Here is a 57,671-nt window from a genome sequence, read left to right on the forward strand (position 1 = left end):
TTTAGGAACTGACAAGTTTCACTGCTGCTGAGTTTGTAGAATGTGGTTATCGGGAGGACAGGAATCATGACTCTGTATATCGAGTATCTGCTGATCGTTAATATTGGTGGAGGTTTGATTTTACTGCTGACGTTGAACCGGCTGTTAAAAACTCAGTTAAAAGTGGGCGCTGCATGCATGGTTTTACTTATTTATACTGGACTTGAATGGTATTTTTCGCTAAACGGTTCAGAAATCATCAAAATAATTGCACCCATGCTCATGATTGCAGCTGTAAAGGTTTCGATCAGAAAACAGGTTGTGCTTCACGCGGTATCATTATGTTTATTTTTATTTTCCTCAGGGTCAATGGCATCATTTGTCAATGGTTTGCTGTCTGAATCAACCCCTGTTACCGGACTTGCTCTGCTGTTTTTGATCTTATCTATTCATTTATTACTTGCAGGGAGAATTTCGTGGCAGGTCAGCAGCTCTTCTGTGCAGCAATCTTATATCTATGAAGTGGAACTGACACTCGGGAAAAAAATGTGGGCCGGAAATGGATACCTTGACTCAGGCAATGCACTCATTACTCCATTTTCAGGGAAACCGGTTATGTTTGCAGACTTCTCTGTGGCTAAGTATTTACTTCCTGATGAAGTTTTATGTTTTATTAAAAACGACTCAGACTGTCCAGAAGAGTGGAAACAGAAAATCCATTATATCCCCACCAAGTCAGTTCATAAAGAGTGCGATGTCCTTATCAGTATTGAATGTGACCGTATCAAGGTATGTACAGAAGATGATCACTTTGTTTTCGAGAAAATCCCGGTTATTTTCAGTCTGGAGAGTCATTATGTAGATCGTTCCTGTCATTGTCTGCTGAATCCATTGCAGATGCTTCATTGTTATCAAATATAAGGGGTGCTGTATGAATGAACTTATTGGATGCTAAAAAGAAAGTCCAGTTATGGCTTGTGCAGGTTACCGGAAAGTTAAAAGCTAAAGAAATACATTATATTGGTGGCAGTGAAGCGCTTCCGTCTCCGCTTGCGAGACCTGAAGAAGCTAAAGTTCTTGCAAGGCTTGCACAAGGCGATGAGCAGGCCAGATCTTTATTGATTGAACGGAATCTCAGGCTTGTCGTATATATATCAAGAAAGTTTGAAAACACCGGAGTAAACCTAGAAGACCTGATCAGTATTGGAACAATTGGTCTGATAAAAGCGATTAATACGTTTAATATCGAAAAAAATATTAAGCTTGCTACGTATGCTTCAAGATGTATTGAAAATGAAATTCTGATGTATCTCAGAAGAACAAGTAAGCTGAGATCTGAAGTTTCGTTTGATGAACCGCTGAATACGGACTGGGATGGAAATGAATTATTATTATCTGACGTACTGGGAACTGAAAATGACCTGATTGTAAAAGGGATCGAAGAAAAGATGGATAAAGTGCTGTTATATCAGGCGCTCAATATTCTTGATGATAAAGAGACCTTTATTATTGAATCACGTTTTGGTTTGAATGGACGAAAAGAGCATACTCAAAAGGATGTAGCCGATATGATGGGCATCTCCCAGTCCTACATATCCAGACTTGAAAAAAGAATTATTAAAAGACTTCAAAGAGAAGTGGCAAAGCTGGTGTAAAACCAATCTTTTCCTTTACGGCGTAACCGCATAATTTTCATGTGCAGGGACATACTGAACGAGAACAATTACTCCCGACTGGAGGAAAATCTCATGTCCCGGAAAGTTGAAATTTGTGGTGTTGATACTTCTTCACTTCCAATTTATAAAAATGAAGAAATGAGACAGTATTTTTCTGCTTTTCAAAGTGGCGATAATGAAGCAAGAGAAAAACTTGTTTATGGCAATCTCAGGCTGGTCTTAAGCGTCATTCAGCGTTTCAGTCACAGAAGCGAAAATCCGGATGATCTGTTTCAGGTTGGCTGCATCGGCCTTTTGAAATCGATTGATAATTTTGATCTCGGCCAGAATGTGCGCTTCTCAACGTACGCTGTTCCGATGATCATTGGAGAGATCAGAAGACATCTGAGAGATAATAACCCGATCCGTGTATCAAGGTCGCTTCGGGATATTGCCTACAAATCACTTAAAGCCAAAGAAGAGCTCATTACTGAAACTTCTAAGGAACCAAAAATCAGTGACATATCAAAGCGCACAGGTATACCTGAAGAAGATATTGTTTTTGCACTGGATGCGATTCAGGAACCGGTATCCCTTTTCGAACCGGTTTATCAGGACGGGGGAGATCCGGTGTATGTGATGGATCAGGTAAAAGACCACCGGGTAAGCGATGAAAGATGGATAGAAGAACTCTCAATCAGAGAAGGCATGTATGATCTTGAAGACAGAGAAAGACTGATTTTAACAAACCGTTTTTTCAATGGAAAAACCCAAATGGAAGTAGCTGAAGAAATCGGAATTTCACAGGCTCAGGTTTCCCGTCTTGAAAAAGGAGCCATTAAACAGATGAATAAATATTTTTTATAAAAAGCCGGGGCTGCCCCGGCTTTTTACTGTTTTAGAAGCTCCTGCGGTGAGGTAAAAGTTTCGTAAAGCATAGTCAGCTGCATATGATATAGCAGGGAGGAGATAGATGATGAGAATTTCTGATCTGCAATCAAAGGATATTGTATCTATAACGGACGGTAAAAAACTGGGGTTGATCGCTGATATAGACCTTAATGTTAAAACCGGCATGATTGATTCTTTTATCTTACATTCCTCAGGAGGCTGGTTCAGTAAAGGTGAAGAAGTGAAAATCATGTGGAAAGACGTTGCAAAGATCGGTAATGATGTCATATTGGTCAGACACCCAATCAATCAGGAGACGCTCATCAAATAAGGAGATTTTTAAGGATTTATGGTACACTCTTATTGAATCTCTGCATAGACAGAAAGGTTTGATATACATGCAAATGGTTGCTGATCAATCAAATATATTTCTGGAATCTCCTTTATGGAAAAAAAGGTTCCCGAACCTGACTGCAATCTTTACAACAAAAAACGGAGGTATCAGCAGCGGACATTTTTCAACGCTGAATACTGGTTTACATGTTCAGGATCATCAGGAAGATGTCATCCATAATCGCAGGGCAGTCGCAAAAAGCAGCGGCTGGGATTTAAACAAATGGATATTTGCAGACCAGATTCACGGTACCCGTGTAGTGAAAGTGACTGCACGTCATGCCGGAATGGGTACTGAATCTTATAATGAAGCGGTAAAAGCTGCAGATGGCCTCTGGACTTTTGATCAGGGGCTTGGGCTTTCACTCGGGTTTGCGGATTGTGTGCCGATTTATTTTGCTGAACCGGAAACAGGATTCGCTGGTGTCGCACACGCAGGCTGGAAAGGCAGTGTTCAGAATATTGCCGGTGAAATGATCAGACAGGCTGATGAAGCTGGAGTCTGCATAGATAAAATCCATGTAATGGTTGGTCCTTCAATCGGCAAATGCTGTTACACAGTTGATCATAAAGTCATCAGCCAGCTGCCAGGGGAAGTTTCACAATCACCCGGAATTTATGAACAGACTGGAACTGATCAATACAAGCTTGATCTGCCGGAACTGAACAGAAAGCTCCTTCAGTCGGCAGGTGTAAAGGATGAACATATATTGTTGAGTGAAATGTGTACATCCTGCCATGAGGATTTGTTTTTCTCACATCGGAGAGACCAGGGGAAAACAGGCAGGATGTCTGCTGTGATCGGATGGAGGGAAGAATAGCATTGAAAGTATCTGAAAAGCTGAACGTAATAAAAAAAGATATACAGGCGGCGGCAGAGCGCGCCGGAAGAAATACTGATGATATTAACATAGTAGCAGTCACAAAGTATGTCAGTAATGACAGAACCCAGGAGGCAGTTGATGCAGGACTTGTCCATCTTGGTGAAAACCGTCCTGAAGGATTCAAAGAAAAATGTGAAGCCATCAGCGGCGAAGTGAACTGGCATTATATCGGCTCTTTGCAATCAAGAAAAGTGAAAAATGTGATTAATGAAGTAGACTTTCTCCACTCTTTGGATAGGATCTCACTTGCAAAGGAAATTCAAAAGCGTGCTGAAAAACAGGTCTTATGCTTTATTCAGGTAAATGTGTCAGGAGAAGAACAAAAACATGGACTTTCTCCGGAAAATACTTCACAATTTGTCGAAGAACTCGCAAATTATGATAAAATAAAGGTAATTGGCCTGATGACAATGGCGCCGCTGACTGAAGATGAAGAGGTGATCCGCAGCTGTTTCAAACAGCTGGCAGAGCTCAGAAAGGAAATTGCTGCAAAGAATCTGCAGCACGCACCCTGCACGGAGCTGTCAATGGGGATGTCAAATGACTTTACGATAGCCATTGAAGAAGGAGCTACCTACATAAGAATCGGATCTTCGCTCGTCGGAGAATAAAGGAGGAAATCCGTATTATGGGGATGAAAACGAAATTTAAAGATTTTTTCTTTGGTGAAGAAGAGGAATACGTTGAAGAAATAACTGAAGAGACACCTGAAGAGCCGAGAAGTATTAAAAAGTCTTCTCAAAAACAGAATGTGGTCAGTCTTCAAAGCATTCAGCAGTCTTCAAAAATGGTTTTAATGGAGCCGAGAATGTATGCTGAAGCTCAGGAGATTGCCGATCATCTGAAAAGTCACCGCGCAGTCGTGGTGAATCTTCAGCGTATCAGTAAAGATCAGGCAAAAAGAATCGTGGATTTTCTGAGTGGAACTGTCTATGCAATCGGCGGGGACATTCAGCGGGTCGGTACTGATATCTTTTTATGCACGCCTGATAATATAGAAGTCAGTGGAAATATCACAGATTTAATTCAAGAAGATTAACATGATGGGTGGTTAAAAGCAGAATGGACAGTGTTTTAATTTCAATATTTCAGGTGCTGAGTATGTTATTAACATTCTTCAGCTATGCACTAATTATTTATATCCTGCTCTCATGGTTCCCAAATGCCAGAGAGAGCAGTTTTGGTCAGATTCTCGCAAAGATCTGTGAACCTTACCTCGAGCCATTCAGGAGAATCATACCACCTCTTGGCATGATTGATATTTCCCCGCTGATAGCAATCATCGCACTTAACCTGGCAATTGGCGGGTTGGAACAGTTATTTCAACTGATTATTCGTATGGTTTAATAACTATTCAAAGCCCGGTGGCAGCCACCGGGCTTTCTTGTATAGAAAGGGTATGACAAATATGACAGTATATCAGCATTTCCGGGAAGAAGAAAAAGGGTTTATCGATCAGGTGCTGGACTGGAAGCAGGATGTTGAGTTTAAATATGCGCCCAGGCTGACTCACTTTCTTGATCCGAGGCAGCAATTCATTATACAGTCAATTATAGGGTCAGCAGGTGAAATAAAAGCTTCATTTGATGGCGGGACTGATGAGAGTGAACGGAAAAGAGCGTTCATCTATCCGGAGTATTTAACTCCCTCAGAAGAAGACTTTGAACTGTCTCTGCTAGATGTCGGCTTCCCCTCAAAATTTGTACAGCTCACACATGGAGATATACTAGGGTCACTCATGGGGCTTGGTATTAAACGGGAGGCGCTTGGAGACATTCTTGCTGCGAAAGACAGTATTCAAATCATTACATCAAAAGATATGAAGGATTTTCTTATGATGAATTTTATACAGGCAGGAAAAGCTAAAGTGAATGTAACGGAAGAAAGATGGGAAAATATCATTCAGCCGGAAAACAGGTGGAGTGAAAAAAATGTACTTGTATCCTCTATGCGTCTTGATACAGTGATTGCCAGTTCCTTAAATCTTTCACGTCAAAAAGCCCAGCTGCTGATCCAGGGAGGAAGGGTGAAAGTGAACTTCAGACAGGAAGAGAAAACTTCTTTCGAATTAGACCAGGGTGATATGATCTCGGTCAGGGGACATGGGAGAATGAGGGTCGGTGAGAGAAGCGGGCTGACAAAAAAAGAAAAAATCAGACTCAATTTTTATTTCCTGCAATCATAATGAAAGAATTAAAAGGATTTTCCCCAAAAAGGTCGAATCATCAGTATAATGGATAATAGAGACAAAAAGTTTTGGAGGTGCAGATGATGCCGTTATCACCGCTTGATATACATAATAAAGATTTCAGCCGGGGGTTCAGAGGATATGATGAAGATGAAGTAAATGAATTCCTTGACCACGTGATGAGAGACTATGAACTTGTTCTGCGTGAGAAAAAGGAACTTGAAGAAAAACTGAATAACCATACAGAAAGACTGGGCCACTTCACAACAATTGAAGAAACGCTCAACAAATCAATTGTCGTCGCCCAGGAAGCCGCTGAAGAAGTAAAGCGCAGTGCAAATAAAGAAGCAAAACTGATTGTGAAAGAAGCAGAAAAAAATGCTGACAGAATAGTGAATGAATCACTGACAAAAGCTCGAAAAATTGCCCTTGAGATTGAAGATCTTAAGAAGCAGTCAAAAGTCTTCCGTACACGATTCAGAATGCTTATTGAAGCACAGCTCGACCTGATCAATAACGATGACTGGGACGAACTGATGGAATACGACCTCGATACAGAAGAACTGAAAAGTCTAGAGCCTGATCATGATTAAGAAATATTGACGTTTAAGCTTTATGTTACTATAATTAAACTGTTAAAATGAAATGTCTTTTCAATGCACTTATATGATTCATCAACTTTGAAGGGAATAGTATGATGTGATGATCCGTCTGCAGCGAACCGGGGATGGTGCCAGCCCGGTACGGATTCACATAAGAAAATCATCCCTGAGTTTTCAGACTGAAGCCGAGTAAGTCTGAACGTGTAACAGCGTTAACCGTTACTTAAGTGGAAAAAGTATGATTTTTTTCTATAAGGGTGGTACCGCGTGAAGCACAGGCTCTCTCGTCCCTTTACCAGGGATGGGGGAGTTTTTTTATTGTATTAAGTATGAGTGAAAACAGGAGGAGAAAAAATGGAATACAAAAATACATTACTAATGCCAAAAACTGCGTTTCCTATGCGTGGAAACCTGCCAAACCGTGAACCGGACATGCAGGAAAAATGGGCAGAAATGGACATCTATAAAAAAGTTCAGGAGAGAACATCAGGTCGTCCGCTATTCGTCCTGCATGATGGTCCTCCATATGCTAACGGTGACCTTCACATGGGTCATGCACTGAATAAAGTATTAAAAGATTTCATCGTGCGCTACAAATCAATGAGCGGATATCAGGCCCCTTATGTACCAGGCTGGGATACACACGGTCTGCCGATTGAGCAGGCACTGACAAATAAAGGTGTGAAGCGTAAGGAAATGACTGTAGCGGAATTCCGTGAAAAGTGTGCAGAATACGCATTGCAGCAGATCGATAACCAGCGCACTCAGTTTAAGCGTATCGGTGTTCGTGGCGATTGGGATAACCCGTATATCACACTGAACCCTGAATATGAGGCAGAACAAATCCGCGTATTCGGTGAGATGGCGAAAAAAGGCTATATCTATAAAGGGAAAAAGCCTGTCTACTGGTCACCTTCAAGTGAGTCTGCACTTGCAGAAGCAGAGATTGAATATCAGGATAAGCGCTCTCCTTCAATTTATGTATCATTCGATGTAAAAGATGGTAAAGGCAAACTGGATGAAGACACTGCTTTCATTATCTGGACAACAACGCCTTGGACAATTCCTGCTAACCTTGCAATCGCGCTTCACCCGGATCTTGAGTATGTAGTGGTTGATACCGGCAGCAAAAAGTTTGTCGTTGCAAAAGAACTGCTTGAAAAAGTTCAGGAAACAATGGAGTGGGAGAAGGCTGAAGTAACTGATACATTTAAAGGTTCTGACCTTGAGCATGTAACTGCACAGCACCCTCTTTATGACCGTGAATCACTTGTGGTACTAGGTGAACATGTAACAACTGATGCTGGTACAGGGTGTGTTCACACTGCACCGGGACATGGTGAAGACGACTTTATCACAGGTAAAGAATATGGGCTTGATGTACTTTGTCCTGTTGATGACCGCGGCGTATTTACAGCTGAAGCACCAGGGTTTGAAGGACTATTTTATGATACTGCGAATAAGCCGATCACTGAAAAGCTTGAAGAAGCAGGAGCCCTGTTAAAGCTTGAATTCTTTACTCACAGCTACCCGCATGACTGGAGAACGAAAAAGCCGATTATTTTCCGTGCAACTGCACAATGGTTTGCTTCTATTGATAAATTCAGAGATGAATTAATGCAGGCAGTAAAAGATACAAAGTGGATCCCAGGCTGGGGTGAAACTAGACTTTTCAACATGGTCCGTGACCGTGGTGACTGGTGTATCTCAAGACAGCGTGCATGGGGTGTGCCAATTCCGGTATTCTATGCTGAAAATGGCGATGCAATCATTACGGAAGAAACAATCGAACATGTTTCTAATCTGTTTGCAGAACATGGCTCTAATATCTGGTTTGAGCGTGATGCAAAAGATCTTCTTCCTGAAGGGTTTACACATGTTGGCAGTCCTAATGGCCGCTTTACAAAAGAACAGGATATTATGGATGTCTGGTTTGACAGCGGTTCATCACACCAGTCAGTATTGACAGTCCGTGATGATCTGCAGCGTCCTGCAGACCTTTATCTTGAAGGAAGTGACCAGTACAGAGGCTGGTTCAACTCGTCACTGACAACTGGTGTTGCTGTGACAGGTAAAGCACCTTATAAAGGTGTGCTAAGCCACGGGTTCGCTCTGGATGGTAATGGACGTAAGATGAGTAAATCACTCGGTAATGTTGTTCTGCCTTCAAAAGTTATGAATCAGCTTGGTGCTGATATTCTGCGTCTGTGGGTAGCGTCAGTTGACTATCAGGCGGATGTACGTGTATCTGATCCAATTTTAAAGCAGGTTGCTGAAGTATATCGTAAAATGCGTAATACACTGCGCTTCCTGTTAGCGAACCTTGCTGATTTTGATCCTGCAAAAGATGCGGTATCATTTGAGGATTTAAGAGAAGTTGATCAATTCATGATGGTTCGTCTGAATCAGGTAGTAAAATCAGTTACATCATCGTATGAAAATTATGAGTTTGCTTCAATCTACCATACGGTTAATAATTTCTGTACGACAGATCTAAGCTCATTCTACCTTGATTTTGCAAAAGATATTTTATATATCGAAGCAGCAAATCATCCTGACCGCCGTGCGATGCAGACTGTGATGTATGAATCACTTGTGTCACTTGTTAAGCTGCTGTCACCAATTCTTTCTCATACTGCAGATGAAGTATGGTCATTCATTCCTGGTGTAACAGAAGAAAGCGTTCAGCTGACTGATATGCCGGAAGCAGCAACGTATGAAAATGAAAAGGCACTGCTTGATAAGTGGAATGCCTTTCTTGATGTGAGAGATGACGTGCTTAAGGCGCTTGAGGAAGCAAGAAGCAGTAAGCTGATCGGTAAGTCACTGGCCGCTAAAGTGACGCTGTATGCTGATGAAAAGACGTATGAACTTTTATCTTCAGTAAATGAAGATCTGAAGCAGCTGTTTATTGTGTCTGACTTTGAGCTTTCAAATTCAGAGGGTGCACCTGAGCAGGCAATTCAGTTTGAAGGCCATAAAGTGGCAGTTGAAAAAGCTGAAGGTGAAACGTGTGAAAGATGCTGGACAGTGACTACTGACGTTGGCAATGACAGCGATCACCCGACACTTTGTACAAGATGTGCATCTGTCGTAAAAGAGCATTATGCGGATGTAACTGCAGAATAATACCACTTAGGCTGCCGGCTATATTGCCGGCAGCTTTACTAATTAGAGAGTGCATAGATTTTGGCTCATTCCAAGCCTGCAAGCAGGCTTGGCTTTTCAAGCTCTGCTTGAAAAGGACAGAATAAGAAAAGAAGGCAGGAATTCAAGCTAACTTGATTCCTGCCTTCTTTTCTTATTCTGTAAATGAGTCAAAATCGGACGTGGTCCTGTTAAAAACCAAACTATTTACGAAACATCTTCTGTAATCATGTCTAAGTCTTTGAATTATGCTACAATACTTTAAGGGTTTGCAACGAGATAACGGAGGTAGACAAGTGATCTATTATTTGCTGGCTTTATTTATTATCGCAGTGGACCAGCTGACTAAATGGCTGGTTGTCCGGAATATGGAAGTAGGGGAATCGATCAATATAATTGACGGTGTCTTCTACCTGACCTCGCATCGTAATACAGGTGCGGCATGGGGAATGCTTGAAGGACAGATGTGGCTATTTTATATCGTCACACTGATCGTAATTGCAGGAATTCTTTATTACTATCACAAACATGCTAAAGGAAATAAATTGTTCAGTGCAAGTCTGATGGTTCTGTTTGGTGGAGCGGTAGGGAACTTTATTGACCGCATCTTCAGGCAGGAAGTAGTGGACTTTGTTCAGCTGACATTCTTCAATTTTATTTTTAATATTGCAGATGCAGCACTGACAATCGGTGTAATCATGCTGTTTATTCAGATGATTTTAGAAGAAGTGCAGGAAAAGAGGAAGAAAAATGGAAAACATTCAACACTTAATACAGGAGAATGAAAAAGGTAAGCGCATAGATGCAGTGCTGGCGGGACTTGAATATAACTGGTCAAGAACGCAGGTGCAGCAATGGATCAAAGAAGGTAACATAACTGTAAACGGTGCTAAAACGAAGCCGAATTATAAAGCTGTACCGGGAGATGAGGTACAGGTTGAAATTCCGGACCCTGAACCGCTTGATGTGGAAGCAGAAGAAATGAACCTGGATGTTTATTATGAAGATGCTGATGTCATCGTCGTTAATAAACCAAAAGGAATGGTCGTACACCCGGCACCAGGTCACCTTTCAGGTACCCTGGTAAACGGTCTGATGGCTCACTGTAAAGACCTTTCAGGCATTAACGGTGTCCTGCGTCCAGGTATCGTACACAGAATTGATAAAGATACATCAGGCTTATTAATGGTCGCTAAAAATGATATCGCACATGAAAAGCTTGTACAGCAGTTAGTTGATAAGACGGTAACGAGAAAATATACGGCTGTTGTACATGGTGTGCTCGATAACATTGCCGGTACCATTCATGCGCCAATCGGACGGGATAAAAAAAACCGCCAGAGTATGACTGTGGTTGATGGCGGGAAGCTTGCCATCACACATTTTAACGTATTAGAGAAATTTAAGGATTTCACACTTGTTGAGTGTATCCTTGAGACGGGACGCACTCATCAGATCCGCGTTCATATGAAGCATATCGGTCATCCGCTTGCAGGAGATCCGAAATATGGACCCCGTAAAACGCCTGACTTAAATGGACAGGCACTGCACGCAGGAGTTCTTGGATTTGTACATCCGAGTACTGAAGAATATATAGAATTCACTGCACCTGCTCCGGCAAGCTTTGATGAGTTTGTCGAAAAACTACGGAATGACGTTGACAATCCGGTTAAGAAAGATTAGAATGAGAACAACTTCATAACTGAAACCTTTAATCCGGTCCAGAGAGACAGGGAAGGCTTAGCGAATATTACAGCATATTTCTGCCCTTCCGACTGCTCATAAGCCGGGAGGGTTTTTTTATAACTCAGTATCCTGATTATAAAGGAGAATGATGACATGTCTGGAACAGTCGTGATGGACGAGCAGATGATGAAAAGGGCACTGACAAGAATCGCCCACGAAATCATTGAGCGGAATAAAGGCGTGGAAGATTGTGTACTCGTCGGGATCAAAACACGGGGCATACATCTAGCAGAGCGTCTGAAAGAAAGAATCGAGTCAATCGAACAGGTAACCGTACCAGTCGGTGAGCTGGATATTACCATGTATCGTGATGACCTTGAAAAGAAACATACAACCGGTGAACCGGTTGTTCACAGTAAAAAACTTTCACTGGATATCAATAATAAAAAAGTGATTGTAGTAGATGATGTGCTCTACACAGGAAGAACGGTCAGAGCAGCAATGGATGCCATTATGGATAACGGCAGACCTACCCAGATTCAGCTGGCAGTCCTCATTGACCGGGGACACAGAGAACTTCCGATCAGAGCTGATTTCGTCGGCAAAAACATTCCGACATCAAGCAGCGAAAAAATCAGTGTTGAACTGCAGGAAACAGATCAGTTTGAACAGGTTACAATAAACAAATAAACATCCTTTAATGCAGTCCGGAGAGGCTGGCGAAGGAGACTACAGGAGATCAGACGATCTTCTGGCGCCTCTTTGCCATGCGCTTGGCAAAGAGGCGTTTTTTATTAGGAGGAATTTCAATGACAAATACACAAACTGCTAAACCGATTTTAGATGTGGAAGAAAGACCAAAATTAAACCAATGGCTTACACTCAGCCTCCAGCACTTATTCGCTATGTTTGGCGCAACGGTTCTCGTACCGATGCTTGTCGGTTTAAGTCCCGGCACTGCACTGCTTTCAAGCGGACTTGGCACAATTGCCTATCTGATTATCACTAAAGGACAGATACCTGCTTATCTCGGTTCGTCTTTTGCATTCATTGCCCCAATAATCACAGCCACTGAACTCGGAGGCCCTCAGGCAGCAATGCTTGGCGCATTTTTTGCAGGGCTTGCATATGGTGCAGTAGCCATGCTGATCTATAAGTTCGGTGTAAACTGGCTGATGAGAATTCTGCCTCCGGTTGTAGTCGGTCCGGTCATCATCGTGATTGGTCTGAGTCTTGCTGGGACTGCTGTTAATATGGCGATGTACGAAAATCCGCTTGCAGCTCCTGCTGACTTTATTTATAGCGGAACACATATCACAGTAGCGCTGATCACTCTTGCCATTACAGTCATTGCATCAATTTATTTCAAGAAATTCTTTGGACTGATACCGGTTCTTGTCGGGATTACAGGGGGTTACATTGCCGCATTTTTTGCAGGGCTTGTGAACTTCCAGCCTGTGCTGGATGCACCATGGTTTGCTGTACCTGATCTGTATATGCCATTTGTGAATTACACACCTGAGTTCTCATGGACAGCCATTGCGATCATGGTGCCAGTCGCAATTGTGACATTATCAGAGCACACTGGTCATCAGATGGTTGTCAGTAAAGTAGTCGGAAGAAACTTTCTGGAAAAGCCGGGGCTTCACCGTTCATTACTCGGCGATGGTGTTGCGACAATGATCGCTTCCATGATTGGCGGACCTCCGAACACAACGTACGGTGAGAATATTGGTGTTCTGGCAATCACAAGAATTTTCAGTGTGTTTGTAATAGGAGGCGCAGCAGTTCTCGCGATTCTCTTTGGATTTGTAGGAAAAATATCCGCACTGATCAGCTCGATTCCAACGCCTGTTATGGGTGGTGTGTCGATCCTGCTCTTTGGCATTATTGCTTCGAGCGGACTCAGAATGCTGATTGAAGCAAAAGTAGATTTCGCTTATAAAAGAAACCTGATCATTGCATCTGTCATTATGATTATCGGAGTAGGCGGGGCATATGTTCAGTTCAGCGAAACATTCGTTCTGCCGGGAATGGCGCTCGCAGCGATTATAGGAATCGCACTGAACCTGATTTTACCAGGCCGCAAGAAAGAAGAAGAAACGCTTTTTAATGAAAATAAAGCCGCATAACAATCCTTTTAAATGAAGTCCAGAGAGGCTTTCAAAAGGGTTTCTGACAGGATCAGTCTGTCTAAAACCGCTTTTTGAGCCTGCTCTCAAAAAGCGGTTTTTTTATATGATTAAGACAACTCACAGGGAGGTTCACACATGCATTTTCTCACACTTGACGAACTGACAGTTGAAGACATTTATAAGGTGCTTCATCAGGCTGAGACGCTTCAGACCCATCAGCCTCCTCCAAAGCCTGACCTGTATGCAGCCAATCTGTTTTTTGAAAACAGTACAAGAACGAAATGCAGTTTTGAAATGGCACAGAGAAAGCTCGGAATGAATGTTCTTTCCTTTGATGCCGGAACCGCTTCAATCAGTAAAGGCGAATCGCTTTATGACACAGTAAAAACGCTTGAAGCAATCGGTGTGGATGTTGTTGTAATCAGACATAGTGAAGAGAGGTACTTTGATGCACTGAAAGATAAAGTTTCCCTTTCAATCATTAATGGCGGTGACGGAATGGGACATCACCCATCACAATGTATGCTTGATCTGCTGACGATCTACCAGGAGTTTGGCACTTTTAAAGGTCTGACAGTTACCATTGCAGGCGATATCAGGCACAGCAGAGTAGCGAGATCAAATACGTATGCGCTCCAGAGACTTGGTGCTGAGGTGAACTTTTCAGGACCTCCTGCGTGGCGTGATCCGGAAATGACGGATATTCCATTTGTAGAAATGGATCAGGCAGTAAAAGAAAGCGATGTGGTGATGCTGCTGAGAGTGCAGCATGAAAGGCACGCTTTTGGAGAAAACTTTACGAAGCAGGAATATCATCAACAGTTCGGACTGACAGTGGACAGAGAAAGAAAAATGAAGAAAAACAGTATCATAATGCATCCTGCGCCGGTTAACCGCGGAGTTGAAATTGCAGATGAGCTGGTTGAGTGCGAACGGTCACGCATATTTAAACAGATGAAAAATGGTGTTGTGACACGTATGGCTATGCTTCAGTATGTACAGGCAAAAAGAGAGGAGACAAAACATGAGCTTATTAATTAAAGGTGCAGATATATATGGTTTTGGTGCAGGGGATGTCAGAATCGCTGAGGGAACAATTCAGTCGATCGGTAACCTCGAAGCCTTACATAACGAGGAGATCATTGAAGCGGGCGGAAAAGTTCTTTCTCCCGGCTTTACAGATGTTCATATTCACTTAAGAGAACCTGGCGGAGAACATAAAGAAACGATAAAAACAGGAACGCAGGCAGCAGCCCGGGGCGGATATACGCTTGTATGCGCAATGCCTAACACGCGACCTGTTCCGGATGATGTGGAGACACTTAACGATATCCAGAACAAAATAAAGGAAGATGCAGTTATTCCTGTTCTGCCTTACGCTTCCATTACGCAAAATCTTGCAGGAAAAGAAATCAATGATCTTGAAAGCCTCGCAGCACAGGGAGCATTTGCATTTACTGATGACGGTGTTGGTATTCAAAGCGCAGATCAGATGCTGCAGGTAATGAAAAGAGCTGCACAGCTTAATAAGGCAGTAGTTGCACACTGTGAGGATAACAGCCTTATCCATGGCGGCTGCATGCATGAAGGAAACCGGTCAGCCGAGCTTGGGCTGCCGGGGATTCCGTCAGTCTGTGAGTCAGTACAAATTGCAAGAGATGTATTACTTGCTGAAGCAGCAAAATGTCATTATCACGTGTGCCATGTATCTACAAAAGAGTCAGTCAGAGTGATTCGTGATGCGAAAAAGGCGGGCATTCAAGTAACAGCTGAAGTCACACCGCACCACCTGCTGCTCAATGAAAAAGATATTCCTGGGGAGGATGCGAACTTTAAAATGAATCCTCCGCTGCGTTCTGCAGACGATCAGCAGGCCTTAATCGAAGGTCTGGAAGATGGAACGATTGATTTTATTGCAACAGATCATGCACCGCATGCGGCTGATGAAAAAGCTGAAGGAATGCTGAGGGCACCGTTTGGCATAACAGGTCTTGAAACAGCATTCCAGCTGCTGTATACGGAATTCGTAAAAAGCGGCCGTTGGACAATGGATCAGCTGATTAAGTGGCTGTCAGTAAAGCCCGCAGAAGTATTTGGACTGAATGCAGGGAAGCTTGCTGTTGGAGCAGACGCTGATTTGGTACTGCTGGATCTGACGGCTGAAAGTGACATTAATAAAGACAATTTCTTATCTAAAGGAAAGAATACGCCTTTTAACGGATATAGAGTGACTGGACATGTCTCACTCACTGTAAGTAAAGGAAAAATCGTATGGCAGGAGGAAAAGTGATGACGAAAAAGCAGCTTATTTTAGAAGATGGTTCAGTATTTTCAGGTGAAGGTTTTGGCTGGATGGGAGAAGCTGAAGGAGAAGTTGTATTCAATACAGGTATGACAGGCTATCAGGAAATTCTTTCAGACCCGTCTTATTGCGCCCAGATGGTTGTACTAACCTATCCGCTGATTGGGAACTACGGCATCAACAGAGATGATTTTGAGTCGATTCACCCATACATTAAAGCGCTGATCGTCAGGGAAGCATGTGATCTGCCTTCTAATTTCAGAAGTGAAGCAAGCATTGATGACCTGCTGAAGGAAAAGAAAATCCCCGGTCTATCCGGTGTAGATACAAGAAGACTGACGCGCCTGATCAGAAGTTACGGCACGATGAAAGGCAGAATCTGTGCAGATGATGCTGATGTGAATCAAATAATTACTGAGCTGAAATCCTCTGAGCTGGCCAAAGACCAGGTCAGCCGGGTATCTACCAAGTCAGCATATCCTAGTCCCGGCAGAGGAAAGCGCGTTGTGGTTGTTGATTACGGCATGAAGCACGGAATCTTACGCGAACTGAACCGCAGACAGTGCGATGTCATCGTTGTACCTTATCACACATCAGCAAAAGAAATTTTGAGACTTCACCCGGATGGTGTGGTATTAACCAATGGCCCTGGAGATCCAAAGTCTGTACCTGAGTCTGTAGAAACTGTCAAACAGCTGATCGGATCAGTTCCGATTTTTGGAATCTGTCTCGGTCATCAGCTGCTTGCACTTGCAGGAGGAGCTGACACGTTCAAGCTGAAATTTGGTCATCGCGGATCCAACCACCCGGTGAAGGAACTCTCAAGCGGCAAAGTTGCGATCACATCTCAAAACCATGGTTACGCAGTAGAAGAGGACTCACTGCTGTCTACAGACTTTATCGTTACGCATAAAGCGCTGAATGATGGAACAGTTGAAGGAATACAACATAGAGATCAGCCAGCTTTCTCGGTCCAGTATCACCCTGAAGCTTCACCCGGACCTGAAGATGCCAACGAATTATTTGATCGTTTTATCAACATGATGGAAGAGGAGGAAGTTCAATATGCCTAAGCGTACTGATATTAAAACCATTCTCGTGATCGGATCAGGTCCGATTATTATCGGCCAGGCAGCTGAATTCGATTATGCAGGAACGCAGGCCTGCCTTGCATTAAAAGAAGAAGGTTACCGTGTTGTGCTTGTCAATTCGAACCCTGCCACCATTATGACAGACACTGAGATTGCAGATAAAGTGTATATGGAACCTTTAACAGTAGACTTTATCAGCAGAATTATCAGAATGGAAAGGCCGGATGCGCTGCTTCCGACACTTGGCGGTCAGACTGCCCTGAATCTTGCAGTAGAACTTTCTGAAAGTGGTATTATTGAAGAATGCAATGTAGAAATTCTTGGAACAAAGCTCGATGCGATCCAGCAGGCAGAAGACAGAGATCTTTTCAGACAACTGATGAATGAGTTAAATGAGCCGGTTCCCGAGAGTGAAATTATCCATAACCTCGATGAAGCTTACGATTTTGTTAATGAAATCGGCTATCCTGTCATCGTCCGCCCTGCATTTACACTTGGCGGTACAGGCGGCGGGATCTGCCACGATGAGGAAGAACTGATTGAAGTTGTCACATCAGGATTAAAATACAGTCCAGTGACGCAATGTCTGCTTGAAAAGAGCATTGCCGGATTTAAGGAAATTGAATATGAAGTCATGCGTGATAAGGATGACCATGCCATTGTTGTCTGTAATATGGAAAATATCGATCCGGTCGGTATTCATACAGGAGACTCAATCGTAGTGGCACCTTCACAGACTTTGAGTGATCGTGAATATCAGATGCTCAGAAACTGCTCACTGAAAATTATCAGAGCACTTGGCATTGAAGGAGGCTGTAATGTCCAGCTTGCACTCGACCCGGACAGCTTTCAGTACTATATTATCGAAGTCAATCCGCGTGTGAGCAGATCTTCGGCACTTGCTTCTAAAGCAACCGGTTATCCAATTGCAAAACTCGCAGCAAAAATTGCAACCGGGCTGACGCTTGATGAAATGATTAACCCGGTAACAGGTACTTCCTATGCATGTTTTGAACCGGCACTTGATTATGTTGTAACGAAAATCCCAAGATGGCCTTTTGACAAATTTGAAGCCGCAAAACGTAATCTTGGTACACAGATGAAAGCAACAGGAGAAGTGATGGCAATCGGCCGTACGCTGGAAGAATCATTGTTAAAAGCGGTACGGTCCCTTGAAAACAACGTCTATCATCTTGAAATTGAACAGAATGATGCAGAGTGGGTAGAGCGCAGGATCAGAAAAGCAGGAGATGAAAGACTGTTTTATATCGGTGAAGCACTGCGTATGGGTGTAACGATTGAGGAAATTCATGAGTGGAGTAAAATCGATCACTTCTTCCTGAACAAAATGAATCATATCGTTCAGTACGAGAAAGTGCTGAGTGAGAGCCGTACAAAAGAAACTCTCTATAAAGCCAAAAGAATGGGCTTTAGCGATAAGACAATCGCCAGACTGTGGGATATGACTGAAGAAGATATTTATAACAGAAGAAAAGCAGAAGGCATCATGCCGGTTTATAAAATGGTTGATACATGTGCAGCAGAATTCGAATCAGAAACGCCATACTTTTACGGTACTTATGAAGATGAAAACGAATCTGTCGTCAGCAGCCGCAAAAAAGTGATCGTTCTTGGTTCCGGCCCGATCCGTATCGGACAAGGTGTGGAATTCGATTATGCAACGGTTCATTCAGTATGGGCCATTAAAGAAGCAGGCTATGAAGCGATTGTGATTAACAGTAATCCTGAAACAGTCTCAACAGATTTCTCGATCTCAGATAAGCTGTACTTTGAGCCGCTGACGCTTGAAGATGTCATGCATGTGATTGACCTTGAGCAGCCTGAAGGTGTCGTGGTACAGTTCGGCGGACAGACTGCGATTAACCTTGCAGACGGGCTGGCTAAAAGAGGTGTCAGGATTCTTGGTACATCTCTTGAAGATGTAGACAGAGCGGAAAATAGAGATCAGTTCGAAAAAGCATTGAAGAACCTTGACATTCCCCAGCCTGAAGGGAAAACCGCTGTTTCAGAAGAAGAGGCTGTAGTCATTGCAAGTGAGATCGGCTATCCGGTATTGGTACGGCCATCTTATGTACTGGGCGGCAGAGCGATGGAAATTGTCTATCATGAGCAGGAACTCAGACAATACATGAACACAGCTGTAAAAGCGAGTCCTGAGCACCCGGTACTAATAGACCGCTACCTGACCGGGAAGGAAATCGAAGTTGATGCAATCTGTGACGGTGAAACAGTTTGTATTCCGGGAATCATGGAGCACATTGAACGGGCAGGTGTACACTCAGGAGACTCGATCGCTGTCTACCCGCCGCAGACCTTAACAGCAGAGCAGATCTCAACGCTTGAAGATTATACGATCCGCCTCGCAAAAGGCTTAAACATTAAAGGGCTAATTAACATTCAGTACGTGATTTCCAAAGGAGAAATCTACGTGCTTGAAGTGAACCCGAGATCAAGCCGGACAGTACCTTTTATGAGTAAAATTACAGGGATTCCGATGGCGAACTTAGCGATGAAAGCCATTCTTGGTGAAAAGATCAGTTCACACGGTTATGAGACTGGAATCGCAGCGCAAAAAGACGGTGTATATGTAAAGGTTCCTGTTTTCTCTTTTGCCAAGCTGAAGCGTGTGGATATTACACTTGGACCGGAAATGAAATCAACTGGGGAAGTAATCGGTAAAGACGAAACGCTCGAGAAAGCACTTTATAAAGGCCTGACAGCAGCTGGAATGAATATCAGACATCATGGCTCAGTACTGCTGACAGTAGCTGATAAAGATAAAGAAGCGGGGACGATGCTTGCAGAAAGATTCCACAGACTCGGGTATCATATCCTGGCAACTGAAGGTACTGCACAATCGTTCAACGAAGCGGGTATTCCGGCAGAGCCGATTAACAAAATCGGTGAGCAGGGCAAAACACTGATTGATGGCATTCAGTCAGGTGAAATACAGCTTGTTGTCAATACACTGACAAAAGGAAAGCAGCCTGCAAGAGACGGGTTCAGAATCAGAAGAGAGTCAGTAGAAAATGGTGTGCCGTGTCTGACATCCCTTGATACAGCAGAAGCAATGCTTCGCGTGCTTGAGTCCATGAACTTTACAATGGCGCCGATGAGCCCAATTAAAAAGGCGGCACTTGTATGATCAAAGTTGAAAAAATGAAAATTCTCAGCCAGAAGGAAATTGCTGAATATATATATGAACTTGAATTACAGGGGCCGCTGGTCGATGAAATCTCAATGCCCGGTCAATTTGTCCATATAAAAGTGAAAAAAGCAAATGATCCTCTGCTCAGAAGACCGATCAGCATTTCTTCTTACGATAAAAATAAGCAGACAATGACGCTGATCTACAGAGCGACAGGTGCCGGTACGATAGAGCTGGCTCAGCAGACAGGGGATCTTAATGTGATGGGCCCGCTTGGCAGCGGGTTCCCGGTTGAAGATGTGAAAGGGGAAACGGCGGTATTAATTGGAGGCGGAATCGGTGTTCCGCCTCTCTATGAATGTTCAAAGCAACTAAAGGCACGTGGGAAGAAAGTGATTCATATCCTCGGCTTTGAATCCGCTGAAGCAGTATTTTATGAAGATAAATTTAAAGCGCTGGGGCCGGTATATATTACTACTGCAGACGGATCTTATGGCACAAAAGGGTTTGTTACTGATGCAGCAGCACAGTTTAATATAAAAGCGGATATCTTTTATGCCTGTGGTCCTGTACCAATGCTGAATGCTGTTGAAAAACTTTTTGATAAAATTCCCGGCTACATTTCAATGGAGCAGAGAATGGGATGCGGTATTGGCGCGTGTCTGGCGTGCGTGTGTGCTGTTAACGGCCCGGAACTTTACAAAAAGGTGTGCACAGACGGACCTGTTTTTCCGAAAGGGGAGTTAGTCTATGGATAAGCTTCGTATCAGCCTCCCGGGGCTTGAGTTGAAAAATCCGATTATGCCGGCATCCGGGTGCTTTGGATTTGGGCGTGAATACAGTCAGTTTTATGACTTAAGCCTGCTCGGATCCATTATGGTGAAGGCAACGACACTCGAGCAACGCCTTGGAAACCCCGTTCCCCGTGTAGCCGAAACCTCTTCAGGTATGCTGAACGCGATCGGGCTGCAAAACCCGGGACTTGAAAAAGTAATGAATACTGAACTTCCATGGCTTTCCCAATATGATCTGCCGGTGATCGCAAACGTTGCAGGGTCAATGGTGGAGGACTATGTAGAAGTCGCTAAAAACATTTCACGTGCAGAAAATGTTCATGCACTTGAACTGAATATTTCCTGTCCAAATGTAAAAGAAGGCGGAATTGCTTTTGGCACAGACCCGGAAGTTGCAAAAGAGCTGACAGCAAAAGTAAAAGCAGTCTCTGATGTACCAGTCTATGTAAAGCTGTCACCCAATGTAGCAGATATCAAAGAAATGGCGCTGGCAGTAGAAGCTGGCGGTGCTGATGGACTTACAATGATTAATACTCTTGTCGGGATGAGACTCGATCACCGAACAGGGAAGCCGGTGATTGCGAATAAAACCGGAGGGCTGTCGGGTCCTGCAATCAAACCGGTTGCACTCAGAATGGTATATGAAGTGAGTCAGGTAACGAACCTGCCGATTATTGCCATGGGTGGCATCAGTTCAGCCTGGGATGTGATTGATTTTATATCAGCTGGTGCAAGTGCAGCAGCAGTCGGGACAGCGAATTTTGTTAATCCGTTTGTCTGCAAGGAAATCATTGAAGAACTTCAGGCGATATTAGATGAACTCGAAGTGGAGCACATCCATGATTTAAAAGGGAGGAGCTGGAAAGTTGGAGAAACTGCCAATTATCGCGCTTGATTTTACAGGTGAAGAAGCAAAGACATTTCTGAAGCAATTTGATGAGCAGCTCTTTGTAAAAGTCGGAATGGAGCTTTTCTATGAAAGCGGTCCTTCTATTATTAAAGAGATTAAAATGATGGGGCATAAAATCTTTTTAGATCTGAAATTGCACGATATTCCAACGACAGTCCAAAAAGCGATGATACAGCTTGCATCACTCGATGTAGACCTTGTAAATGTTCATGCAGCAGGCGGACTCAATATGATGAAGGCCGCTGTTAAAGGGCTGAATGAAGGAGCTGTTAATGGAAAGCGTCCGGAGATTATTGCTGTGACCCAGCTTACTTCCACTTCAGAAGAACAGATGCAAAATGATCAGCAGATACAGAGTAGCCTTATTCAATCCGTCCAGCATTACGCGATCCTTGCTAAACAGGCAGGCCTCGACGGAGTTGTATGTGCAGCAACTGATTGCCGTCACTTAATCAGTGAGCTGGGTTCTGACTTTAAATATATTACGCCGGGTATCCGTCCAAAAGGAACAGATGCAAACGATCAGGTGCGGACCGCTGCACCATCAGAAGCAGCAAAGCTGGGAGCCTCAGCGATCGTCGTAGGAAGAGCCATTACAGGCAGCGAAGATCCTGTTAGAAGCTATCACCAAATAAAAACAGAATGGAGCGGGACTGATGAATAAAAAAATGGCAGCATACCTCCTTGAAATCAAAGCAGTGGAATTAAATCCGGACAATCCATTTACGTGGGCTTCCGGTATTCAGTCACCAATCTACTGTGATAACCGGTTAATCATGTCATATCCTGAAATCAGATCTTTCGCAGCTGATCAGCTGACAGAACTGATCAAAACAAATTTCAGTGACGCAGAAATCATTGCAGGAACGGCAACAGCAGGCATTCCCCATGCGGCCTGGGTCAGCGAAAGAATGAATCTGCCGATGAATTATGTTAGATCATCAGCTAAAAAACACGGAAAGACGAATCAGATTGAAGGAAAGGTCATACCTGGTAAAAAAGCAGTCGTGATCGAAGATTTAATTTCAACCGGCGGCAGCAGCCTTGACGCAGTCAAAGCACTTGAGGAAGAAGGAATTGAAGTACTTGGAGTCGCTGCACTGTTTACATATGGATTCAAAAAAGCACAGCAGCAATTCAAAGAAGCGGGTGTACCGTATTTTACAGTTACTGATTTCGATACATTAATTGAGCAGGCAAAGGAAATGTCTTATATCAGTGAAGACCAAGTGACTGAACTTGCGAAGTGGAAGAGTGAGTTTTAATGTACGGCAAATGTAATAAGACGTCCAGGTGAAAATTATGCTTCAAATACAAATCAGCTGACCCTTGGAGTGGAGGACGGAGGCTCACCGCCCGGGGGCAGGAAAGCACAGCCCTCCACGTATAGGGTCAGCGGTTATAAAGCGAAACTTATTTCTTCAAACGTCTAATTAATTCATCATCAGGTGTAACATAAACCGTTTCCTGCTGTTCGTAAATGACATAACCAGGCTTTGATCCGCTTGGTTTTTTTACGTGGCGGATTTTTGTAAAATCCACAGGCACTGAACTTGAAGCTCTTGCCTTACTGAAGTAGGCAGCGATTTTTGCTGCTTCAAGAATTGTTTCTTCATCCGGCTCTTTATCCCTGATCACCACATGAGACCCGGGAATATCCTTCGTGTGCAGCCAGATCTCATCTTTTCCTGCAGCCTTATTCGTTAGGTAATCATTCTGTTTATTATTCTTTCCGACAAGAATCAAAGTCCCGTTGCTCGCAATGTATTCTTCTAGCACAGGCTTTTGAGGCTTGGATTTTTTCTTTTTCTGTTTTTTCGCTTTCATATAACCTTCTTCTGCCAGTTCTTCACGGATCTCTTCAAGATCAGATGGAGAGGCAGAGTCAAGCTGCTGTGTCAGCTGATCAAAATACTCAATTTCTTTTTCAGCAAGAGCAATTTGATCTTTAACAATATCAACCGCATTTTTCGCTTTCTGATATTTTGTGAAATACCACTGAGCGTTTTCTGAAGGTGACTTTCTCGGGTCAAGTTTTATTGTGACAGCAGGAGAGTCCTCTTCATAATAATTGAGTACTTCCACCTCTGACATCCCGCGCTCCACTGCGTAAATATTCGCTGTTAACAGTTCCCCGCTTAATTGATATTTACCGGCTTCTGCTGCCTGATCAAGCGTTTTTTTCAGTTTTTTAATTTTTAACACATTTTTATCTTTTTCATTTTTGATAAAACGCTCCAGGTCATGCCCCTGCTGTCTGACGCGGTCACGTTCTGCCTTCCCGAAATAATAACGGTCGAGCAGTCTGCTGATTGTAGAAAAAGATTCAATTTTACTGTTTTTAAACTGTTCAAGTGGAAACAGATAAAAGTGATCTTTATTTTCATGCTGTATAAATGAGGGCTGAATCTGCTTAGGTCCGGCATTATTCAACAGCTGTTTAAAAGCTTCATATAATCTTTTCTTCTCTGTCAGTCCTGCATACGTTAACACTTCTTTCGCAAAAAGCGGTGATAGTCCGGCAAAATGCTGAACGAGCTGTTTGTCAAGCTTTCCACTGTTCCAGTCCAGTGTTCTGACAAAAGTCTCTTCATCTACTTCAAACGGATTTAACTTATTCTGAGAAGGAGGCCATTCAAAGTCAGCACCGGGCAGAATGGTTCTGGCGCGGTTTACTGAAGGGTTCAGGTGTTTGATGCTGTCTAAGATCATATTGCGGTCTTTATCCACTAATATAATATTTGAATGTCTGCCCATAATTTCAACGATTAATTGTTTGTAGGAAACATCACCGATTTCATTGCGTCCTTTGACTTCAAAAATAATAATCCGTTCCATTTCCTTCTGCGTAATTGATTCTATAATTGCACCTTCTAAGTGTTTTCTCAGCAGCATACAGAACATTGGCGGCTCAGAAGGGTTTTCATATTGTTCTTCTGTCAGCTGGATTCTTGAATAGGAAGGGTGGGCTGACAAAAGCAGCTTGTGATTTTTTCCCTGTGCACGAATGACCATAATCAATTCGTTCTGATACGGCTGATGAATACGGCTGATTCGTCCGCCGTTTAGATTCTCTGTTAATTCAGATGTAATGGCTCTTGTAAATATTCCGTCAAATGACATACGGATCCCTCTTTCCGGTCTACTTATTGTTCTGTCCCATCTTATCATCTTTTTGGGTATGCTGTATGCTATAATGGAGTACATTGAAGCTAATAAGCAGGTGACTTACGATATGACAAACAGTATGACCGGATTTGGAAGAGGAACAGCAGGCAGTGATCTTCTTACTGTAACCGTGGAGATCAAATCAGTGAATCACCGGTTTCATGAATGTACGGTAAAAATGCCAAGGGTGTACGCTGAAACAGAAGACAAGATTAAAAAGAGTATTGCTACTTACATAAAGCGTGGTAAAGTGGATGTTTATATTTCAGTTGAAAGTGAAAAGCCCAGCAGTCACAAGCTGATTGTTGACTGGCATTTACTTGATGAATACGCACAGTTTGTAAAAGATGCGTCTATAAGATATGGCGTTGATGAAGATCTGCGTATCAGAGACCTGCTGAAGCAAACTGATGCATTTACAGCTGTTGAAGTAAAAGAAGAGCATTCTGCTGATCAGGTTATTCTAGATGCGCTTGAAGAAGCATTGAGAAAACTTTCAGATATGAGAATGAATGAAGGAAAAGAACTTGAAAACGAATTGCGCTTTCAAGTACAATCATTAAAGCAAAAAGCAGAATACGCGATGAGTATTTCTCCAGACATTTCAAAAAAGTATAAAGAACGACTGGAGAAAACCATCAGAGAATATGCAAACAGCCTTGATGAAAACAGGCTGCTGACAGAAGTAGCAGTATTTGCTGAAAAAGCGGATGTGACAGAGGAGTTTACAAGGCTGCTCAGTCATATCAAGCAATTTGAGCACGCACTGGACAAAAATGAACCGATCGGCAGACGGCTTGATTTCATGACGCAGGAAATGCACCGTGAGATCAATACAGTCGGATCAAAAGCAGGGGATGAGAATGTAGCTGCTGCGGTGATTGATATGAAATCAATTCTTGAAAAGATCCGTGAACAGGTTCAAAATATCGAATGAGCAAATTGATTAAGGGGTGTCAAGGATGTCTATTAAGTTAATAAATATCGGGTTTGGTAACATTGTCTCTGCTAACCGCATCATTACAATCATCAGTCCGGAATCCGCACCGGTGAAAAGGCTGGTTCAGGATGCGCGTGAAAGGGGCACACTGATTGATGCGACATACGGACGCAGAACCAGAGCAGTCATGATTATGGACAGTGATCACGTCATACTGGTAGCGGTTCAGCCGGAGACTGTGGCATCCCGTTTTACAGATAAAGATGAAAGTCAGGAAGAAGGGTGAAAATGATTGAAAAAGGTGTACTGATTGTACTTTCAGGACCTTCCGGTGTAGGAAAGGGAACAGTCAGAAAAGAGTTATTCCAGGCAGAAAATACAGGGTATGAGTACTCTGTTTCCATGACAACAAGACTCCCTCGTGAAGGGGAAGTCGATGGAAAAGATTATTTTTTCAAAACACGTGAAGAGTTCGAAGCGCTGATTTCACAGGACAAGCTTCTCGAATATGCAGAGTATGTCGGAAATTATTATGGCACACCTGTTGATTATGTGAGAGAAACACTTGATAATGGAAAAGATGTGTTTCTTGAAATTGAAGTTGAAGGTGCAAAGCAGGTCAGGGAAAAGTTTCCTGAAGGTCTCTTTATTTTCCTTGCACCTCCAAGTTTGTCTGAGCTTGAAAGCCGTCTTGTTACACGAGGCACTGAAAGTGATGATGTCATCAAAAGCCGTGTTGAAGCTGCCAGAAGAGAGCTGGCAATGATGAATCTTTATGATTATGTTGTTGAGAATGATCATGTACTAAATGCTTGTGAGCGGATCAACGCAATTGTTCTTGCGGAACACCTGAAAAGAGAACGCGTGGAAGCCCGCTATAAAAAAATGCTGGAGGTAGAATAATATGTTATACCCATCATCTGATTCACTCAGAAAAAATATCGATTCAAAGTACTCACTAGTCAGTGTGGCTGCAAAGCGTGCACGTAATATGCAGGAGAAAGGGGATAAAGGTTCGCTGGAATCTTATCACTCTGTGAAGTTTGTCGGCCAGGCGCTTGAAGAAATTGCTGCAGGTCAGCTTGTCATGAAAAAGCCTCAGGAAGGCATTCTCTACGAAGACGAAAAGTAATAGCAACAAAAAAGAAAAACAGCCCCGGCTGTTTTTCTTTTTTGTTCTTCATTGACTTTTTCAAAGAATCAGGTGTTCCGAGTGAAAAATGTTGTATTTTCGTTCATAATGGAAGTATCTATTTAATAGGGAGATGGCAGTATTGGTAAATAAAAATATACTCCTTTGCGTTTCAGGAGGAATTGCCGTATATAAAGCTGTTGCACTGACCAGCAAACTGAGTCAGGCAGGCTTCAATGTAAAAGTAATCATGACGGAAAGTGCAATGGAATTTGTCACACCGCTCACTTTTCAGGCTATGTCACGAAATGATGTATATACTGACACATTTGATGAAAAAGACTCTTCAAAGATTGCACATATTGATCTCGCAGACTGGGCAGACCTTGTACTGATTGCGCCTGCTACAGCAAATGTATTAGGCAAGCTCGCAAATGGTATTGCAGATGACATGATCACAACCACGCTCCTTGCCACAACTGCACCTGTCTGGGCAGCTCCGGCGATGAATGTTCATATGTACAGCCACCCTGCAGTTCTTAAAAACATCGACGTTTTGCACGAACGCGGCGTTCAATTTGTAGAACCATCAGAAGGGTTTCTTGCCTGTGGTTATGTTGGAAAAGGCAGACTGGAAGAGCCGGAGAAGATCACACAAATCATCACAGATTATTTTTCAAAAAGAAAAGAACGGCTGCTTGAAGGTAAAAAAGTGCTGATTACTGCCGGACCAACAAGAGAAAAAATTGATCCGGTACGGTTTTTTACTAATCATTCAAGCGGGAAAATGGGTTATGCCATTGCAAAAAAAGCTGCTGAAGCAGGAGCTGAAGTAACGCTTATTTCCGGACCGGTTTCACTTTCTTCTCCTGCAGGCGTGACAACAATTAAAACGGAAACAGCTGAGGAGATGTATCAGGCTGTGATGAAGTATTTTCATGACTCAGATGTTGTGATCAAGAGTGCAGCAGTAGCTGATTACAGACCGGTTCAGACGAATGAGCAAAAAATGAAAAAGAAAGACGGTTCACTCATACTTGAATTTGAAAGAACAACGGATATTTTAAAAACGCTGGGCGAACAAAAAGAGCACCAGATCCTGATTGGTTTTGCTGCAGAAACAGAGCAGCTTGAGACTTATGCATTAAATAAACTGAAATCGAAAAATGCTGATCTCATTGTAGGGAACAATATTATGACTGAAGGTGCAGGTTTCGGCACGGATACAAATGCCGTTACTTTTTTCAGAAAAGACGGACCTGCAGAGGAGCTTCCGCTTCAGACTAAAGATCAGGTGGCAGAAGCGTTGATCACAGAAGTTCATCATCTGCTTAAGGAACGGTTAACATGATTGCTTCTGTCATTGTTGATGTACCTGCAAAACAGATTGACCGGACTTTTGATTATCTGGTCCCGGAAAGCCTGCATGCGGTTGTAAGAAGAGGAATCAGAGTAGTCGTGCCGTTTGGTCCCAGAAAAATTCAGGGCTTCATTTTATCAATTAAAGATGAAACGACTATAAAAAACCTGAAGCCGATTGAGGAAGTTGTGGATATTGAACCTGTTTTGAATGATGAGCTTCTTTCACTATCAGAGTGGCTGACAGAGCAGACGCTGTGCTACAGAATTTCTGCACTGCAGGTAATGCTGCCTGCTGCAATGAAAGCAAAATATAATAAATATTTTCATTTGCTCGATGACCATGACATCCCGGTTAAGATAAAGTCGCTTTTTGAAAAAGAATCTCCTCTCACTTGGAAAACAGCTGATGCCCATCATGCGTTAAAAGATTTGCAGGAGCTGATCAGACAGCGTAAAGTCGAAATGCGATACGTAGTGAAACAGTCTGCAAATGTCAAAAAAGTACGCATCGTAGAACTAAGTAATGAGGATATAGAAGTATCGGGTAACGCAAAAAAACAGTTACTTATCATAGAGGAATTAAAAAAAACAGGCGGTAAATTGTCTGTTCCTGCGTTAAAAGAGCTGACTGATGCAACGAGTGCTGTGATTAAAACAATGATCGATAAAGGCATTCTCATTGAATCCTATGATGAGCAGTATAGAGACCCCTTCAGTCAGCGGACATTTGATAAAACTGAACATTTTAAACTCACTGATGATCAGCAAAAGGCCATTACGCCAATTTTGGAAAAAGTAAACAGTTTTGAACAGCAGACATTTCTGCTGCATGGTGTAACCGGAAGCGGAAAAACAGAGATTTATCTGCAGACAATTGATCAGGTGCTGAAGCAGGAGCGCCAGGCCATCATGCTGGTTCCTGAGATATCGCTCACTCCACAGATGGTTCAGCGTTTTAAAGGACGCTTTGGAGATCAGGTAGCTGTGATGCACAGCGGACTTTCTGTTGGTGAGAAATATGATGAATGGAGAAAAATTCATCGCGGAGAAGTCAATGTAGTCGTGGGCGCACGCTCTGCGATCTTTGCACCGTTTAAAAGGCTTGGTGTTATTATCATTGATGAAGAACATGAGATGAGTTATAAGCAGGAGGACTCACCCCGTTATCATGCAAGGGACGTTGCGATTGAGAGAAGTAACAGGCACGGATGCCCGGTAATTCTCGGCAGTGCCACACCATCACTTGAAAGTTTCGCAAGGGCTAAAAAAGGTAACTACCAGCTGCTTGAGCTTGAATATAGAATGAACAATCAGGATATGCCCGAAGTGAAAGTTGTTGATATGCGCGAAGAGCTCCGGGAAGGGAACAGATCCATGTTCTCAAGAGATCTGTTAGAAGAGATTGCAAAGCGGATTGAAAAAAAGGAACAGATTGTTCTTTTTCTTAATAGAAGGGGCTACTCCTCATTTATTATGTGCCGCGACTGCGGGACGGTGATGCAGTGCCCGCACTGTGAAGTTTCACTGACTTACCACCGGTCAAAAGAAAGTATGAAGTGTCATTATTGCGGGCATGAGGAGTATGTACCCAATGAATGTCCGGAGTGTACGAGTGAGCATATCAGATACTTTGGTACAGGCACTCAAAAAGTGGAGGAAGAGCTGTTCAAGCTCATGCCTCACGTCAGAACGATCCGGATGGACGTTGATACGACTTCAAAAAAAGGTTCCCATGAAAAACTGCTGAATGCGTTTGGCAGAGGTGAGGCGGATATACTGCTTGGTACACAGATGATTGCCAAAGGTCTTGATTTTCCTAATATTACACTGGTCGGTGTGCTGAGTGCAGATACGATGCTTCATCTGCCTGATTTCAGAGCGTCAGAAAAAACTTTTCAGCTTTTAACGCAGGTCAGCGGCAGAGCGGGACGTCATGAAAAAACTGGGGAAGTCATTATTCAGACATATACACCTGAGCACTTCTCTATTGAACTTGCCAAGTCACAACATTATGAATGGTTTTACCAAAAAGAAATGATGATGCGTAAAACTGCGCAATATCCACCGTTTTATTATATCTCGCTGATTACCATCAGTCATGAGAATGTGAATAAAGCAGCAGGTGTATGCAGTGAAATTGCAGATATTCTAAAAGCAAAGCTCACAGATCAGTCCATCATACTTGGCCCGGTCGCATCACCAATTGCAAAAATTCAGGATAAATACCGTTATCAGTGCATGATTAAATATAAAAACGAGCCTGAACTAAAAAGCCTTTTGAAAAAAATATTGGATCAATACAGTCATACAGGGAAAGATGCAGTAAGTATTAATATTGACGTCCAGCCTTATATGATGATGTAAATGGAGGATAACATGAAGAAACTTGAAATTGTCACACACCCCGATGAAAGACTTGAACAGGTATGCAGCAAAGTAACTGTATTTGACCGGTCATTGCATGAGACGTTAGATCAGCTATTTGATCTGATGATGGAGCATGACGGGATTGGCATTGCAGCACCGCAGGCTGGCATTACAGAAAGAATTGCGATTGTTTATCTCGATGACGAAAGCGGGGTTATTGAAATGCTCAACCCGGAAATTAAGATGATCGCAGGTGACGAGACTGATGTGGAAGGCTGCCTCAGCTTCCCTGGCATCTACGGAGAAGTATCACGCACCGATCAGATTCTCCTTCAGGCGCAGGACCGTAACGGTAAAACGTTTGTGATGGAAGCAGACGGTTATCTTTCCCGTGCGATCCAGCATGAAGCAGATCATCTTGACGGGGTATTGTTCACTTCCAAAGTGACAAAATTTGTAACAGAAGAAGAACTGAAAGAAGAGGAGGAAGCAGAATGACTTCAGTAATTTTTATGGGGACGCCTGATTTCTCCGTTCCGGTTCTACAGAGAATGATTGCAGACGGGTATGAAGTAAAAGCTGTTGTGACACAGCCCGACAGACCGGTAGGCAGAAAAAAAGTACTGACACCGCCACCAGTAAAAGAGGAAGCGATGAAACACAATCTGAAAGTGATCCAGCCTGAAAAATTAGCCGGATCTGTTGAGCTCGAAGACATTATTGCACTTGAGGCAGATCTTATTATTACTGCAGCTTTCGGTCAGCTGCTGCCTAAAAAGCTGCTCGAAGCACCAGAACTTGGATGTATTAACGTGCATGCTTCACTGCTTCCTGAGTTAAGAGGCGGAGCACCTATTCACCATTCAATTATCAGAGGATATAAAGAGACAGGCATTACAATTATGTATATGGCTGAAAAGCTTGATGCTGGCGATATTATCAGTCAGAAATCGGTGAAAATTACTGATGAAGATCACGTTGGTACGCTTCATGATAAGTTAAGTGAGACTGGTGCTCAGCTGCTGTCTGAGACACTTCCGCAGTTAATTGCAGGAGAAACTAAACGGACACCCCAAAATCATGAGAAGGCCACATATGCCTGGAATATTAAGCGCGAGGAAGAGAAGATTGACTGGAACCGTCCCGGACGTGAAGTGTTTAATCAGATCAGAGGTCTTTACCCCTGGCCGGTGGCATACACGATTTTCAGAGACAAGCCGATGAAAATACAACAGGCGAAGCTTTCAAGCGGGAGCGGTGAACCCGGGGAAATTATAGGAACAACAGACGAAGGGATTCTCTTTGCTACTGCAGATCATGAGGCAGTTCTTGTAACAGAACTTCAGCCGTCCGGTAAAAAGAAAATGGCTGCCTCAGACTTCCTGAGAGGTTCTCAGGTGAAAGTCGGAGAGAAGGCGCAGTTATGAGTAAATTTTCGTTAAGAGAAGCGGCACTTCATATATTGGATCAGATTGATAAAAATCAATCTTACAGCAACCTGCTACTGAACCACGCCATTCAGAAATTTAATATTAGCAAAAAAGACACGGGACTTTTAACAGAAATTACTTACGGGACGCTTCAGCGTAAAATGACGCTTGATTACTACCTTGAACCATTTCTGAAAAAGAAAGTTGAAGGCTGGGTACGCAACTTGCTGAGACTGAGCCTTTACCAGATGATTTACCTTGACAGGGTGCCTGAACGCGCTGCCATTCATGAAGCAGTCGAGATTGCGAAGAAAAAAGGGCATAAAGGAATTTCAGGTATGGTGAACGGTGTACTGCGTTCTATTCAGCGTCAGGGTGTTCGCACGCTTGATGAAATATCAGATCCAGTTATCAAGATTTCAATCGAAACAAGCCATCCTGAATGGCTCGTAAAAAGATGGGCTGCTCATTTCGGTCTCGAGAAAACCAAGGAAATGTGTGAAAGAAATCTGATTGCTCCTGTTCAAACTGCACGCGTGAATACGAGCAGAATCAGCCGGAGTGAGGTAATTGACATGCTGAAGCAGGAAGGTGTCGAGGCTTCAGAAAGTACAATTGTACCCGCAGGTATCCGCGTAAAAAAAGGAAATATCGCTCATACTGGTGCATATAAAGAAGGGTATATCAGCGTTCAGGACGAAAGCTCTATGCTGGTTGCGTATGCACTTGGGGCAGTACCTGGAGAATCAATTCTTGATATGTGTGCGGCACCGGGAGGAAAAACGACACATATTGCCGAATCTTTAAATAACGAAGGTGAAGTTCTTGCGCTTGATCTTCATGAACATAAAATTAAGCTGATTAAAGAAAATGCAGATCGTCTGAAGCTCGAAAATGTAAAAGGTGAAGCGATGGATGGCCGAAAACTGAACGAGCATTATCCTGATCGGCAATTCGACCGGATTCTGGTTGATGCACCCTGCAGCGGTTTAGGCGTATTAAGAAGAAAACCGGATATTAAATATGCAAAAAGAGAACAGGATCTCGAATCACTTTCCCGTATTCAGCAGGAATTGCTGCACGCGGCAGTGGGCAGTCTGAAAAAAGGCGGTACGCTGGTGTACAGCACGTGTACAGTTGATAAAGAGGAAAACGAAGGGACCGTTAACAAGTTTTTAGCTGATCATCCTGAGATGGAACTTACAGCACCTGCTGGCCTGCCGGAGAGCATCGCTGCACTTGCTGAAAATAATATGCTGCAGATCTTCCCGCAGGATTTTGATGGAGATGGATTTTTTATAGCTTCATTTAAAAAGAAATAAGCAGAAATAAAACGAGGTGGATGGATGGAAGCCGTTTTTAAAAGTGACCGTGGGAAAATACGTAAACTGAATGAAGACTCAGGTGGCATATTTAAAAACAACCATGGTGTTCTTGCTGTTGTGGCAGACGGTATGGGTGGTCATCGTGCTGGTGATGTTGCGAGCAGGATGACAGTCGAACTGATTGAAGAGAAGTGGAAAAGCCTGAATGCTGTCCTTAGAGCCGGTGCAGCTGAACAGTGGCTATACGAGGCGATCGAAGATGTGAACAGAACAATTTTTCACTATGCTGAAGAAAACCCGGATTGTGCAGGGATGGGCACAACGCTTGTTGCTGCAATCTGCACAGAAGATTTTATTTCAATTGCCAATATTGGTGACAGCAGAGGTTATGTCATTGATGAAACCAGGGTGCTTCAGATGACTGAAGATGATTCCTTTGTGAATGCCCTTGTTCAGTCCGGTGAAATTTCAAAGGAGGATGCTGAGCATCACCCAAAGAAAAATCTTCTTCTAAAAGCGCTTGGCACAAAAGGTAAAGCTGATCCGACTATTAAAACGATTGTGCCTGTAAATGGCACATTTGTACTGTTATGTTCTGACGGACTTTCGAACAAAGTCAGTGAAAAAGAAATTAAAGAGATACTATTGCATAGCGTTACGCTTGATGAGATGGCTGAAAAGCTGATCCAGCTTGCCAATGAACACGGCGGAGAGGATAACATTACACTCGCCGCAGTTAAAGTATCTTTTGATGATGAGGCAGGTGAACCCTCATGATCGGTAAGAGAATTAATGGCAGATATAAAGTGATCAAAACAATTGGCAGTGGCGGAATGGCAAATGTCTATCTTGCAAGAGATATGATTCTTGACAGGGATGTAGCTGTAAAAGTGCTGCGGATGGACTTTGTCAGCGAAAGTAATATGCTGAAGCGGTTTCAGCGTGAAGCCCAGTCTGCAACAAGTCTCGCTCACCCGAATATTGTCAGTATGTATGACGTGGGTGATGAAGACGATTCTTACTATCTTGTAATGGAGTACGTTGAAGGCATGACGCTTAAGCAATATATCAGGGAACATTCACCACTGGACCTTGAAGATGCTGTAGATATTATGCTTCAACTGACATCAGCGATTGCACATGCCCATTATAACGGCATCATTCATAGAGATATAAAACCGCAGAACATTTTAATTGATGAACAGGGTAATATTAAAATTACCGACTTTGGTATTGCCATGGCATTAAGTGCTACAGCGATCACTCAGACCAATTCAGTAATGGGAACCGTTCACTACCTGTCACCAGAACAGGCGAGAGGCGGAACGGCATCCAAAAAATCTGATATTTACTCTCTCGGAATTGTGATGTATGAACTGATAACAGGTACACTTCCTTATGAGGGAGAGACACCAATTTCTATAGCATTGAAGCATCTTCAGAGCGATCTGCCGAGACCATCAGAAGTCGTGGAGGACCTCCCGCAAAGTATTGAAAATGTGATTCTAAAAGCTGCAGCTAAAGATCCGCATTACCGCTACTTGAGCGCAGATGAGATGGCTGATGATCTAAAAACGTCGCTTAACCCTGAAAGATCGGGTGAGCCAGTTTTTGCACCTGCCCCTGACCTTGAAGCAACAAGAGCGATACCAATTATTAAAGACCGCATGAATATCCCGGCCTCTGAAGACACAAAAATTCATGAGCCCGAAAACAAAAAAGGACCTGTTGAGCCGAAGAAAAAGAAAAGAAAAAAATGGCCATGGATTACTGCACTTGTTCTGCTTTTGTTGATCAGCGGCGGTGTGATGGCTGCAATGGGCGTATTTGGCCCTTCTCAGGTACAGGTTCCGGATGTAACAGGTGAAAATGTCAATGATGCTGAAGATATCATGACTGAAGCAGGCTTAACAGTGGGTGATATCATATACGAACCTAATGAGGATATTGAAGAAGATATCGTCATCAGGACGTCACCAAAAGCAACAAGATCACTCGATGAAGGTGAACCTGTCAACCTGACTGTCAGCAGCGGCAAAGAAACGATTGAAGTGGATGGATATGTGGGAAGAAACTTTAACAGCAGTGAAGACTTAATCCGTGAAGCCGGATTTCGTGGTATAGATCCGGAAGAAAGATTTGATGATGCTGCAGAAGGCACGATTCTCGAACAGGACCCTGAAGAGGGAGAAGAAGTGGTTCCTGGAGATACGGTTATGAGGCTGATCATCAGCAAAGGCCCCGAGCAGGCTGAGATTCCTGATCTGACGGGTTTCAGTGCAGAAGACATTGCCGCTTATGAAGAAAGCAGCGGTATGACTGTTTCTGTTACAAGAGAAGAATATTCAAACGATCACGCTGCCGGTAGTGTGATCTCACAGAATCCTGAAGCGGGCACAATGATGGAACCCGGCAGTAATATCAATGTGGTGACATCCCTTGGCGCGCCGCCATTACCTGTTAACAATGTGGTCATTCCTGTCACAATTGAATACCTTGAGGCAGAAGATCAGGAGCCACCTGAAGAAGGCGAGGAACCTCCAGAATTGCCTGAGCAGATCATTACAATCTACATCGATGATAAAAATAATAGTATTGAAGAACCTTTTGAAGAATTTACAATTACAGAAGATACAGAACGCAATATCCGATTAACGATTGAACAGGGTAGCAGCGGATCATACCGCATTGAAAGAGACGGAGAAGTTTACCTTGAGGATACAATCACATATCAGGAAAATGATTAAAGGAGCGAGTAAATGCCAGAAGGAAAAATCATGAAAGCCCTGAGCGGTTTTTATTATGTGAACGACCAGGGTTCAGTCATCCAGTGCAGAGGACGGGGAATATTCCGTAAAAATAAAATCACACCATTAGTCGGCGATTATGTTGAATATCAGGCAGATAACGATCAGGAAGGCTATATTCTTGATATTCATGAAAGAAAAAACGAACTTGTGAGACCGCCTATCGCGAATGTAGATCAGGCTGTACTTGTCTTTTCTGCAGTTGAGCCGGAATTCAGCACATCACTGCTGGACAGATTTCTCGTGCTGGTAGAAAGCCATCAGATCAGACCTGTGATTTGTATTTCAAAAATTGACTTGTTAGATGATACCAAGCAAAAAAAAATAGAGCAGTTTGCTGATGATTACAGGAAAATAGGCTATGAAGTCGTTTTAACTTCAGCAAAATGGGAAGAAAGCATAACGCATTTAAAGCCGGTTTTAGATGAGTATGTCACAGTATTCGCAGGTCAATCAGGTGTAGGGAAATCCTCGATTCTAAACGCACTCAGACCAGATCTTGAATTAAAGACAGACGAAATTTCAAGTTCGCTCGGCAGAGGCAAGCATACAACACGTCACGTAGAACTGCTGGAGATCGGTAACGGTTTTGTAGCAGATACGCCGGGCTTCAGTGCACTTGAATTTGCTACACTCGAGCTTGAAGATCTCGCGGGATGTTTTCCGGAAATGGTGGAAGCGTCTGAACGCTGTAAATTCCGGGGATGTCTTCATATGAATGAACCTAAATGTGCAGTGAAATCAGCTGTTGAAACAGATGAAATTAAATTATACCGTTATGAACACTACCAGCAGTTTTATGAAGAAATCAAATCAAGAAAGCCGAGGTATTAGATTATGGTTAAAATTGCTCCATCGATATTATCAGCCGACTTTTCAAAGCTTGGCGATGAAGTCAGGGAAGTGGAAAAAGCAGGTGCTGATTATATCCATATCGATGTAATGGATGGTGTGTTTGTGCCGAACATCACAATGGGTCCACTAGTGGTAGAAGCAGTCAGACCTGTTACATCACTTACTCTTGACGTACATTTAATGATCGAACAGCCGGAAAGGTATGTAGAAGCATTCGCCAAAGCAGGAGCTGATATAATCTCTGTGCACGCTGAAGCTACAAAACACTTGCACAGAACGGTTCAAATGATTAAATCGTCCGGTGTAAAAGCAGGGATTGTGCTCAATCCCCACACACCTGTTGAAGCAATCAGACACGTCTTAAGTGAAGCAGACCTCGTGCTTGTTATGACGGTGAATCCGGGATTCGGGGGACAGTCATTTATAAAAGAGACAGTTACAAAGATTAAAGAATTGAACGAAATCCGGGCACATGAACATTACAATTATGAGATTGAAGTAGATGGCGGCGTAACAGACGAAACCATTTCACTTTGTACAAGTGCAGGTGCTGACGTTGCAGTAGCCGGTTCATTTGTATTTGGCAAAGCAGACCGCGAAGCAGCAATTAAGGCACTAACTGCCGCAGTAAAATAATAAATCACATTACTGAGTCAAACGTTCAAAATGGATTCAGTGAATAAAGCCGAGGCTGAGACGTATTTGTCACAGCCTCGTGCTATTTATTAACTATATTTTTATTATGTAAACTAAGAGGTGGTTTAATGATTATTCTTGTAGGGGGAGGTCCGATTGATCCGGAGTGGTTCCAGTCGCTTCCTGAAGATGGTCAATGGGTTGGGGTAGACAGGGGGACAGTGTTTTTGCTCGAGTATGGTCTTCGAGTGGACCATGCATTTGGGGATTTTGATTCTGTAACCGCGGTTGAGAAAAAAATGATTCTGCAAAAAGTCAGCACTGTTCACGAAGAACCGCCTGAAAAAGACGCTACAGATATGGAACTTGCGCTGCAGTGGGCGCTAAGTCAGAACGAAGAGATCAAAATGATTGGCGTTACAGGAGGGAGACTGGATCATTTCTTTGGCAATATACAGCTTTTGCTCTCTGATCATGCACTTAATCATGCCTATCCGGTCAGTATAGAAGATGAAAAAAATAAAGTCACCTGCCACCTGCCGGGTAACACGACAGTTGAAAAAGATGTTCATTATCCTTATTTGTCCTTTATCCCTTTCACACATCAGGTTAAAGGTCTTACACTCTCAGGCGTAAAGTATCCGCTGTCTAACCACGAAATATCATATGGAATGACGCTGACACTCAGTAATGAGATACTTGATAACTTTGCTTCTATTTCATTTAGTGAAGGCATATTAATGATGATAAGAAGCAGAGATTAGCAAGGAGGGAGTCATATGCGCTTCTATTCGATTAAATTGCCGAGAATGCTTGGAGGAATGGTAAGAGGGGTTTTAAGCCTGTTCAGAAGGAGAACTGCTTAGAATAGATCAAAAAAGGCTTGAAGATCATCATGATCTTCAAGCCTTTTTACGTTATTTTATTACACGCGTTCTACTTTGCCTGATTTCAGAGCACGAGCAGAAACCCAAACACGCTTAGGCTTACCATCAACAAGAATACGAACTTTTTGAAGGTTTGCGCCCCATGTACGCTTGTTAGCGTTCATTGCGTGGGAACGAGCGTTACCAGAACGTGTTTTACGACCTGTTACAACACATTGTTTTGCCATTCTATTCCCCTCCTAACAAATGAAGCTGAAAACATTGTTTCAATCTTTCACTTAGTCAATCACACTTTAACTAATTTATCACAAGGATCGTCATTATGCAATAAAAATAAAAATATCTATCAAGTTTTTTTGCTTTACAGGCTGAGAATGGCGATTCATGCTGTTTATCTTTCATTCACAGCTGTAGTATAGTAAAATATCTGTAGCCAAAACAGTATTAAAAGGGGGATCACTACATGTCGATTGAATTAAATACCAAATATGGTCAGATCGATATATCTAATGACGTCATTGCAATGGTAGCCGGTGGAGCTGCGATTGAATGTTACGGAATTGTCGGGATGGCGTCTAAGCATCAGGTCAGAGACGGTCTCACCGATATATTAAGACGTGAAAATTTTACCCGCGGCGTGATTGTACGTCAGGATGGCGATAAAGTATCAATTGATATGTATATAATTGTGGGATATGGAACGAAAATTTCAGAAGTTGCTCACAACGTTCAGTCATCAGTGAAATACACACTTGATAAAACTGTTGGGCTTTCAGTAGAAGCAGTCAATATTTTTGTTCAGGGAGTCAGGGTGACGAACCTGTGATAGGAGGAAAGTTTTGTGATTAGAAAAGAGATAGACGGCCATACGTTTGCCGCAATGGTACTTCAGGGGGCAGCCAGCCTGTCAAATCATGCAGATACAGTAGATGCACTGAACGTTTTTCCTGTACCGGATGGTGATACAGGAACAAATATGAATCTTTCAATGACTTCAGGGTCTAAGGAAGTCAAAAACAACACAGGAGATCATTTAGGAAAAGTGTCAACAGCACTGTCTAAAGGTCTGCTTATGGGAGCACGAGGAAATTCAGGTGTTATTTTATCCCAGCTTTTCAGAGGCTTTGGGAAATCGGTGGAATCAAAAGCAGTATTGAATGCGAAAGAATTCGCAGAAGCACTTGACGCGGGTGTAGTCTCAGCATATAAAGCAGTGATGAAGCCTGTTGAAGGCACCATATTGACAGTTGCAAAAGATGCAGCAAGAAAAGCAGTTGAAGCTGCTGAGACAGAAGAAGATTTGACTAATCTGATGCAAATTATCCTTGATGAAGCAAAAGCTTCCTTAAAACGTACACCTGATCTGTTGCCTGTTTTAAAAGAAGTAGGTGTTGTGGACAGCGGCGGACAGGGACTTGTTCATGTTTACGAAGGTTTCCTTGCAGAACTGAAAGGTGAAAAGATTTCTGATGCTCCTTCAACTCCATCAATGGATGAACTCGTTAACGCAGAGCACCATATCGGCGTACAGGGCTTTATGAACACAGAAGATATCGAATTCGGCTACTGTACAGAATTCATGGTGAAGTTTGAAGAAAAGAAGCTTTCAGAAAAACCTTATGATGAAATGAAATTTCGTGAGGACCTAAGTGAACTGGGTGATTCTCTGCTGGTAATTTCAGATGACGAAGTGGCTAAAGTACATATTCATACTGAAGAGCCTGGGAAAGCACTTTCGCAGGGACAGTTGTATGGCAGCCTGATTAACCTGAAAATCGAAAATATGCGTGAGCAGCATACTGGTATCGTCGGAGAAGGACACCGTGCTGCTGAAAAAACTGAGAAACCTGCTGAAAAACAGCCATATGCTATTATTACAGTTGCAATGGGTGAGGGGATCTCTGAGCTGTTTAAGAGTATTGGTGCAACCGGCGTGATCGAGGGCGGACAGACAATGAATCCAAGTACTGAAGATATTGTTAAAGCCATCGAAGAATCCAATGCAGAACGTGTCATTATTTTGCCAAACAATAAAAACATCATTATGGCAGCCGAGCAGGCTGCAGAAGTTGTCGAAATGGAAGCAGTTGTGATTCCGACAAAAACAGTGCCACAGGGTATGTCATCCATTCTGGCATTCAATCCATCTGCTGAACTTGATGAAAACGCTGAAACAATGACAGATGCGCTTAAGTACGTAAAAACCGGACAGGTAACATTTGCAGTCCGTGATACGTCAATTGACGGCGTGACAATTAAAAAGGACGATCATATGGGTATTGCAGAGAGCAAAATCGTTACATCCGGGAACAGCCGGTTTGAGACAGTAAAGGAATTGCTTGAGCATATGATTGATGATGAATCAGAGATTGTAACGGTGCTTTACGGTGAAGATTCACCTGAAGAGGAAGTTTCTGAAATTGAAGCGTTTATCGAATCATCATACCCTGACGTTGAAGTAGAAGTTCATAATGGCAAACAGCCATTATATTCATATATTCTTTCTGTAGAGTAAGTTGAAAATTAAGGGAAAACGAGAGAAAATAGAAGGGCGGGGCCCTTCTATTTTTTTGAAGTGCCATCAAGTTGAATGAAAGAGGGGGCAGCTATGAAATATAAAAGCGTTTTTGATATTATTGGTCCAGTGATGATTGGACCGTCATCTTCACATACAGCAGGTGCAGCAAGAATCGGCAAAATGGCCAGAGAGCTTTTTGGCAGAGAACCTGAATGGGCAAACATCTCATTTTACGGATCGTTTGCCAAGACATATAAAGGGCATGGAACCGATGTTGCCATTATCGGTGGACTCATGGATTTTGAAACGGATGATGTCCGGATTATCGAAGCAAAGCAAATTGCTAAAGAAAAAGGAATCCGTATTAAGATTCGTGAGGAAGAATCCCTGACAGACCATCCTAATACTGCAAGAATCAGACTTGGAGATAAAGATGGTGACATTGAGCTTGTTGGTATTTCAATCGGCGGCGGAAAAATTGAAATTATCGAATTGAATGGTTTTGAATTAAGCCTGACCGGTCATCATCCGGCAATACTTGTCGTCCATGAAGACCGCTTCGGAGCGGTTGCAGCTGTCTCAACAGTGCTTGCAAAACATAAAATGAATATCGGTAAAATGGATGTCTCTAGACAGGACGTCGGTAAAATGGCACTCATGACAATAGAAGTGGACCAGAATGTAGAAGATGCGTTGTTACAAGAATTAAAGGCGCTGCCGGAAGTAACGCAGGTTACAAAAATCACTGATTAAAAAAGTGATAGCGCTTACAAACAGGAGGGTTACTATGTTTAGAAATGTTGCAGAGCTTGTAGAGCTTGCTGAAACGAATAATAAAAAAATCTCAGATATTATGATTGAACAGGAAATGGAAGTGCGTAATAAAACACGTGAAGAAGTATTTGACACGATGGAAAGGAACCTGACTGTTATGGAAGAAGCAGTTGAAAGAGGACTGCAGGGAGTGAAGTCCCACTCAGGATTGACAGGCGGAGATGCAGTGCTCATCCAGAAGTATATTGAAAGTGGCAAGTCACTTTCCGGAACCCTTTTGCTGGATGCTGTCAGTAAAGCAGTTGCCACCAATGAAGTAAATGCAGCCATGGGTACAATCTGTGCAACCCCGACAGCAGGTTCAGCAGGCGTCGTGCCAGGTACACTGTTTGCGGTTCAGAATAAGCTGAATCCGACAAGGGAAGAAAAAATCAGATTTCTGTTTACTTCAGGTGCTTTTGGATTTGTTGTTGCTAACAATGCATCTATCTCAGGTGCGGCAGGCGGATGTCAGGCAGAGGTAGGATCAGCAGCAGGTATGGCTGCAGCTGCTATTACTGAAATGGCTGGCGGGACTCCTTCGCAGAGTGCTGAAGCCATGGCCATTACGCTAAAAAACATGCTCGGACTTGTCTGTGATCCTGTTGCAGGTTTGGTGGAAGTGCCTTGCGTTAAGAGAAACGCTATGGGTGCAGCGAATGCTATGGTAGCTGCTGATATGGCGCTTGCAGGTGTAACAAGCAGAATTCCGTGTGATGAAGTCATAGATGCGATGTATAAAATCGGCCAGACAATGCCTGTGGCCTTACGTGAAACAGCCCAGGGCGGCTTGGCAGCTACACCAACCGGCCGGGAGCTGGAGGCGAAAATTTTTGGATTCTCTCTTAATAAAAAATCCTGATCATCCATTACTTAAACCTGTTTCAGTCCTGCAGGGTGTGGGTGAAGAGACCGGAAACCAGCTGGCTGACATGGGAATTATCACAATATCAGATCTGATCAATTATCTGCCCTACAGGTATGATGATTTCAGACTGAAAGATCTATCTGAAGCTGCTCATGAAGAGCGTGTAACCGTTGAAGGCAGTGTTCACAGTGAACCTGCCCTTCAATTTTATGGGCGGAAAAAATCCAGACTTTCATTTAGACTGCTGACCGGTCCTCACAGTGTGAAGGTTACTTTTTTCAACCAGCCTTATCTGAAAAAGAAAGTGAACCTTCATGATAAAATGACAGTAACAGGAAAATGGGATAGACAGCGTCAGTTAATTACTGCACAGACGTATAAGCTCGGAGAAGGTGCACAGGAAGAATTGTTTGCACCGGTTTATCCGCTGAAAGGGAATATTACGAATAAGCTTTTAAGAAAACTAATTAAGCAGTCGCTTGATTCGTATGGACAGCTGCTGTCAGAAACGCTGCCCGCTTCGCTTTTGTCGAGATATAAATTAATAGATCGTAAAGAAGCTCTTTATTCCATGCACTTTCCTGTTTCTCCTGAAAGCATGAAACAGGCCAGAAGGAGATTTGTGTATGAAGAGTTCTTTTATTTTCAGCTAAAGATGCAGGGATTAAGAAAGATCGAGCGGGAACAATCTGAGGGTGTTCAATTTCAATATAATGCTGAAAAGTTGAGGACATTTACAGATAGCCTTCCATTTCCTCTGACAAATGCTCAAAAAAGAGTGTTGAAGGAAATTTTTTCGGATTTATCCTCTCCATTCAGAATGAACCGTCTGCTGCAGGGGGATGTAGGCTCGGGTAAGACAGTGGTTGCAGCAATTGCACTTTATGCTGTTATTACTGCCGGCTATCAGGGAGCGCTGATGGTACCGACTGAAATACTTGCAGAACAGCATGCTGAGTCGCTGTCAGCGTTATTTGATCATATGGATGTAAATGTTGCCCTGCTGACAAGCTCAGTAAAAGGGAAAAAGAGAAGATTATTGCTTGAGCAGCTGAAGTCAGGCGGTATTGATCTGCTTATTGGTACACATGCCCTTATTCAGGATGAAGTTGACTTTCAGAATCTTGGACTTGTTATTACTGATGAGCAGCACCGGTTTGGTGTACAGCAAAGGCGTGTATTGCGTGAAAAAGGCGAAAGTCCGGATGTCTTGTTTATGACAGCTACTCCGATTCCGCGGACACTTGCAATTACAGCGTTTGGAGAAATGGATGTATCAATCATTGATGAAATGCCAGCTGGAAGAAAGCCGATTGAAACTTACTGGGTAAAAGAAAATATGATGAACAGAATCCTCGGTTTCATCGAAAAAGAACTGGCACAGGGCAGACAGGCGTACGTAATCTGTCCTCTAATCGAAGAGTCGGATAAACTTGATGTGCAAAATGCAATTGATGTTCACGCCCAGCTTTCACAGTTCTATGCAGGCAGATATGAAGCCGGGTTAATGCATGGACGGCTGCACGCGGAAGAAAAAGAAGCAATCATGAAACAATTTGCCGAAAATAAAACCCATATCCTCGTTTCCACCACTGTAGTGGAAGTAGGGGTGAATGTGCCAAATGCTTCAGTTATGCTGATCTATGATGCAGAAAGATTTGGTCTCTCACAGCTTCATCAGCTGAGAGGGAGAGTCGGACGTGGCAGTGATCAGTCATATTGTATTTTGATGGCAGACCCGAAAAATGAAGTCGGTAAAGAGCGGATGAAAATTATGACGGAAACAAATGACGGTTTTGTTTTGAGTGAAAAAGACCTTGAGTTGAGAGGTCCCGGTGATTTCTTCGGCAGAAAACAAAGCGGAATGCCGGAATTCAGAGTGGCTGATATGGTGCATGATTATAGAGCGCTTGAAACAGCGAGGGATGACGCCCACCAGCTGATTGAAAGCGATGCGTTCTGGGTCAGCGGGGAGTATGAATCATTAAGAAATTATCTCGAAGCAGAAGGCGTGATTAGCGGCGGGAAGCTTGATTGATTTGTATAGAAATGGCATTCAGTGATGTTAAATGTGTAATGATTGATATTTGAGGTGAACGTAGCGAAAGGTGGCGACTCCAGCGGGAATAGACGGACAGGCGAGACCCCACAGACACGAAGTGTCGAGGAGGCTCGCCGCCGTCCCCGCGGAAAGCGCCACCTGCAGCGCAGTGAACTGTTTCCGGAGGCTCAGACAATTGGTCTGAGTCTCTTTTTAGTAAAAGGAATTATACATGATTAACTCCCCTTTCATCACCATCACCCGTCGATTTCCTTTACAAAAAGGACTTTTTATTTATATACTACTATTAGTACCAAGTGTTAGTATCGGACGGTGATGAAATGAAAAAGACAAAAAAAGTACGTCAGTCAGAACTGATCAAAAAAATTGAAGACAATCCATTTGTAACTGATGATGAGCTTGCAAAGTTTTTTGATGTCAGCGTACAGACAATCAGACTCGATAGGATGGAATTGTCTATACCTGAACTGAGAGAGCGGATTAAATCGGTGGCGGAACAGACTTTTGAGGACGAGGTGCGTTCTCTTCCGATTGATGAAGTGATTGGTGAAATTATTGACGTAGAGCTGGATGATTATGCCATTTCAATCTTTGACGTACAAAAAGAGCACGTTTTTCAGCGGAACAGCATTGCAAGAGGGCACCATTTATTCGCACAGGCGAATTCACTGGCGGTAGCACTAATAAATGATGATCTGGCTCTGACAGCTAAAGCTGCAATCGAGTTTTGCAAACCGGTGCATTCAGGACAGCGGGTCGTATCAAAAGCACGTGCTGTTAGAACTGACGGACGGAGAACAACAGTGGAAGTAACATCTTCAGTTGGAAAAGAAGTAGTGTTTAAAGGTGAATTTGAGATGTATCGTTCATCTGAAAAAGGAGGAGAATGACTTTGATTATTGCAGTTGATGCGATGGGCGGAGACAATGCGCCTGAGGAAATTGTTAAAGGTGCAGTGAAAGCAGCTGCCGAACAGCCTTCTTTGACGATCAGGCTTTATGGGGATGAAAATAAAATAAAACCGCTGTTAAATAGCGAATCAAATATTGAGGTTATACATACAAATGAGATGATTTTATCGACTGACGAACCTGTCAGAGCTGTCCGCAGAAAGAAAAGTGCTTCAATGGTACTTGCAGCACAGGCTGTAAAAGACCAGGAAGCTGATGCATGCGTTTCTGCAGGTAACACAGGTGCATTAATGGCTGCCGGTCTTTTTATTGTCGGAAGAATAAAGGGAATTGACCGCCCTGCACTTTCACCAACATTGCCGACGATTGACGGCCAGGGGTTTGTGATGCTCGACCTTGGTGCCAATGCTGATGCAAAACCTGAGCATCTGTTGCAGTATGCTGTTATGGGCAGCATCTATGCTGAGCAGGTCAGAGGGATCAGTAACCCGACTGTGGGGCTATTAAATATCGGTACTGAAGAAGGAAAAGGGAATGAGTTAACGAAACAGGCTTATGATCTTCTCAAGGATTCAGGTTTGAACTTTGTCGGAAATGTGGAGTCAAGAGACCTGTTAAACGGCGTATGTGACGTGGTAGTTACCGATGGATTTACTGGAAATATGGTATTGAAAACAATAGAAGGAACAGCGCAGGCGCTATTTGGCATGCTGAAAGAAACCTTTACCTCTTCTGTCAAGACAAAACTTGCAGCAGGACTCGTGAAGAACGATCTAAGGAACTTAAAAGGAAAGCTTGATTACACAGAGTACGGCGGCGCTGGACTATTCGGTCTGAACGCTCCTGTCATTAAAGCGCATGGTTCATCTAACGCGAATGCCGTATATAACGCAATTAAGCAGGCTCATACAATGGCAGAACATGATGTAAGCGGAAAAATTTCCGCATCACTAAATCAGTAAAGAGAGGTTTTAATGATGGCGAAAATTGCAGTATTATTTCCGGGGCAGGGTGCCCAGTCAGTAGGAATGGGGCATGAAATTGCACAGCAATTTCATGCAGCTGAGAGTATTTTCAGTCAGGCAGCTGATATTTTAGGGGAAGATTTTGTACAGCTGATGCAGGAAGGACCTCAGGAGGATTTGACAAAAACAGTTAACGCGCAGCCAGCTCTTCTTACAGCAAGTATCGCGATACTTGAAGTGTTAAAAGAAAAGGGCATACATATGGATTATGTGGCAGGACACAGCCTCGGTGAATATTCAGCGTTAGTTGCTGCAGAATCGCTGTCATTTGAAGATGCACTGAGAACTGTCAGAAAACGCGGTGAGTTGATGGAAGAAGCTGTACCTAATGGTGAAGGCGCAATGGCTGCAGTGCTGGGTATGGACCGTGAAGCATTGAAAGCAGTTACAGATGAAGTGTCTGAACGCGGTGAAGCAGTGCAGCTGGCAAATCTGAACTGTCCCGGGCAAATCGTTATTTCAGGTACTGCTAAAGGGGTGGAGGATGCTTCAGCGCTCGCAAAAGAACGCGGTGCTAAGAGGTGTCTCCCGTTAAATGTCAGTGGGCCGTTTCATTCTTCTCTTATGAAACCGGCAGCAGACAAGTTCGAAGCGGAATTGAAAAATATATCAATATCTGATGCTTCGATTCCGGTAATAGCCAATGTAACAGCGGATGCAGTATTTGAAGCTGAAAAAATTGAAAAATTGCTTGTTACACAGCTTTATTCGCCTGTTTTATGGGAAGATACGATCGAAAAACTGATTAATATGGGCGTGGATACATTTATTGAAGCAGGTCCGGGGAAGGTTTTATCAGGCCTTGTGAAAAAAGTGAACCGAAGAGCGACCGTTTATCCTGTGTATGATCAGGAAACACTTGATCAAATGCTAATGAAACTGGGAGGAGAATCATGATGAAACTTGATGGTAAAACAGCGATTGTTACAGGCGCATCTCGCGGTATCGGCCGTTCAATCGCAATTGAGCTCGCTAAAAATGGTGCGAATGTAGTTGTAAATTACAGCGGTAATGAAGAGAAAGCCAAAGAAACAGCAAGAGAAGTTGAGTCGGCGGGAACGAAAGCGCTGGTATTTAAAGCGGATGTATCAAACGCAGATGACGTTCAGGCGATGCTGAAGGAAACGCTCAGTGAATTTGGCAGTATCGATATTCTTGTTAATAATGCAGGTATTACTAAAGATAATCTTCTGATGAGAATGAAAGAAGATGACTGGGATCAGGTAATGGATATTAATCTGAAGAGCGTTTTTCTCACAACAAAAGCAGCAGCACGTCCAATGATGAAGCAGCGAAAAGGTAAAATTATTAATGTCTCATCCATTGTTGGTGTTATGGGGAATGCAGGTCAGGCAAATTACGTTGCATCGAAGGCTGGTGTGATCGGACTGACAAAAACCTCAGCAAAAGAGCTGGCTGCCAGAGGGATTAATGTGAACGCAGTCGCACCAGGCTTTATTGAAACAGATATGACCGGCGAGCTGCCACCGGATGTGCAGGAAGCAATGAAACAGATGATCCCGCTCGACCGGTTCGGTAAGCCTGAAGATATCGCAAAAGCAGTCGTTTTTCTTGCTTCTGATGATGCTGATTATATTACAGGCCAGACGATTCATATTGATGGTGGTATGGTGATGTAAAAAGCCTGTTTTAATCAGGACTGATTTACACTATAATACTTGAAGGGAGGTGAACGAACATGGCAGAAGTATTAGACCGCGTAACAAAAATCATCGTTGACCGTTTAGGTGTTGATGAATCTGAAGTTAAGCTTGAAGCTTCTTTCAAGGAAGACCTTGGTGCTGATTCTCTTGATGTAGTAGAATTAGTAATGGAGCTTGAAGATGAATTTGATATGGAAATTTCTGATGAAGATGCAGAAAAGATCGGTACCGTTGGAGATGCAGTGAGTTACATAGAAAGCAAAATGTAATCAGCCAGGACGAACCATTCTGCGCGCTTGGCATGATTTTTCATGCCAAGCTTTTGTGTTTTAAGAATGATCCATTTTTAAAAAGTTAATCGTGAATTGAAAAGAATAAAGAATGGCAAGGTGAAGTCGGAGTGGGTAAATATAAACGAGAGCAATATTCAAAACAGTTAGAACAGAAATTTAATGAATTTCAAAAGAAACATGGCATTCAGTTCAATAATCATAAATTAATGATGACAGCATTTACTCATTCATCTTATGTGAATGAGCACCGGAAAAAACCTTATGAAGATAATGAAAGGCTTGAATTTCTGGGAGATGCGGTTCTTGAATTATCGGTATCGCACTATTTATTCAATAAGTATCCTTCTATGAGCGAGGGAGAAATGACAAAACTGCGAGCAGCCATCGTATGCGAACCTTCATTGGTCATTTTTGCAAATGAAATGGAATTTGGTAATTTAATTCTGCTGGGTAAGGGAGAAGAACAAACCGGTGGCCGGATGCGCCCTGCGTTATTAGCTGACGTGTTTGAAGCCTTTATCGGCGCGCTGTATCTTGATCAGGGTATGGAGCCGGTCAGACAGATCCTTGATAAAGTTGTTTTCCCAAAAGTAGATACCGGTGCTTTTTCGCATGTGATGGATTATAAGAGCCAGCTTCAGGAGTTTATTCAGCGTAACCATTCAGGTACGCTTCATTATGAAATTCTGAAAGAAAAAGGCCCGGCTCATAACCGGGAGTTTGTATCGAGAGTATTGCTTGGGGATGAAGACCTCGGATCCGGGACAGGCCGTTCCAAGAAAGAGGCGGAGCAGCACGCTGCCCAGCAGGCACTGCTCTACTTAAAAAAGTCAGGAAGCCGGGAGAATAAATAATGTATGTGAAACAGCTTGAAATACTTGGCTTTAAATCATTTGCCGAGAAAGTTCAAATTGATTTTGTACCGGGCGTGACAGCAGTTGTCGGTCCAAACGGCAGTGGAAAGAGTAATATTACTGAAGCGATCAGATGGGTGCTTGGAGAGCAGTCTGCAAAATCACTCCGTGGCGGTAAAATGGAAGATGTCATTTTCTCAGGAAGCGACTCCCGCAAAAAACTTAATGTAGCTGAAGTGTCATTAGTGCTTGATAACACTGATGGCACGCTGCCACTTGATTACGCTGAGATCAGTGTGACGAGAAGGGTTTACCGATCGGGTGACAGTGAATACCTGTTAAATGGTGTCTCGTGCAGGCTGAAGGATATTACAGAGCTCTTTATCGACTCAGGTCTCGGAAAAGAAGCCTTCTCTATTATCGGCCAGGGAAGAGTGGATCAGATTCTTAATAGCAAACCTGAAGACAGAAGACTGATCTTAGAAGAAGCCGCAGGCGTTTTAAAATATAAAAACCGCAGGAAAAAAGCGGATCAGAGACTTGGTGAAACGCAGGATAACTTATTCCGCGTACAGGATATTCTTCATGAACTTGAATCTCAGGTGGAGCCGCTGAAACAGCAGGCTTCTTTAGCACGGGAATATCTGTCATATAAAGAGGATCTTAAAAAAACGGAATCCGGACTGCTTGCTTATGAAGCAGAAGATATGACAGCTGAATGGGAAGCAGGAAATGCAGAGCTTGAAAGAATTCGCAATCACGAACAGAAGTTGAAAATAAAGCTTACTCAGGATGATGAGGCATTAAATATAAAACAGCATGAACGTTCTGTCTGTGACAAGGAGACTGAACGTCTCCAATCGGCACTTCTAACCGTTACAAAAGAAGCAGAACAGCTTGAAGGACGCCGCCAGGTTCTGATTGAACGTCAGAAAAATGCTGATCAGAATGAAGACCAGCTGAAACAAAAAACGAAAGATCTTGATAATCAGTTACAGCAGCTGAAAGAAAAGATAGAAAATAAAGAGCAGGCTGCGGAAGCGTATAAAGAAGACATCCGTGAAATCAAACGTCAGCTTGCAGATACAGACCGTCTGCTCAGTACGACAGCTGATGAAATTGAACAGCAGCTTGAAAAAGCCAAAAATGATTATTTTGAAACGTTAAACAGCAAAACAACTGCTCAGAATGAATTGAATTATCTGAACCAGCAGCGCGAGCAGGAGCTGAAGAGAACTGAAAAACTGACTGGTGCAAATGTCAGATATATTGAAGAACGGGAAAAATGGAATCACAGACATCAGGAAATGATGACTGAATCAGATAGCATCACAGCTGATCTGCAAACAGCTGCCACACAATATAAAGAGGCACTTCATAAAAGAGATACAGTCAGAAGTGAATTGTCAGATCTTGAAAAAAATCTCTATAAAGCGTATCAGTTTGTCAGTGATGCAAAATCAAGAAAGTCAATGCTTGAATCAATGGAAGAAGAGTTTTCAGGATTTTATCAGGGTGTAAAAGAAGTGCTGAAAAACCGGGGTACAGTATTAAATGGTATTGAAGGCGCCGTTGCGGAACTAATTGATGTTAATAAAGAGTATGAAACTGCAGTGGAAACAGCACTTGGCGCCTCTATGCAGAGCGTTGTAACAAGAACTGAAGCAGACGCAAGGCAGGCAATCCAGTACTTAAAACAGAGCCGTGCAGGACGGGCGACATTTCTTCCAATGTCAGTTATTAAAGCGAGAACGCTGCCTCAAACGCTGATCGACCGTGCGAAAGAGCATGAAGACTTTATCAGCCCTGCTTCAGCACTGACAGGTTTTGACTCGAAATACCAACATGTCATAGAAAATCTGCTCGGACACGTATTAATTGTGAAAACCCTTAAAGGCGCGAATGAACTTGCAAAAGTACTGCAATACAGATACCGTCTTGTTACGCTCGATGGAGATGTGGTGAATCCGGGCGGTTCGATGAGCGGAGGATCACAGGCTAAGAAAACGTCTTCTATTTTCTCAAGAAAGAATGAACTTGATCAGCTGAGTGATCAGATTCCCCGTTATGAGGAGACGGCTATTTCGCTTGAGCAAAAAGTACAGAGTCTTAAAAACCAGGCGGCTGAGGCAGAACAGGTTATGGAAAAAGAGCGCCTGAAGGGTGAGCAGCTCCGTGTGAAGGAAGCGGAATTAAAAGCGGATCTCCGGGAGGTTGAAACAGCGATCAGACAGGCTGATGAACAGCTGAAGCTATATGATCTTGAAATGGCTGAACTGAAAACTGTTGAAGGCTCATTTGAACAAAAGTCAGCAGATTTAATGAAACAGACAGCTGAGGCTGAAAAGATGATTGCAGCACTTGATCTAAAGATTAAAGAGCTAACCGGACAGCGTGAGACTGAGCAGACGTCAAGAGCTGATAGGCTTGAAGCGAAGTCAGCTCTTCAGGCTAAGCTTGCAGTTGCTGAAGAAAAGTTCTCTCAAGTGAAGAGGGAATTAAAAGAACTCGTTCAGCTGAACACTGAAACAAAAGAAAAGTATGAACTGGCACTTGAAGACCTGAAATGGCTGACTGATGAGATGTCATCAGGTGAAGGTCAGGCAGACCTGCTTGAGAGCCAGATTCAACAGAAACAGGAAGAGAGCTTAACGCTGTCAAAAAAATTGCAGGAAACGAAAAACAAGCGTGAATCACTCGAAAAAGAACTGAATGATTTAACGTCTTCCTACAAAGAATCCAGCAGAATTCACCAGGGACTCCTTGAAGAATTAAATGATTTAAAACTGAGAACCGGCAGACTGTCTTCAGAAATTGATTTCAGACTCAACAGACTAAGTGAAGAGTATGAATTATCATTCAATGCAGCAAAAGAACAGTTCCCGCTTGAACTTGCCCCGGATGAAGCAAGATCAAAAGTCAAGCTGATCAAGCTGTCAATTTCTGAACTTGGACCTGTTAATATTGGTGCCATTGAAGAATATGACCGCGTATCAGAACGCTATGAATTTCTTCTTGACCAGCAGAACGATCTGCTTGAAGCCAAAGACAATCTGATGGCAGTTATCGAGGAAATGGACGGAGAGATGTCGAGAAGGTTCAGTGAAACGTTTGAACAGGTGAAAAGTCATTTTTCAACTGTGTTTAAAAAACTGTTTGGTGGCGGTTATGCCGAACTGAAGCTGACAGATCCTGCAGATATGCTTTTAACAGGGATTGATATTGTTGCGCAGCCACCCGGAAAGAAACTGCAGAACTTAAGTCTGCTCTCAGGCGGCGAACGTGCACTGACAGCAATCGCATTGCTTTTTTCCATTCTTCATGTGCGTCCTGTGCCGTTTTGTATTCTTGATGAAGTTGAGGCGGCTCTTGATGAAGCGAATGTACAGCGTTTCAGTGATTACCTGAATCAATTCAGTGAACAGTCACAGTTTATTGTGATTACACACCGGAAAGGAACAATGGAAGGTGCGGATGTTCTGTATGGTGTAACAATGCAGGAATCAGGTGTATCCAAGCTTGTTTCTGTTAAGCTTGAAGAACAGACAAATATGAATTAAAGGGGACACGGGCATGAGTTTTTTTAAGAAGCTGAAAGAAAAATTTACCACTCAGGATACAGCAACTGATAAATATAAAGATGGGCTGTCAAAGACGAGAAACAGCTTTACGTCACGATTAAATGATCTGGTGGCTAACTATAGAACTGTAGATGAAGATTTCTTCGAAGAACTTGAAGAAATTATGATTCAGGCAGATGTCGGCTTTGATACAGTGATGGAGCTTGTTGAAGAGCTGAAAATGGAAGTTAAACGGCAGAATATTAAAGATACAGAGGGGATTCGCAGCGTAATTTCTCAAAAGCTGGTAGACATCTATTATGACGGAGAAGAGCCTGATGAATTATTGAATATGCAGGAGGATGAATTAACCGTCATTCTTTTTGTAGGTGTCAATGGTGTCGGTAAGACGACGACAATCGGTAAGCTTGCACATCAGTTCAAGGAAGATGGCAAAAAGGTTGTCCTTGCAGCAGGGGACACGTTCCGGGCCGGAGCCATTGAGCAGCTTGAAGTATGGGGAGACCGAGTAGGTGTGGATACGGTCAAACACAGTGAAGGGTCTGACCCGGCTGCTGTGATGTATGATGCTGTTCAGTCTGCACGGGCGAAAAAAGCAGATGTGCTGATCTGTGATACAGCAGGCAGACTGCAAAACAAAGTAAACCTGATGAAAGAGCTTGAGAAAGTAAAGCGTGTCATTGAGCGTGAGATTCCTGGTGCGCCACATGAGGTACTGCTTGCACTTGATGCAACAACCGGGCAGAATGCCATGACACAGGCGAAAATTTTCAAAGAGGCAACAAATGTATCGGGTATTGTTCTGACAAAGCTTGATGGGACGGCTAAAGGCGGAATTGTACTGGCGATTAAAAAGGAGCTTGGGATTCCGGTGAAATTTGTCGGGCTTGGTGAAAAAATGGATGATCTTCAGCCGTTTAATGCTGAAAAATATGTCTACGGCCTGTTTTCAGATCTTGTAGATAAAGAAGAATCGATTGAAGAAGAAGAGTAAAGCCTTACGGGTTGACACAGAGGCTTGTAATCTGTATGATTTTTAGTGTAAAGGCTTTTCACTTAACAAAGGGGGATATGTGATGCTCGAAAAGACAACAAGAGTAAACTTTCTCTATGATTTTTATCAAATGTTGTTAACGCCTAAACAGCGGAGCTACATGTCTCTATATTATCTTGATGATTACTCACTCGGCGAAATAGCGGAAGAGTATGATGTCAGCCGTCAGGCGGTTTATGACAATATCAGAAGAACAGAAGCTATGCTTGAGGAGTATGAGTCTAAATTATTGTTATTTCAAAAGTTCCAGGAGCGCACAAAAGTGATCGAACAGTTGAAGGCTGCTGCGAGTGAGCAGACAGAACTTCTCTCAATCATTGACACGCTTGAGGAATTGGAATAGGAGGCTTTCCATTTATGGCATTTGAAGGATTAGCCGATCGTCTGCAGGGTTCCATCCAAAAGATCCGCGGAAAAGGCAAAGTGAGCGAAGCAGATGTAAAAGAAATGATGCGTGAAGTCCGTCTTGCTCTTTTAGAAGCCGACGTTAACTTTAAAGTTGTCAAAAACTTTGTTAAACAGGTGAGCGAACGTGCAGTAGGGCAGGAAGTAATGAAAAGTCTTACGCCCGGACAGCAGGTCATCAAAGTAGTAAAAGAAGAACTCACAGAACTCATGGGCGGTGAGCAGAGTCAGATTGCTGTAGCTAAAAAGCCGCCTACTGTGATTATGATGGTCGGGCTGCAGGGTGCAGGTAAAACCACTACTTCCGGTAAGCTTGCGAGTCTTCTGCGTAAAAAGCATAACCGTAAGCCGCTTTTAGTTGCTGCTGATATTTATCGTCCTGCTGCGATCAAACAGCTTGAGACGATTGGAAAACAGCTCAGTCTGCCTGTTTTTTCGATGGGAGACCAGGTTAGCCCGGTTGAAATCGCTAAAGCAGGGATTGAAAAAGCGAAGGAAGAACACCATGATTATGTGCTGATTGATACAGCAGGTCGTCTGCACGTAGATGAGACGCTGATGGATGAATTAAAACAGATCAAGGAACTTTCTGACCCTGATGAAATTTTCCTTGTTGTGGATTCCATGACAGGTCAGGATGCTGTCACAGTCGCACAGAACTTCGATGACGCGCTCGGCGTAACAGGCGTAGTGCTCACGAAGCTTGACGGTGACACAAGAGGCGGTGCCGCACTGTCGATTCGCTCAGTAACCGGTAAACCGATTAAATTTGCCGGGATGGGTGAAAAAATGGATGCGCTTGAGCCGTTTCACCCTGAAAGAATGGCGTCAAGAATTCTCGGTATGGGCGATATGCTTTCCCTGATTGAAAAAGCTCAGACAAATGTGGATGAGGATAAGGCGAAAGAGATGGAGAAAAAACTCCGTACTGCTTCGTTCACACTTGATGATTTTCTCGATCAGCTGGGACAGGTAAAGCAAATGGGTCCTCTTGATGAGCTGCTGAAGATGATTCCGGGTGCGAACAAGATGAAAGGGCTTGATAATATCGATGTTGATGGCAAACAGCTCGGTCATGTTGAAGCCATTATCCAGTCGATGACGGCTCAGGAAAAAGAACAGCCCGAAATTATTAATGCCAGCAGAAGAAAGAGAATTGCCCGGGGCAGCGGAAGACCGATCCAGGAGATCAACCGTCTGCTTAAGCAATTTGAAGAAATGAAAAAAATGATGAAGCAGATGACAAACGCGCAGGCAAAAGGCAAAAAACGCGGCGGATTCAACTTCCCATTCATGCAGTAACAGCGGTTTAACAGAAAAATTTTAGTGTGTTAAGAAAAAAGACTTTACAAAGGGAGAAACCCTTGATATTATACTATCTTGTGTGAAACTATTCGGAGGTGCAATAACATGGCAGTAAAAATTCGTTTAAAGCGTATGGGAGCTAAAAAGTCTCCTTTCTATCGTATTGTAGTAGCAGATTCTCGTTCACCACGTGATGGACGTTTCATTGAAACAGTAGGAACTTACAACCCGGTTGCAAACCCGGCAGTTGTAGAAATCAATGAAGAAGCGATCCTTAAGTGGATGGGTAACGGTGCTAAGCCGTCTGATACAGTACGCAACCTTCTTTCAAACGAAGGCATTATGGAGAAATTCCATAACTCAAAGAGCGGTAAGTAAGAAACGTGAAAGAGCTTATCGAAACGATTGTCAAGCCACTCGTTGATCACCCGGAGGCTGTAATGATTGATGTTCAGGAAACTGACAGAACAATCTCTTATAAGCTTTCAGTCCATCAGGACGATATGGGTAAAGTCATTGGCAAGCAAGGCAGAGTTGCGAAAGCTATACGTACTGTTTCTTTAGCCGGCGAGAGCGGGTCAAAGAAAAAGACCGTGATTGAAATAGTTGATAAGTAAAAGGGAGGCCTATGTCCTCCCTTTTGCTGTATCATGAACTTATTAACTTTGTTAAAGTCAATTGTTTTTACACGGCTGCTGATGGGCGTGCAAGCTGGAAATCAACAGCTAACTTTAACAGAGCTAACTTTCTAAAGGGGTGCAGATCATGCAGGTAACTCAAAAAGTAATTGTGAAAGAAATCATGACAAACTCTTCTAAAAAGCGTCTGAAGGATTCTCTGACACAAAAATCAGAGCGGGCACAAAAAGAGATTGAACAGCTTATTTTTCAGCAGAAAAAGCTTGAAAAACAATTTGAACAATCTTCAGATGCCGTAAAAAACCGCATTAACCAGGAAATCAATAAAAGAAAGCAGCTGATGGCTCAGACAGAGGCACAGCATAAGACAATTGATGAAATGCCAATGGGTACTGAATATACACTGAGAGAGACAGACATGCTTGTGGAACTTGACCAGGGAAGCATCTGGCATCCTGATCAAAAGCCTGTGATCGTGCTTGAAGACGGTATGGTTAAAGAAATCCGTCAGGGGTGGTAATCATGGAATGGTTTGACGTGGGCAAGATCGTAAATACCCATGGAATAAAAGGGGAAGTCAGAGTCATTTCAAGTACTGATTTTCCGGAAGAAAGATATCAAAAAGGCAGTAAGCTGCATTTATTCCAGAACGGTAAGGATCCGGTTCAACTGACTGTGTCATCATACCGCAGACACAAAAACTTTGACCTGCTGACGTTTGTCGGTTATGACAATGTGAATCTTGTTGAACCATTCAGGGAAGCGCTGCTGAAAGTATCTGCGGATCAGTTAAATGAACTGGATGAAGATGAGTTTTACTACCATGAAGTAATTGGCTGTGAAGTATTCACTGAAGAAGACGTGCGGCTTGGTAAAATTACTGAAATCCTTTCACCCGGTGCGAATGATGTTTGGGTGGTAAAGCCGGACAATGGAAAAGATATA

General features: G+C 43.1%; 59 protein-coding genes and 1 other annotated feature (1 of these 60 running past the window's edge). Of the genes, 57 read left to right on the forward strand and 2 right to left on the reverse strand.

Features of this window, described 5'->3' with window-relative positions; all coding sequences use genetic code 11:
• Positions 1-66: 66 nt before the first annotated feature.
• From JOD21_RS05295 to pyrE, 23 genes are all read left to right on the forward strand, one after another.
• Positions 67-900: a sigma-E processing peptidase SpoIIGA gene (locus tag JOD21_RS05295; RefSeq protein ID WP_204728622.1), complete on the forward strand. Its 834-nt coding sequence runs from the start codon at positions 67-69 to the stop codon at positions 898-900.
• 14 nt (positions 901-914) lie between these two features.
• Entirely contained in the window at positions 915-1,634 is a 720-nt protein-coding gene (gene sigE, locus JOD21_RS05300) for an RNA polymerase sporulation sigma factor SigE (RefSeq protein WP_204728623.1), read from the forward strand.
• Between the two features lie 93 nt (positions 1,635-1,727).
• Positions 1,728-2,501, forward strand: a complete 774-nt coding sequence (gene sigG / locus JOD21_RS05305) for an RNA polymerase sporulation sigma factor SigG (protein ID WP_204728624.1) — start codon at positions 1,728-1,730, stop codon at positions 2,499-2,501.
• A gap of 106 nt (positions 2,502-2,607) precedes the next feature.
• Positions 2,608-2,856 carry a YlmC/YmxH family sporulation protein gene (locus tag JOD21_RS05310; protein WP_204728625.1) on the forward strand — a complete coding sequence of 83 codons (249 nt, stop codon included), beginning with the start codon at positions 2,608-2,610 and terminating at the stop codon, positions 2,854-2,856.
• A 67-nt stretch (positions 2,857-2,923) separates the two neighbouring features.
• Entirely contained in the window at positions 2,924-3,739 is an 816-nt protein-coding gene (gene pgeF, locus JOD21_RS05315) for a peptidoglycan editing factor PgeF (protein ID WP_239581427.1), read from the forward strand.
• Positions 3,740-3,741: 2 nt separating this feature from the next.
• The gene (locus JOD21_RS05320; protein WP_239581429.1) at positions 3,742-4,413 is read left to right on the forward strand and encodes a YggS family pyridoxal phosphate-dependent enzyme; all 672 of its coding nucleotides are present in this window, start codon (positions 3,742-3,744) and stop codon (positions 4,411-4,413) included.
• Between the two features lie 17 nt (positions 4,414-4,430).
• On the forward strand, positions 4,431-4,841 hold the full coding sequence (locus JOD21_RS05325; protein WP_041122330.1) for a cell division protein SepF: 411 nt from the start codon (positions 4,431-4,433) through the stop codon (positions 4,839-4,841).
• 23 nt (positions 4,842-4,864) lie between these two features.
• Complete coding sequence (locus tag JOD21_RS05330) at positions 4,865-5,149, forward strand: YggT family protein (RefSeq protein ID WP_204728627.1); 285 nt, start codon at positions 4,865-4,867, stop codon at positions 5,147-5,149.
• Positions 5,150-5,210: 61 nt separating this feature from the next.
• A complete protein-coding gene (locus JOD21_RS05335) occupies positions 5,211-5,987 on the forward strand; it encodes a YlmH family RNA-binding protein (protein ID WP_204728628.1) in 777 nt (258 codons plus the stop codon).
• Positions 5,988-6,073: 86 nt separating this feature from the next.
• Positions 6,074-6,583: a DivIVA domain-containing protein gene (locus JOD21_RS05340; protein ID WP_204728690.1), complete on the forward strand. Its 510-nt coding sequence runs from the start codon at positions 6,074-6,076 to the stop codon at positions 6,581-6,583.
• A gap of 78 nt (positions 6,584-6,661) precedes the next feature.
• Positions 6,662-6,887: a binding site (T-box leader), on the forward strand.
• Between the two features lie 59 nt (positions 6,888-6,946).
• Positions 6,947-9,721 (forward strand): isoleucine--tRNA ligase, encoded by a 2,775-nt coding sequence (gene ileS / locus JOD21_RS05345; protein ID WP_204728629.1) that lies wholly within the window; start codon positions 6,947-6,949, stop codon positions 9,719-9,721.
• A gap of 314 nt (positions 9,722-10,035) precedes the next feature.
• A complete protein-coding gene (gene lspA, locus JOD21_RS05350) occupies positions 10,036-10,524 on the forward strand; it encodes a signal peptidase II (protein WP_338032872.1) in 489 nt (162 codons plus the stop codon).
• Positions 10,490-11,422: an RluA family pseudouridine synthase gene (locus JOD21_RS05355; RefSeq protein ID WP_204728631.1), complete on the forward strand. Its 933-nt coding sequence runs from the start codon at positions 10,490-10,492 to the stop codon at positions 11,420-11,422. Before lspA ends, JOD21_RS05355 begins: the two co-directional genes overlap by 35 nt.
• Positions 11,423-11,578: 156 nt before the next feature.
• A complete protein-coding gene (pyrR, locus tag JOD21_RS05360) occupies positions 11,579-12,115 on the forward strand; it encodes a bifunctional pyr operon transcriptional regulator/uracil phosphoribosyltransferase PyrR (protein ID WP_204728632.1) in 537 nt (178 codons plus the stop codon).
• Between the two features lie 119 nt (positions 12,116-12,234).
• On the forward strand, positions 12,235-13,557 hold the full coding sequence (gene uraA, locus JOD21_RS05365; protein WP_239581431.1) for a uracil permease: 1,323 nt from the start codon (positions 12,235-12,237) through the stop codon (positions 13,555-13,557).
• Positions 13,558-13,695: 138 nt separating this feature from the next.
• A complete protein-coding gene (locus tag JOD21_RS05370) occupies positions 13,696-14,601 on the forward strand; it encodes an aspartate carbamoyltransferase catalytic subunit (RefSeq protein WP_204728634.1) in 906 nt (301 codons plus the stop codon).
• A complete protein-coding gene (locus JOD21_RS05375; RefSeq protein ID WP_204728635.1) occupies positions 14,585-15,850 on the forward strand; it encodes a dihydroorotase in 1,266 nt (421 codons plus the stop codon). The genes JOD21_RS05370 and JOD21_RS05375 overlap by 17 nt, the downstream gene beginning before the upstream one ends.
• A complete protein-coding gene (locus JOD21_RS05380) occupies positions 15,850-16,935 on the forward strand; it encodes a carbamoyl phosphate synthase small subunit (RefSeq protein WP_338032873.1) in 1,086 nt (361 codons plus the stop codon). Before JOD21_RS05375 ends, JOD21_RS05380 begins: the two co-directional genes overlap by 1 nt.
• On the forward strand, positions 16,928-20,119 hold the full coding sequence (carB, locus tag JOD21_RS05385) for a carbamoyl-phosphate synthase large subunit (protein WP_204728637.1): 3,192 nt from the start codon (positions 16,928-16,930) through the stop codon (positions 20,117-20,119). Before JOD21_RS05380 ends, carB begins: the two co-directional genes overlap by 8 nt.
• Complete coding sequence (locus JOD21_RS05390) at positions 20,116-20,880, forward strand: dihydroorotate dehydrogenase electron transfer subunit (protein ID WP_204728638.1); 765 nt, start codon at positions 20,116-20,118, stop codon at positions 20,878-20,880. Before carB ends, JOD21_RS05390 begins: the two co-directional genes overlap by 4 nt.
• A complete protein-coding gene (locus JOD21_RS05395; RefSeq protein WP_204728639.1) occupies positions 20,873-21,811 on the forward strand; it encodes a dihydroorotate dehydrogenase in 939 nt (312 codons plus the stop codon). The genes JOD21_RS05390 and JOD21_RS05395 overlap by 8 nt, the downstream gene beginning before the upstream one ends.
• A complete protein-coding gene (pyrF, locus tag JOD21_RS05400; RefSeq protein ID WP_204728640.1) occupies positions 21,783-22,490 on the forward strand; it encodes an orotidine-5'-phosphate decarboxylase in 708 nt (235 codons plus the stop codon). The genes JOD21_RS05395 and pyrF overlap by 29 nt, the downstream gene beginning before the upstream one ends.
• Complete coding sequence (gene pyrE, locus JOD21_RS05405) at positions 22,483-23,091, forward strand: orotate phosphoribosyltransferase (protein WP_204728641.1); 609 nt, start codon at positions 22,483-22,485, stop codon at positions 23,089-23,091. Before pyrF ends, pyrE begins: the two co-directional genes overlap by 8 nt.
• 148 nt (positions 23,092-23,239) lie before the next feature.
• On the opposite strand, the gene JOD21_RS05410 is transcribed toward pyrE, so the two are convergent.
• The gene (locus tag JOD21_RS05410; RefSeq protein ID WP_204728642.1) at positions 23,240-24,949 is read right to left on the reverse strand and encodes an Rqc2 family fibronectin-binding protein; all 1,710 of its coding nucleotides are present in this window, start codon (positions 24,947-24,949) and stop codon (positions 23,240-23,242) included.
• A gap of 73 nt (positions 24,950-25,022) precedes the next feature.
• Between JOD21_RS05410 and JOD21_RS05415 the strand changes: the two genes are divergently transcribed.
• The 15 genes from JOD21_RS05415 (at position 25,023) to spoVM (ending at position 38,714) form a co-directional block, all read left to right on the forward strand.
• Complete coding sequence (locus JOD21_RS05415; protein WP_204728643.1) at positions 25,023-25,931, forward strand: YicC/YloC family endoribonuclease; 909 nt, start codon at positions 25,023-25,025, stop codon at positions 25,929-25,931.
• 25 nt (positions 25,932-25,956) lie between these two features.
• On the forward strand, positions 25,957-26,220 hold the full coding sequence (remA, locus tag JOD21_RS05420; RefSeq protein WP_041122349.1) for an extracellular matrix/biofilm regulator RemA: 264 nt from the start codon (positions 25,957-25,959) through the stop codon (positions 26,218-26,220).
• Between the two features lie 2 nt (positions 26,221-26,222).
• Positions 26,223-26,837: a guanylate kinase gene (gmk, locus tag JOD21_RS05425; RefSeq protein ID WP_204728644.1), complete on the forward strand. Its 615-nt coding sequence runs from the start codon at positions 26,223-26,225 to the stop codon at positions 26,835-26,837.
• A gap of 1 nt (position 26,838) precedes the next feature.
• On the forward strand, positions 26,839-27,066 hold the full coding sequence (gene rpoZ, locus JOD21_RS05430; protein ID WP_204728645.1) for a DNA-directed RNA polymerase subunit omega: 228 nt from the start codon (positions 26,839-26,841) through the stop codon (positions 27,064-27,066).
• A gap of 133 nt (positions 27,067-27,199) precedes the next feature.
• Positions 27,200-28,417 (forward strand): bifunctional phosphopantothenoylcysteine decarboxylase/phosphopantothenate--cysteine ligase CoaBC, encoded by a 1,218-nt coding sequence (coaBC, locus tag JOD21_RS05435; RefSeq protein WP_204728646.1) that lies wholly within the window; start codon positions 27,200-27,202, stop codon positions 28,415-28,417.
• On the forward strand, positions 28,414-30,792 hold the full coding sequence (priA, locus tag JOD21_RS05440) for a primosomal protein N' (protein ID WP_204728647.1): 2,379 nt from the start codon (positions 28,414-28,416) through the stop codon (positions 30,790-30,792). The genes coaBC and priA overlap by 4 nt, the downstream gene beginning before the upstream one ends.
• 12 nt (positions 30,793-30,804) lie before the next feature.
• Positions 30,805-31,293 carry a peptide deformylase gene (gene def, locus JOD21_RS05445; RefSeq protein ID WP_204728648.1) on the forward strand — a complete coding sequence of 163 codons (489 nt, stop codon included), beginning with the start codon at positions 30,805-30,807 and terminating at the stop codon, positions 31,291-31,293.
• Positions 31,290-32,222: a methionyl-tRNA formyltransferase gene (gene fmt, locus JOD21_RS05450; protein WP_204728649.1), complete on the forward strand. Its 933-nt coding sequence runs from the start codon at positions 31,290-31,292 to the stop codon at positions 32,220-32,222. Before def ends, fmt begins: the two co-directional genes overlap by 4 nt.
• Entirely contained in the window at positions 32,219-33,547 is a 1,329-nt protein-coding gene (rsmB, locus tag JOD21_RS05455; RefSeq protein ID WP_204728650.1) for a 16S rRNA (cytosine(967)-C(5))-methyltransferase RsmB, read from the forward strand. The genes fmt and rsmB overlap by 4 nt, the downstream gene beginning before the upstream one ends.
• 24 nt (positions 33,548-33,571) lie before the next feature.
• On the forward strand, positions 33,572-34,327 hold the full coding sequence (locus tag JOD21_RS05460) for a Stp1/IreP family PP2C-type Ser/Thr phosphatase (RefSeq protein WP_204728651.1): 756 nt from the start codon (positions 33,572-33,574) through the stop codon (positions 34,325-34,327).
• Positions 34,324-36,297 (forward strand): Stk1 family PASTA domain-containing Ser/Thr kinase, encoded by a 1,974-nt coding sequence (pknB, locus tag JOD21_RS05465; protein ID WP_204728652.1) that lies wholly within the window; start codon positions 34,324-34,326, stop codon positions 36,295-36,297. Before JOD21_RS05460 ends, pknB begins: the two co-directional genes overlap by 4 nt.
• A 12-nt stretch (positions 36,298-36,309) precedes the next feature.
• A complete protein-coding gene (gene rsgA / locus JOD21_RS05470; protein ID WP_204728653.1) occupies positions 36,310-37,191 on the forward strand; it encodes a ribosome small subunit-dependent GTPase A in 882 nt (293 codons plus the stop codon).
• A 3-nt stretch (positions 37,192-37,194) separates the two neighbouring features.
• Complete coding sequence (rpe, locus tag JOD21_RS05475; protein ID WP_204728654.1) at positions 37,195-37,848, forward strand: ribulose-phosphate 3-epimerase; 654 nt, start codon at positions 37,195-37,197, stop codon at positions 37,846-37,848.
• A 128-nt stretch (positions 37,849-37,976) separates the two neighbouring features.
• Positions 37,977-38,612, forward strand: coding sequence for a thiamine diphosphokinase (locus JOD21_RS05480; protein WP_204728655.1), 636 nt, complete (start codon positions 37,977-37,979; stop codon positions 38,610-38,612).
• A 15-nt stretch (positions 38,613-38,627) separates the two neighbouring features.
• Complete coding sequence (spoVM, locus tag JOD21_RS19620; protein WP_039808808.1) at positions 38,628-38,714, forward strand: stage V sporulation protein SpoVM; 87 nt, start codon at positions 38,628-38,630, stop codon at positions 38,712-38,714.
• A 59-nt stretch (positions 38,715-38,773) separates the two neighbouring features.
• Here the strand turns inward: spoVM and rpmB are convergent, their stop codons facing one another.
• Complete coding sequence (gene rpmB, locus JOD21_RS05490) at positions 38,774-38,962, reverse strand: 50S ribosomal protein L28 (protein ID WP_039808810.1); 189 nt, start codon at positions 38,960-38,962, stop codon at positions 38,774-38,776.
• Positions 38,963-39,198: 236 nt separating this feature from the next.
• Between rpmB and JOD21_RS05495 the strand changes: the two genes are divergently transcribed.
• The 19 genes from JOD21_RS05495 to rimM all read left to right on the forward strand — a co-directional run.
• On the forward strand, positions 39,199-39,561 hold the full coding sequence (locus JOD21_RS05495) for an Asp23/Gls24 family envelope stress response protein (RefSeq protein WP_041122361.1): 363 nt from the start codon (positions 39,199-39,201) through the stop codon (positions 39,559-39,561).
• Positions 39,562-39,576: 15 nt separating this feature from the next.
• Positions 39,577-41,250, forward strand: a complete 1,674-nt coding sequence (locus JOD21_RS05500; protein WP_338032875.1) for a DAK2 domain-containing protein — start codon at positions 39,577-39,579, stop codon at positions 41,248-41,250.
• 93 nt (positions 41,251-41,343) lie between these two features.
• Positions 41,344-42,006, forward strand: a complete 663-nt coding sequence (gene sdaAB / locus JOD21_RS05505) for an L-serine ammonia-lyase, iron-sulfur-dependent subunit beta (protein ID WP_204728656.1) — start codon at positions 41,344-41,346, stop codon at positions 42,004-42,006.
• A 34-nt stretch (positions 42,007-42,040) separates the two neighbouring features.
• Complete coding sequence (gene sdaAA / locus JOD21_RS05510; protein ID WP_239581433.1) at positions 42,041-42,928, forward strand: L-serine ammonia-lyase, iron-sulfur-dependent, subunit alpha; 888 nt, start codon at positions 42,041-42,043, stop codon at positions 42,926-42,928.
• A complete protein-coding gene (recG, locus tag JOD21_RS05515; protein WP_338032877.1) occupies positions 42,915-44,972 on the forward strand; it encodes an ATP-dependent DNA helicase RecG in 2,058 nt (685 codons plus the stop codon). The genes sdaAA and recG overlap by 14 nt, the downstream gene beginning before the upstream one ends.
• Before the next feature lie 344 nt (positions 44,973-45,316).
• The gene (gene fapR, locus JOD21_RS05520) at positions 45,317-45,886 is read left to right on the forward strand and encodes a transcription factor FapR (protein WP_204728658.1); all 570 of its coding nucleotides are present in this window, start codon (positions 45,317-45,319) and stop codon (positions 45,884-45,886) included.
• Positions 45,887-45,888: 2 nt separating this feature from the next.
• The gene (plsX, locus tag JOD21_RS05525) at positions 45,889-46,869 is read left to right on the forward strand and encodes a phosphate acyltransferase PlsX (RefSeq protein WP_204728659.1); all 981 of its coding nucleotides are present in this window, start codon (positions 45,889-45,891) and stop codon (positions 46,867-46,869) included.
• Between the two features lie 15 nt (positions 46,870-46,884).
• A complete protein-coding gene (fabD, locus tag JOD21_RS05530) occupies positions 46,885-47,829 on the forward strand; it encodes an ACP S-malonyltransferase (RefSeq protein WP_204728660.1) in 945 nt (314 codons plus the stop codon).
• On the forward strand, positions 47,829-48,572 hold the full coding sequence (fabG, locus tag JOD21_RS05535) for a 3-oxoacyl-[acyl-carrier-protein] reductase (RefSeq protein ID WP_204728692.1): 744 nt from the start codon (positions 47,829-47,831) through the stop codon (positions 48,570-48,572). Before fabD ends, fabG begins: the two co-directional genes overlap by 1 nt.
• Before the next feature lie 59 nt (positions 48,573-48,631).
• Positions 48,632-48,865 carry an acyl carrier protein gene (gene acpP, locus JOD21_RS05540; protein ID WP_039808828.1) on the forward strand — a complete coding sequence of 78 codons (234 nt, stop codon included), beginning with the start codon at positions 48,632-48,634 and terminating at the stop codon, positions 48,863-48,865.
• 131 nt (positions 48,866-48,996) lie between these two features.
• Entirely contained in the window at positions 48,997-49,743 is a 747-nt protein-coding gene (gene rnc / locus JOD21_RS05545) for a ribonuclease III (protein WP_380269005.1), read from the forward strand.
• Entirely contained in the window at positions 49,743-53,303 is a 3,561-nt protein-coding gene (smc, locus tag JOD21_RS05550) for a chromosome segregation protein SMC (protein ID WP_204728661.1), read from the forward strand. The genes rnc and smc overlap by 1 nt, the downstream gene beginning before the upstream one ends.
• Before the next feature lie 13 nt (positions 53,304-53,316).
• Positions 53,317-54,318: a signal recognition particle-docking protein FtsY gene (gene ftsY, locus JOD21_RS05555; RefSeq protein ID WP_204728662.1), complete on the forward strand. Its 1,002-nt coding sequence runs from the start codon at positions 53,317-53,319 to the stop codon at positions 54,316-54,318.
• Positions 54,319-54,400: 82 nt separating this feature from the next.
• Positions 54,401-54,721 carry a putative DNA-binding protein gene (locus tag JOD21_RS05560; protein WP_204728663.1) on the forward strand — a complete coding sequence of 107 codons (321 nt, stop codon included), beginning with the start codon at positions 54,401-54,403 and terminating at the stop codon, positions 54,719-54,721.
• Positions 54,722-54,735: 14 nt separating this feature from the next.
• A complete protein-coding gene (gene ffh / locus JOD21_RS05565; RefSeq protein ID WP_041122372.1) occupies positions 54,736-56,085 on the forward strand; it encodes a signal recognition particle protein in 1,350 nt (449 codons plus the stop codon).
• A 108-nt stretch (positions 56,086-56,193) separates the two neighbouring features.
• The gene (gene rpsP / locus JOD21_RS05570) at positions 56,194-56,466 is read left to right on the forward strand and encodes a 30S ribosomal protein S16 (RefSeq protein ID WP_041122373.1); all 273 of its coding nucleotides are present in this window, start codon (positions 56,194-56,196) and stop codon (positions 56,464-56,466) included.
• 5 nt (positions 56,467-56,471) lie between these two features.
• Entirely contained in the window at positions 56,472-56,705 is a 234-nt protein-coding gene (locus tag JOD21_RS05575) for a KH domain-containing protein (RefSeq protein ID WP_204728664.1), read from the forward strand.
• A 148-nt stretch (positions 56,706-56,853) separates the two neighbouring features.
• On the forward strand, positions 56,854-57,246 hold the full coding sequence (locus JOD21_RS05580) for a YlqD family protein (protein ID WP_041122375.1): 393 nt from the start codon (positions 56,854-56,856) through the stop codon (positions 57,244-57,246).
• A protein-coding gene (gene rimM, locus JOD21_RS05585) for a ribosome maturation factor RimM (RefSeq protein ID WP_204728694.1) crosses the window boundary here: on the forward strand, positions 57,246-57,671 show its 5' portion. It continues 90 nt past the right edge of the window; 426 of the gene's 516 nt are visible here — the first part of the coding sequence; the start codon lies at positions 57,246-57,248; its stop codon lies beyond the right edge, outside the window. The genes JOD21_RS05580 and rimM overlap by 1 nt, the downstream gene beginning before the upstream one ends.

This window comes from Jeotgalibacillus terrae, assembly GCF_016908195.1.
GTDB classification, from domain to species: domain Bacteria; phylum Bacillota; class Bacilli; order Bacillales; family Jeotgalibacillaceae; genus Jeotgalibacillus; species Jeotgalibacillus terrae.

Bases quoted from the DNA above. Each gene is read 5' to 3' on its own strand.
- JOD21_RS05390 (WP_204728638.1), top strand. From the start codon at position 20,116: ATGATCAAAGTTGAAAAAATGAAAATTCTCAGCCAGAAGGAAATTGCT.
- rpsP (WP_041122373.1), top strand. From the start codon at position 56,194: ATGGCAGTAAAAATTCGTTTAAAGCGTATGGGAGCTAAAAAGTCTCCT.
- pgeF (WP_239581427.1), top strand. From the start codon at position 2,924: ATGCAAATGGTTGCTGATCAATCAAATATATTTCTGGAATCTCCTTTA.
- JOD21_RS05310 (WP_204728625.1), top strand. From the start codon at position 2,608: ATGATGAGAATTTCTGATCTGCAATCAAAGGATATTGTATCTATAACG.
- carB (WP_204728637.1), top strand. From the start codon at position 16,928: ATGCCTAAGCGTACTGATATTAAAACCATTCTCGTGATCGGATCAGGT.
- priA (WP_204728647.1), top strand. From the start codon at position 28,414: ATGATTGCTTCTGTCATTGTTGATGTACCTGCAAAACAGATTGACCGG.
- ileS (WP_204728629.1), top strand. From the start codon at position 6,947: ATGGAATACAAAAATACATTACTAATGCCAAAAACTGCGTTTCCTATG.
- JOD21_RS05410 (WP_204728642.1), bottom strand. From the start codon at position 24,949: ATGTCATTTGACGGAATATTTACAAGAGCCATTACATCTGAATTAACA.
- coaBC (WP_204728646.1), top strand. From the start codon at position 27,200: ATGGCAGTATTGGTAAATAAAAATATACTCCTTTGCGTTTCAGGAGGA.
- JOD21_RS05340 (WP_204728690.1), top strand. From the start codon at position 6,074: ATGCCGTTATCACCGCTTGATATACATAATAAAGATTTCAGCCGGGGG.
- JOD21_RS05335 (WP_204728628.1), top strand. From the start codon at position 5,211: ATGACAGTATATCAGCATTTCCGGGAAGAAGAAAAAGGGTTTATCGAT.
- rsmB (WP_204728650.1), top strand. From the start codon at position 32,219: ATGAGTAAATTTTCGTTAAGAGAAGCGGCACTTCATATATTGGATCAG.
- JOD21_RS05560 (WP_204728663.1), top strand. From the start codon at position 54,401: ATGCTCGAAAAGACAACAAGAGTAAACTTTCTCTATGATTTTTATCAA.
- sdaAB (WP_204728656.1), top strand. From the start codon at position 41,344: ATGAAATATAAAAGCGTTTTTGATATTATTGGTCCAGTGATGATTGGA.
- JOD21_RS05415 (WP_204728643.1), top strand. From the start codon at position 25,023: ATGGAGTACATTGAAGCTAATAAGCAGGTGACTTACGATATGACAAAC.
- sigG (WP_204728624.1), top strand. From the start codon at position 1,728: ATGTCCCGGAAAGTTGAAATTTGTGGTGTTGATACTTCTTCACTTCCA.
- fabG (WP_204728692.1), top strand. From the start codon at position 47,829: ATGAAACTTGATGGTAAAACAGCGATTGTTACAGGCGCATCTCGCGGT.
- sdaAA (WP_239581433.1), top strand. From the start codon at position 42,041: ATGTTTAGAAATGTTGCAGAGCTTGTAGAGCTTGCTGAAACGAATAAT.
- JOD21_RS05355 (WP_204728631.1), top strand. From the start codon at position 10,490: ATGGAAAACATTCAACACTTAATACAGGAGAATGAAAAAGGTAAGCGC.
- JOD21_RS05580 (WP_041122375.1), top strand. From the start codon at position 56,854: ATGCAGGTAACTCAAAAAGTAATTGTGAAAGAAATCATGACAAACTCT.
- JOD21_RS05370 (WP_204728634.1), top strand. From the start codon at position 13,696: ATGCATTTTCTCACACTTGACGAACTGACAGTTGAAGACATTTATAAG.
- JOD21_RS05375 (WP_204728635.1), top strand. From the start codon at position 14,585: ATGAGCTTATTAATTAAAGGTGCAGATATATATGGTTTTGGTGCAGGG.
- pyrR (WP_204728632.1), top strand. From the start codon at position 11,579: ATGTCTGGAACAGTCGTGATGGACGAGCAGATGATGAAAAGGGCACTG.
- JOD21_RS05395 (WP_204728639.1), top strand. From the start codon at position 20,873: ATGGATAAGCTTCGTATCAGCCTCCCGGGGCTTGAGTTGAAAAATCCG.
- sigE (WP_204728623.1), top strand. From the start codon at position 915: ATGAACTTATTGGATGCTAAAAAGAAAGTCCAGTTATGGCTTGTGCAG.
- JOD21_RS05495 (WP_041122361.1), top strand. From the start codon at position 39,199: ATGTCGATTGAATTAAATACCAAATATGGTCAGATCGATATATCTAAT.
- spoVM (WP_039808808.1), top strand. From the start codon at position 38,628: ATGCGCTTCTATTCGATTAAATTGCCGAGAATGCTTGGAGGAATGGTA.
- JOD21_RS05330 (WP_204728627.1), top strand. From the start codon at position 4,865: ATGGACAGTGTTTTAATTTCAATATTTCAGGTGCTGAGTATGTTATTA.
- smc (WP_204728661.1), top strand. From the start codon at position 49,743: ATGTATGTGAAACAGCTTGAAATACTTGGCTTTAAATCATTTGCCGAG.
- JOD21_RS05460 (WP_204728651.1), top strand. From the start codon at position 33,572: ATGGAAGCCGTTTTTAAAAGTGACCGTGGGAAAATACGTAAACTGAAT.
- JOD21_RS05480 (WP_204728655.1), top strand. From the start codon at position 37,977: ATGATTATTCTTGTAGGGGGAGGTCCGATTGATCCGGAGTGGTTCCAG.
- uraA (WP_239581431.1), top strand. From the start codon at position 12,235: ATGACAAATACACAAACTGCTAAACCGATTTTAGATGTGGAAGAAAGA.
- gmk (WP_204728644.1), top strand. From the start codon at position 26,223: ATGATTGAAAAAGGTGTACTGATTGTACTTTCAGGACCTTCCGGTGTA.
- rpmB (WP_039808810.1), bottom strand. From the start codon at position 38,962: ATGGCAAAACAATGTGTTGTAACAGGTCGTAAAACACGTTCTGGTAAC.
- fapR (WP_204728658.1), top strand. From the start codon at position 45,317: ATGAAAAAGACAAAAAAAGTACGTCAGTCAGAACTGATCAAAAAAATT.
- acpP (WP_039808828.1), top strand. From the start codon at position 48,632: ATGGCAGAAGTATTAGACCGCGTAACAAAAATCATCGTTGACCGTTTA.
- ftsY (WP_204728662.1), top strand. From the start codon at position 53,317: ATGAGTTTTTTTAAGAAGCTGAAAGAAAAATTTACCACTCAGGATACA.
- pyrE (WP_204728641.1), top strand. From the start codon at position 22,483: ATGAATAAAAAAATGGCAGCATACCTCCTTGAAATCAAAGCAGTGGAA.
- rpe (WP_204728654.1), top strand. From the start codon at position 37,195: ATGGTTAAAATTGCTCCATCGATATTATCAGCCGACTTTTCAAAGCTT.
- fmt (WP_204728649.1), top strand. From the start codon at position 31,290: ATGACTTCAGTAATTTTTATGGGGACGCCTGATTTCTCCGTTCCGGTT.
- rpoZ (WP_204728645.1), top strand. From the start codon at position 26,839: ATGTTATACCCATCATCTGATTCACTCAGAAAAAATATCGATTCAAAG.
- JOD21_RS05325 (WP_041122330.1), top strand. From the start codon at position 4,431: ATGGGGATGAAAACGAAATTTAAAGATTTTTTCTTTGGTGAAGAAGAG.
- JOD21_RS05295 (WP_204728622.1), top strand. From the start codon at position 67: ATGACTCTGTATATCGAGTATCTGCTGATCGTTAATATTGGTGGAGGT.
- ffh (WP_041122372.1), top strand. From the start codon at position 54,736: ATGGCATTTGAAGGATTAGCCGATCGTCTGCAGGGTTCCATCCAAAAG.
- fabD (WP_204728660.1), top strand. From the start codon at position 46,885: ATGGCGAAAATTGCAGTATTATTTCCGGGGCAGGGTGCCCAGTCAGTA.
- rsgA (WP_204728653.1), top strand. From the start codon at position 36,310: ATGCCAGAAGGAAAAATCATGAAAGCCCTGAGCGGTTTTTATTATGTG.
- pknB (WP_204728652.1), top strand. From the start codon at position 34,324: ATGATCGGTAAGAGAATTAATGGCAGATATAAAGTGATCAAAACAATT.
- JOD21_RS05380 (WP_338032873.1), top strand. From the start codon at position 15,850: ATGACGAAAAAGCAGCTTATTTTAGAAGATGGTTCAGTATTTTCAGGT.
- remA (WP_041122349.1), top strand. From the start codon at position 25,957: ATGTCTATTAAGTTAATAAATATCGGGTTTGGTAACATTGTCTCTGCT.
- def (WP_204728648.1), top strand. From the start codon at position 30,805: ATGAAGAAACTTGAAATTGTCACACACCCCGATGAAAGACTTGAACAG.